The sequence below is a fragment of the Novosphingobium panipatense genome (assembly GCF_900182875.1).
In the GTDB taxonomy this organism is placed as follows: Bacteria; Pseudomonadota; Alphaproteobacteria; order Sphingomonadales; family Sphingomonadaceae; genus Novosphingobium; species Novosphingobium panipatense.
On the sequence record NZ_FXUI01000003.1, the window covers coordinates 115,344 to 171,315 of the forward strand.

Annotated in this window: 52 protein-coding genes, 3 tRNA genes and 1 pseudogene (2 of these 56 only partly in view); 20 read left to right on the plus strand and 36 right to left on the minus strand. The window is 64.4% G+C overall.

The window, feature by feature from the left end:
* On the plus strand, positions 1 to 447 hold the 3' portion of the coding sequence (locus tag QOL62_RS05815) for a hypothetical protein (protein WP_283405557.1). Its footprint begins 84 nt before the window's first position; 447 of the gene's 531 nt are visible here — the last part of the coding sequence; its start codon lies off the left edge, out of view; the stop codon is at positions 445 to 447.
* Between the two features lie 384 nt (positions 448 to 831).
* Here QOL62_RS05815 and QOL62_RS05820 read toward each other — a convergent pair.
* From QOL62_RS05820 to QOL62_RS05830, 3 genes and pseudogenes are all read right to left on the minus strand, one after another.
* Positions 832 to 1,077, minus strand: a pseudogene (locus QOL62_RS05820) (tyrosine-type recombinase/integrase); the annotation flags it as partial.
* 156 nt (positions 1,078 to 1,233) lie between these two features.
* Complete coding sequence (locus QOL62_RS05825; RefSeq protein ID WP_283405558.1) at positions 1,234 to 2,283, minus strand: tyrosine-protein phosphatase; 1,050 nt, start codon at positions 2,281 to 2,283, stop codon at positions 1,234 to 1,236.
* Between the two features lie 15 nt (positions 2,284 to 2,298).
* Positions 2,299 to 4,860, minus strand: a complete 2,562-nt coding sequence (locus QOL62_RS05830; RefSeq protein ID WP_283405559.1) for a TonB-dependent receptor — start codon at positions 4,858 to 4,860, stop codon at positions 2,299 to 2,301.
* Between the two features lie 176 nt (positions 4,861 to 5,036).
* Here QOL62_RS05830 and QOL62_RS05835 point away from each other — a divergent pair, with 176 nt between their 5' ends.
* Positions 5,037 to 6,239, plus strand: coding sequence for a TetR family transcriptional regulator (locus QOL62_RS05835; RefSeq protein WP_283405560.1), 1,203 nt, complete (start codon positions 5,037 to 5,039; stop codon positions 6,237 to 6,239).
* Between the two features lie 29 nt (positions 6,240 to 6,268).
* Here QOL62_RS05835 and QOL62_RS05840 read toward each other — a convergent pair whose 3' ends face one another.
* The 7 genes from QOL62_RS05840 to QOL62_RS05870 all read right to left on the minus strand — a co-directional run bounded on the left by QOL62_RS05840 (position 6,269) and on the right by QOL62_RS05870 (position 14,275).
* Complete coding sequence (locus tag QOL62_RS05840; RefSeq protein ID WP_283405561.1) at positions 6,269 to 9,532, minus strand: error-prone DNA polymerase; 3,264 nt, start codon at positions 9,530 to 9,532, stop codon at positions 6,269 to 6,271.
* A complete protein-coding gene (locus QOL62_RS05845) occupies positions 9,532 to 11,340 on the minus strand; it encodes a DUF6504 family protein (RefSeq protein ID WP_346770667.1) in 1,809 nt (602 codons plus the stop codon). Before QOL62_RS05845 ends, QOL62_RS05840 begins: the two co-directional genes overlap by 1 nt.
* The gene (locus tag QOL62_RS05850; protein WP_283405562.1) at positions 11,258 to 12,055 is read right to left on the minus strand and encodes an ImuA family protein; all 798 of its coding nucleotides are present in this window, start codon (positions 12,053 to 12,055) and stop codon (positions 11,258 to 11,260) included. Before QOL62_RS05850 ends, QOL62_RS05845 begins: the two co-directional genes overlap by 83 nt.
* Positions 12,056 to 12,207: 152 nt before the next feature.
* Positions 12,208 to 12,462: a GlsB/YeaQ/YmgE family stress response membrane protein gene (locus QOL62_RS05855; RefSeq protein WP_103729590.1), complete on the minus strand. Its 255-nt coding sequence runs from the start codon at positions 12,460 to 12,462 to the stop codon at positions 12,208 to 12,210.
* A 35-nt stretch (positions 12,463 to 12,497) separates the two neighbouring features.
* Complete coding sequence (locus tag QOL62_RS05860) at positions 12,498 to 13,109, minus strand: DUF4126 domain-containing protein (RefSeq protein WP_379501824.1); 612 nt, start codon at positions 13,107 to 13,109, stop codon at positions 12,498 to 12,500.
* A gap of 144 nt (positions 13,110 to 13,253) precedes the next feature.
* Positions 13,254 to 13,327: transfer RNA gene (locus tag QOL62_RS05865), tRNA-Gly, on the minus strand.
* Positions 13,328 to 13,474: 147 nt separating this feature from the next.
* Positions 13,475 to 14,275, minus strand: coding sequence for an enoyl-CoA hydratase-related protein (locus QOL62_RS05870; RefSeq protein ID WP_283405563.1), 801 nt, complete (start codon positions 14,273 to 14,275; stop codon positions 13,475 to 13,477).
* 67 nt (positions 14,276 to 14,342) lie between these two features.
* Here QOL62_RS05870 and QOL62_RS05875 point away from each other — a divergent pair, with 67 nt between their 5' ends.
* Positions 14,343 to 14,759, plus strand: coding sequence for a secondary thiamine-phosphate synthase enzyme YjbQ (locus QOL62_RS05875; RefSeq protein WP_283405564.1), 417 nt, complete (start codon positions 14,343 to 14,345; stop codon positions 14,757 to 14,759).
* Between the two features lie 96 nt (positions 14,760 to 14,855).
* A complete protein-coding gene (locus QOL62_RS05880) occupies positions 14,856 to 15,530 on the plus strand; it encodes a CDP-alcohol phosphatidyltransferase family protein (protein ID WP_103729586.1) in 675 nt (224 codons plus the stop codon).
* Positions 15,531 to 15,579: 49 nt separating this feature from the next.
* Here QOL62_RS05880 and QOL62_RS05885 read toward each other — a convergent pair whose 3' ends face one another.
* The 4 genes from QOL62_RS05885 to QOL62_RS05900 all read right to left on the minus strand — a co-directional run bounded on the left by QOL62_RS05885 (position 15,580) and on the right by QOL62_RS05900 (position 19,368).
* Entirely contained in the window at positions 15,580 to 16,107 is a 528-nt protein-coding gene (locus QOL62_RS05885; RefSeq protein WP_283405565.1) for a CHAP domain-containing protein, read from the minus strand.
* Between the two features lie 109 nt (positions 16,108 to 16,216).
* Positions 16,217 to 17,518, minus strand: a complete 1,302-nt coding sequence (wecC, locus tag QOL62_RS05890; RefSeq protein ID WP_103729584.1) for a UDP-N-acetyl-D-mannosamine dehydrogenase — start codon at positions 17,516 to 17,518, stop codon at positions 16,217 to 16,219.
* Positions 17,502 to 18,629, minus strand: coding sequence for a non-hydrolyzing UDP-N-acetylglucosamine 2-epimerase (gene wecB, locus QOL62_RS05895; protein WP_283405566.1), 1,128 nt, complete (start codon positions 18,627 to 18,629; stop codon positions 17,502 to 17,504). The genes wecC and wecB overlap by 17 nt, the downstream gene beginning before the upstream one ends.
* 43 nt (positions 18,630 to 18,672) lie before the next feature.
* Positions 18,673 to 19,368: a hypothetical protein gene (locus tag QOL62_RS05900; RefSeq protein WP_283405567.1), complete on the minus strand. Its 696-nt coding sequence runs from the start codon at positions 19,366 to 19,368 to the stop codon at positions 18,673 to 18,675.
* A 135-nt stretch (positions 19,369 to 19,503) separates the two neighbouring features.
* Between QOL62_RS05900 and dcd the strand changes: the two genes are divergently transcribed.
* The 5 genes from dcd (at position 19,504) to QOL62_RS05925 (ending at position 22,547) form a co-directional block, all read left to right on the plus strand.
* A complete protein-coding gene (gene dcd / locus QOL62_RS05905) occupies positions 19,504 to 20,058 on the plus strand; it encodes a dCTP deaminase (RefSeq protein WP_103729581.1) in 555 nt (184 codons plus the stop codon).
* Between the two features lie 59 nt (positions 20,059 to 20,117).
* Positions 20,118 to 20,735: a DoxX family protein gene (locus QOL62_RS05910; protein ID WP_283405568.1), complete on the plus strand. Its 618-nt coding sequence runs from the start codon at positions 20,118 to 20,120 to the stop codon at positions 20,733 to 20,735.
* A 74-nt stretch (positions 20,736 to 20,809) separates the two neighbouring features.
* Positions 20,810 to 21,313: a nuclear transport factor 2 family protein gene (locus tag QOL62_RS05915; protein WP_103729579.1), complete on the plus strand. Its 504-nt coding sequence runs from the start codon at positions 20,810 to 20,812 to the stop codon at positions 21,311 to 21,313.
* Positions 21,310 to 22,086: an SDR family NAD(P)-dependent oxidoreductase gene (locus QOL62_RS05920; RefSeq protein ID WP_283405569.1), complete on the plus strand. Its 777-nt coding sequence runs from the start codon at positions 21,310 to 21,312 to the stop codon at positions 22,084 to 22,086. The genes QOL62_RS05915 and QOL62_RS05920 overlap by 4 nt, the downstream gene beginning before the upstream one ends.
* Positions 22,083 to 22,547 carry a nuclear transport factor 2 family protein gene (locus QOL62_RS05925; protein WP_283405570.1) on the plus strand — a complete coding sequence of 155 codons (465 nt, stop codon included), beginning with the start codon at positions 22,083 to 22,085 and terminating at the stop codon, positions 22,545 to 22,547. Before QOL62_RS05920 ends, QOL62_RS05925 begins: the two co-directional genes overlap by 4 nt.
* A gap of 3 nt (positions 22,548 to 22,550) precedes the next feature.
* Here the strand turns inward: QOL62_RS05925 and QOL62_RS05930 are convergent, their stop codons facing one another.
* Positions 22,551 to 24,335, minus strand: coding sequence for an SLC13 family permease (locus QOL62_RS05930; protein WP_283405571.1), 1,785 nt, complete (start codon positions 24,333 to 24,335; stop codon positions 22,551 to 22,553).
* A gap of 124 nt (positions 24,336 to 24,459) precedes the next feature.
* Between QOL62_RS05930 and QOL62_RS05935 the strand changes: the two genes are divergently transcribed.
* Together QOL62_RS05935 and QOL62_RS05940 are read left to right on the plus strand one after the other, a co-directional pair.
* Positions 24,460 to 24,535, plus strand: a tRNA-Val gene (locus QOL62_RS05935).
* Positions 24,536 to 24,659: 124 nt separating this feature from the next.
* Positions 24,660 to 24,735, plus strand: a tRNA-Thr gene (locus tag QOL62_RS05940).
* A gap of 833 nt (positions 24,736 to 25,568) precedes the next feature.
* On the opposite strand, the gene QOL62_RS05945 is transcribed toward QOL62_RS05940, so the two are convergent.
* The 17 genes from QOL62_RS05945 to QOL62_RS06025 all read right to left on the minus strand — a co-directional run bounded on the left by QOL62_RS05945 (position 25,569) and on the right by QOL62_RS06025 (position 42,333).
* Positions 25,569 to 27,104: an AMP-binding protein gene (locus tag QOL62_RS05945; protein ID WP_283405572.1), complete on the minus strand. Its 1,536-nt coding sequence runs from the start codon at positions 27,102 to 27,104 to the stop codon at positions 25,569 to 25,571.
* Positions 27,105 to 27,107: 3 nt separating this feature from the next.
* Positions 27,108 to 28,310 carry a thiolase family protein gene (locus QOL62_RS05950; RefSeq protein WP_283405573.1) on the minus strand — a complete coding sequence of 401 codons (1,203 nt, stop codon included), beginning with the start codon at positions 28,308 to 28,310 and terminating at the stop codon, positions 27,108 to 27,110.
* A gap of 76 nt (positions 28,311 to 28,386) precedes the next feature.
* Positions 28,387 to 28,860 carry a MaoC family dehydratase gene (locus QOL62_RS05955; RefSeq protein ID WP_283405574.1) on the minus strand — a complete coding sequence of 158 codons (474 nt, stop codon included), beginning with the start codon at positions 28,858 to 28,860 and terminating at the stop codon, positions 28,387 to 28,389.
* A 2-nt stretch (positions 28,861 to 28,862) separates the two neighbouring features.
* Positions 28,863 to 29,645 (minus strand): SDR family oxidoreductase, encoded by a 783-nt coding sequence (locus QOL62_RS05960; protein ID WP_283405575.1) that lies wholly within the window; start codon positions 29,643 to 29,645, stop codon positions 28,863 to 28,865.
* A complete protein-coding gene (locus tag QOL62_RS05965; RefSeq protein WP_283405576.1) occupies positions 29,646 to 30,824 on the minus strand; it encodes an acyl-CoA dehydrogenase family protein in 1,179 nt (392 codons plus the stop codon).
* Positions 30,821 to 31,879: an acyl-CoA dehydrogenase family protein gene (locus QOL62_RS05970; protein WP_283405577.1), complete on the minus strand. Its 1,059-nt coding sequence runs from the start codon at positions 31,877 to 31,879 to the stop codon at positions 30,821 to 30,823. Before QOL62_RS05970 ends, QOL62_RS05965 begins: the two co-directional genes overlap by 4 nt.
* Positions 31,879 to 32,784, minus strand: a complete 906-nt coding sequence (locus tag QOL62_RS05975) for an SDR family oxidoreductase (RefSeq protein ID WP_283405578.1) — start codon at positions 32,782 to 32,784, stop codon at positions 31,879 to 31,881. Before QOL62_RS05975 ends, QOL62_RS05970 begins: the two co-directional genes overlap by 1 nt.
* Positions 32,785 to 32,881: 97 nt before the next feature.
* On the minus strand, positions 32,882 to 34,033 hold the full coding sequence (locus tag QOL62_RS05980) for an acetyl-CoA C-acetyltransferase (RefSeq protein ID WP_283405579.1): 1,152 nt from the start codon (positions 34,031 to 34,033) through the stop codon (positions 32,882 to 32,884).
* A 17-nt stretch (positions 34,034 to 34,050) separates the two neighbouring features.
* Entirely contained in the window at positions 34,051 to 34,983 is a 933-nt protein-coding gene (locus tag QOL62_RS05985) for an acyl-CoA dehydrogenase family protein (protein WP_283405580.1), read from the minus strand.
* Positions 34,983 to 36,146, minus strand: coding sequence for an acyl-CoA dehydrogenase family protein (locus QOL62_RS05990; protein ID WP_283405581.1), 1,164 nt, complete (start codon positions 36,144 to 36,146; stop codon positions 34,983 to 34,985). Before QOL62_RS05990 ends, QOL62_RS05985 begins: the two co-directional genes overlap by 1 nt.
* Positions 36,146 to 36,901, minus strand: a complete 756-nt coding sequence (locus QOL62_RS05995) for an enoyl-CoA hydratase family protein (RefSeq protein ID WP_283405582.1) — start codon at positions 36,899 to 36,901, stop codon at positions 36,146 to 36,148. Before QOL62_RS05995 ends, QOL62_RS05990 begins: the two co-directional genes overlap by 1 nt.
* Positions 36,901 to 37,974, minus strand: coding sequence for an NAD(P)H-dependent flavin oxidoreductase (locus tag QOL62_RS06000; protein WP_283405583.1), 1,074 nt, complete (start codon positions 37,972 to 37,974; stop codon positions 36,901 to 36,903). Before QOL62_RS06000 ends, QOL62_RS05995 begins: the two co-directional genes overlap by 1 nt.
* Positions 37,975 to 37,978: 4 nt before the next feature.
* The gene (locus QOL62_RS06005) at positions 37,979 to 38,878 is read right to left on the minus strand and encodes an enoyl-CoA hydratase (protein WP_283405584.1); all 900 of its coding nucleotides are present in this window, start codon (positions 38,876 to 38,878) and stop codon (positions 37,979 to 37,981) included.
* Positions 38,875 to 39,690: a CoA-transferase subunit beta gene (locus tag QOL62_RS06010; RefSeq protein ID WP_283405585.1), complete on the minus strand. Its 816-nt coding sequence runs from the start codon at positions 39,688 to 39,690 to the stop codon at positions 38,875 to 38,877. Before QOL62_RS06010 ends, QOL62_RS06005 begins: the two co-directional genes overlap by 4 nt.
* A complete protein-coding gene (locus QOL62_RS06015; protein ID WP_283405586.1) occupies positions 39,690 to 40,592 on the minus strand; it encodes a CoA transferase subunit A in 903 nt (300 codons plus the stop codon). The genes QOL62_RS06010 and QOL62_RS06015 overlap by 1 nt, the downstream gene beginning before the upstream one ends.
* Positions 40,589 to 41,506, minus strand: a complete 918-nt coding sequence (locus QOL62_RS06020) for a VOC family protein (protein ID WP_283405587.1) — start codon at positions 41,504 to 41,506, stop codon at positions 40,589 to 40,591. The genes QOL62_RS06015 and QOL62_RS06020 overlap by 4 nt, the downstream gene beginning before the upstream one ends.
* A gap of 5 nt (positions 41,507 to 41,511) precedes the next feature.
* Positions 41,512 to 42,333, minus strand: coding sequence for an SDR family oxidoreductase (locus QOL62_RS06025; RefSeq protein WP_283405588.1), 822 nt, complete (start codon positions 42,331 to 42,333; stop codon positions 41,512 to 41,514).
* 126 nt (positions 42,334 to 42,459) lie between these two features.
* Here QOL62_RS06025 and QOL62_RS06030 point away from each other — a divergent pair, with 126 nt between their 5' ends.
* Genes QOL62_RS06030 through QOL62_RS06065 form a run of 8 tightly spaced genes read left to right on the plus strand, consistent with a single transcriptional unit; the run spans position 42,460 to position 49,679 of the window.
* Entirely contained in the window at positions 42,460 to 43,671 is a 1,212-nt protein-coding gene (locus QOL62_RS06030; RefSeq protein WP_283405589.1) for an acyl-CoA dehydrogenase family protein, read from the plus strand.
* A 7-nt stretch (positions 43,672 to 43,678) separates the two neighbouring features.
* Positions 43,679 to 44,497 (plus strand): alpha/beta fold hydrolase, encoded by an 819-nt coding sequence (locus tag QOL62_RS06035; RefSeq protein ID WP_283405590.1) that lies wholly within the window; start codon positions 43,679 to 43,681, stop codon positions 44,495 to 44,497.
* On the plus strand, positions 44,472 to 44,984 hold the full coding sequence (locus QOL62_RS06040; protein WP_283405591.1) for a flavin reductase family protein: 513 nt from the start codon (positions 44,472 to 44,474) through the stop codon (positions 44,982 to 44,984). Before QOL62_RS06035 ends, QOL62_RS06040 begins: the two co-directional genes overlap by 26 nt.
* On the plus strand, positions 44,981 to 45,775 hold the full coding sequence (locus QOL62_RS06045) for a fumarylacetoacetate hydrolase family protein (RefSeq protein WP_283405592.1): 795 nt from the start codon (positions 44,981 to 44,983) through the stop codon (positions 45,773 to 45,775). The genes QOL62_RS06040 and QOL62_RS06045 overlap by 4 nt, the downstream gene beginning before the upstream one ends.
* Before the next feature lie 9 nt (positions 45,776 to 45,784).
* The gene (locus QOL62_RS06050; RefSeq protein ID WP_283405593.1) at positions 45,785 to 46,711 is read left to right on the plus strand and encodes an acetaldehyde dehydrogenase (acetylating); all 927 of its coding nucleotides are present in this window, start codon (positions 45,785 to 45,787) and stop codon (positions 46,709 to 46,711) included.
* Positions 46,708 to 47,751 carry a 4-hydroxy-2-oxovalerate aldolase gene (gene dmpG / locus QOL62_RS06055; protein WP_283405594.1) on the plus strand — a complete coding sequence of 348 codons (1,044 nt, stop codon included), beginning with the start codon at positions 46,708 to 46,710 and terminating at the stop codon, positions 47,749 to 47,751. Before QOL62_RS06050 ends, dmpG begins: the two co-directional genes overlap by 4 nt.
* 4 nt (positions 47,752 to 47,755) lie before the next feature.
* Positions 47,756 to 49,210, plus strand: a complete 1,455-nt coding sequence (locus QOL62_RS06060; RefSeq protein WP_283405595.1) for an FAD-dependent oxidoreductase — start codon at positions 47,756 to 47,758, stop codon at positions 49,208 to 49,210.
* A complete protein-coding gene (locus QOL62_RS06065) occupies positions 49,203 to 49,679 on the plus strand; it encodes a nuclear transport factor 2 family protein (RefSeq protein ID WP_283405596.1) in 477 nt (158 codons plus the stop codon). The genes QOL62_RS06060 and QOL62_RS06065 overlap by 8 nt, the downstream gene beginning before the upstream one ends.
* On the opposite strand, the gene QOL62_RS06070 is transcribed toward QOL62_RS06065, so the two are convergent.
* Together QOL62_RS06070 and QOL62_RS06075 are read right to left on the minus strand one after the other, a co-directional pair.
* Positions 49,648 to 50,391: an SDR family NAD(P)-dependent oxidoreductase gene (locus tag QOL62_RS06070; protein ID WP_283405597.1), complete on the minus strand. Its 744-nt coding sequence runs from the start codon at positions 50,389 to 50,391 to the stop codon at positions 49,648 to 49,650. The genes QOL62_RS06065 and QOL62_RS06070 overlap by 32 nt on opposite strands.
* Positions 50,392 to 50,543: 152 nt before the next feature.
* Entirely contained in the window at positions 50,544 to 52,865 is a 2,322-nt protein-coding gene (locus QOL62_RS06075) for a TonB-dependent receptor (RefSeq protein WP_283405598.1), read from the minus strand.
* A gap of 179 nt (positions 52,866 to 53,044) precedes the next feature.
* Between QOL62_RS06075 and QOL62_RS06080 the strand changes: the two genes are divergently transcribed.
* The gene (locus tag QOL62_RS06080; protein WP_283405599.1) at positions 53,045 to 53,689 is read left to right on the plus strand and encodes a nuclear transport factor 2 family protein; all 645 of its coding nucleotides are present in this window, start codon (positions 53,045 to 53,047) and stop codon (positions 53,687 to 53,689) included.
* Between the two features lie 57 nt (positions 53,690 to 53,746).
* Here QOL62_RS06080 and QOL62_RS06085 read toward each other — a convergent pair whose 3' ends face one another.
* Both QOL62_RS06085 and QOL62_RS06090 read right to left on the minus strand, forming a co-directional pair.
* Entirely contained in the window at positions 53,747 to 54,559 is an 813-nt protein-coding gene (locus tag QOL62_RS06085) for an SDR family NAD(P)-dependent oxidoreductase (RefSeq protein ID WP_283405600.1), read from the minus strand.
* On the minus strand, positions 54,556 to 55,972 hold the 3' portion of the coding sequence (locus tag QOL62_RS06090) for an FAD-binding protein (RefSeq protein ID WP_283405601.1). Its footprint extends 278 nt past the window's final position; only the last 1,417 of its 1,695 coding nucleotides appear in the window; the start codon falls outside the window, past its right edge; it ends in the stop codon at positions 54,556 to 54,558. The genes QOL62_RS06085 and QOL62_RS06090 overlap by 4 nt, the downstream gene beginning before the upstream one ends.

Sequence of the window (55,972 nt, forward strand, 5' to 3'; positions counted from 1 at the left end):
TACTGCCTCAAGGCTGAGATTCAGGCGGCTTCACCTACATATTATCTCGGCGACGACGGGCCGGAGCGCCGACTAGACGAGACATTCGTCCGGCTGAACTGCTTGATCGTGGAGACCTGTGAAAAGCTTGAGCAGCACAGGGGAAAAGAGATCGAAATTAGGCTGGCCTGCGAGCGATTTCTGCCCGACGTATCCCAGTCTGCTGAGCGCGCGCATCTATCCTTGACCCTTCGCAAGAACCTTCGTTCGATGGTGGCTTACTTGCCCTCGGACGCAATTTGGCCATTGCCAGGGCTGATCGCGTCCAAGGCGATTACCCATGTCCAGGTGGATTGCGATGAACTCCACCGAGGCGAGGCCACTGGCTTGAGCATCTACTTCTCTACGCTTGCCGAAATGCGCTCGCTCGAGGTGAGTCTCGTAGAGGGGAGGCCGCGAGATGCATGACGAGATAAGGGGCCGTCCTGGGCCCGAATCAAAAGGCCCATTTTCTGCGTTTGTTCCAACGCAGGAATGGCGGAATTCTGAGACTTTGAAATTGCCAGAGTCCCTAAAAAGGCATCGAACCAATACGTTAGTTGCCTACAGCGGGCGGAATTGTGGGCCTTTCCAAAAACCACATCTCCTAAAATACTGATTTAAATACAGAAAGGATGGTAGACGTGAGTCCTCTTCTGGCACCATTCACCTTTTCGAAGGTGGCCGTAAATAGCCGAAAGCCCCGGGAAACCGGGGCTTTTTGCTTATCCAGCGTTCGCGAACGATCGTCTGTAAAGGCCCCCAGCCGCGACCACGTGGGGGCCTTTTGGGGGCCTCGAAAGGGGCCTTGGATCAGGCCCCTTTTGCTCTGAGTTCGTCGAGCCAGTCGCTCCACCACTGCATCATTTCAACGCGCCCGTTCCAATAAGTGCCACGGTTGTACGTAGCTCGTGTCGTGTTCCCAACTTTATGAGCGAGCGCAGCTTCGATGGCATCCGGGTTCCACTTGCTCGACTCGTTCAGCAACGTGCTGGCCATGGAGCGAAAACCGTGGGCAGTCATTTTACCCTTGTAGCCGATACGGCGAAGGGCGCCGTTGTTCGCCGATAAGCCTTCCTGACGTGGATGTGAGAAAGCTTCTCGGAGACACCGGGTGAACTGCCGCATTTGCTGCGGATCGGGATCGGGGATCCTGTTCCTGATCGGGCGGGCGGGGCAGGGCGGTGCCGAGTGGCGCCTCCTGCCCCTCCCGGTTCAGGTGAGCATCGTTTCGCGCAGTTTCGCGAAGTCTGCGTCGGTGAAGCCGAGTGTGCGCAGGTATGCCTCCGAACCACCGTACTGCTTGTCGAGATAAGCGAAGAACTGCGCGAGGTGCGATGCGCCGCTCGGGGTGTAGAGGGGTTCCGCCTTTCGCGCTTTGCCGTCGTCGGCTGCCACGTAGTATTTCAGGATAGGGTTGTTCGGATAGTCCTTGGGATCGACCTTGGGCATCTCGAATTCCGGACGGCGCAGTTCGGTGGAGAGGTGATAGTCCTTCAGGATCGTCTCGCGGTCCACGCCGAGCACGTCGTAAAGGATGGCCGTTGCCATGCCGGTGCGGTCCTGCCCGGCCGAGCAGTGGTAGACCACGGCGCCCTCGTCCGCGATGAGGCGGCGGAACAGGGAGCGGAACTGCGGCGCCAGCATCTTCTCCATGCCGGCGTACATGTTCTCGCCGCCGCCTTGCGCCATCTTGGCCATGAGCGGGCGGAGCGAATAGTCGTTGGCGATGAACAGCGCCCCGAGCTTGTCGTCGAGCAGATCGGGCGCCACCTCGCGCTCCTCGAGCGAACGCAGGTCGACCACGTTGTCGATCCCGAGCTGCCCCAGCAGGGCGTAATCGGCATCGGTAAGGAGCGGCATCGCGCCCGAGCGGAACGCCTTGTCCCACTTCACCGTGCGGCCGCCCCTGGTGACGTAGCCGCCCACATCGCGGAAGTTGCTGCCCTGCTGCAGGGGGAGGACGCGCTCGGCAACGATGGTGCGGCTCTTTGCATTTTTGCCTTCAAGGATGACGTAGCGGCGATCGGTCGCGGCGATCGGCAGCTTGAACACGCTGTCGTTGCTGACGGCCGCGAAACGCTGGTCGCCGCCGTCCAGCAAGGGGTCGGCGCTGATCCACACCGTAACCGGAGCCGTGTCGTCTCGCTTCAGTTCGACGGTGGCTGCGTCGATACGCGTCAGCGTCGCGGGTTCGCGGGCGTTGGCCGGCAGAGCGGCAAGAGCCAGCGCCATCATTGCGGCAGTCGAAATCACGTTCTTCATTTTCGGTTCTCCCGGTTAGTAGCTGAAACGGATGCCGAACAGGTAGCGCGCGCCAATCTGCTCGACCTCGGTCGGCATGGCGGTGGTGCCCTGGTAGGCGACGTAAGTTTCGTCGGTAAGGTTCGCGAGGTCGGCGAACAGCGTGAAGGTGTCGGTCAGCGCATAGCGCAGCGACACGTCGAGGTTCTCGTAGCCCTTGCGGTATTCGCCGCTGCCGAAGCCACCCAGGGAATCCAGCCAATCCGAACGCCACTGGTAGCTTACGCGCGCGGAGAGACCGTACTTTTCGTAGAACAGCGAGGCGTTGGCGATTGTGTCCGACATGCCCTGGAAGGCGATGTTGTTCTCGGTCGGCGTGTCGAAATTACCGTCCAGAAGCGTCAGGTTACCCTGCACGCCGAAGCCGCCGAGCGCGCCCGGCAGGAAGTCAAACTGCTTGAGCACGTTGAACTCGACGCCGTAGAGCTTGCCCTTGTCGCCGTTATAGGTGCCGGTCAGCAGATATCCCGAACGGTCGACCCCGCCGAAGTTGTAGAAGTCTGATCCCACCGGATTCTGCGCCTGGTACAGGACATTGTCCACCGAACGGTAGAAGCCCGCGATCGCAATCATGCCGTTGCCGGGCAGGTAGTATTCGATGCTGGCGTCCGCACCCCAGGTGTACTCGGGCTTGAGTGCCGGGTTGCCGCCCGCAATGGTGCCGGGGCTGTCGGTGTCGTTGATCGACGCGCCGACGCGGATCGCGCCATAGGCCGGGCGGGACACGCCGCGTTGGCCGGCAAGGCGCAGCACGAGATTGTCGGTGGCGGCGTACTTGAGGTTGAGGCTGGGGAAGAAGTCGGTCTTGCTGGTGTGGCGCGTCAGCGGGGTGTAGGTGCTACCCGCCAGCACCGAGCCACTGTTGTCGAGGACGTAGTTCTCCACGCGCATGCCGCCCACGGCGGTCAGGGGGCCGCTTTCAACCTTGGCCATCACGTAACCGGCCAGGGTCTGCTCGCGCTGGGCGTACTTGTCGGTGGTCGGCACGTCGAGCGAGGGATCGTAGAGCCCTGCCGCCTCGAACCGCCCGAGCAGGCTGTCGACGTCGCGGCGCATCGCGACGTTGTCGACGTAGTTCAGCTGCACCCCAAGCGGAAAGCCGGTATCCCATGGCTTGTCGGTGACGTAGCTGTTGACGTCGAACGGTTCGCCCACCGCCGCGCTCAGCGCGCCGATGTAGACGATGTTCGACGAGGAGAAATTGTTACCGGCCACGTCGCGGTCGATGTAGAGGCCACCCGCCGAGAGCCTGATGTCGCCCATCTGCTTCGACAGGTCGAGCTTGGCGGTGTAGCTGTCCGACACCGTCTTCTGCCGCGCGGTAATCATGTATGTGCCCGCGGTGCTCAGGCTCGCCTGGTCGAAGTCGCCGACGATCGAGACGATCGGAAAGCGCGGGTCGGAATTGTCGTAAGTCAGGTCCAGGTTGTTCGCGCCGCTGGTTGAGGACTGGACGAGCGGCAGGTAGCTGGTGTTCTCCGTGCGGGCGTAGTTGAATTTGAACGAGGCATTGAAGCTGTCATCGCCTTCGTAATCGCCGCCGATCGTGCCGATGTAATTGCGGTTGCGATATTCGCCAAAATTGAAGCTGCCCCGCAGCGGCACGCCGGTCAGGTCGCCTGAGGCCAGCGTGCGGGTGCCGCCGGTCGCGCGGTCGAGCCGGAACTCGTACTGGTTGCGCTGTTCGTTGTCGTTGAATTCGGAGAAGATGCCCTTGGCGTAGATGCGCCTGCCTTCTTCCGGCTGGTATTCAACGCCCGCGAAGAGGCCGTTATTCCAGCGTTCGATCTGGTACTGGCGCACGTCGAACTCCGTGGGGCCGTTGGCGTCGTAGGCGCCGACCTCCCGGTTGTCGGTGAGCTGCTTGCGGCGATAATGCGAGCCGCCGAGCACGAAGCCGAAGGTGTCGTTCGACCAGGACAGGCGCAGCGAGCCCTGGCGCTGCTCGCCGTTGCCCAGGCCCATGAAGCCGTAGCCGGCGTCGCCGGAGACGTGCAGTCCCTTCTGCTCCATCGGGGAGTACGTGCGAAGGTCGATCGTGGCGACGACCGCGTCCGCCTGAAGGTCCGAGGTCAGCGACTTGTTGACCACCATCTGCGAGAGCAGCACCGCAGGAATGGCATCGAAACGGAAGGCGCGAGTGTCGCCGCCTTCGTCGACGCCCGCCATGGGAACGCCGTCGATGCTTACCGAGGTCCAGCGGTTCGGCGCGCCTCGGACCTGGATGTAACGTTCCTGCCCCTGATCGCGCTGCACCGCGACGGCGGGCAGGCGGGAGAGCGCGGCGGCGGCGTTCTGGTCCGGGAAGCGACCGACCGCGTCCGATGCAGCAACGTCGGCGAGGTTGTCCATCACCCGCTTGGCCTCGATCGAGTCCTGCTGGGCCGAGACGATGGAGCCCGTCACGACGATGTCCTCGCCGACCGGGGCCTCGGCCGCCGGTTCTTCAGCATGAGCAAAGGCCGCACCCGCGAGCGCCGCCGAAAGCGCTCCAGCGACGGCCGTAGAGCGTAGGAATACACAAGTGTTCAGTTTCACGAGCTGCCCCAAACATGATCTCACCGAGCCGGTGCGATGCGGCAGCTAGAACGTGTGTATGTATGCTGAGTGACACTTTTCGGGCGTTTTGACGACTGTAAGGAACCGCCGTCCTCACTCGATTGCGGCTGTGCGATCTGCTAGATGGAACCTCCTGACACCGGATTCCGCCGTTCATGACCGATCTCAAAAGCTTTGAAAACACGTCCTATGATCGCCTTATTGCTGCAGTCCGCACACAATGGGCATCCGTCGGGGCGGCAGCCATGTCCGCGCGGCAGATCAGTGCTCTCACGGCTGTCCCGGTCTCCTCCATCTACCACCACTTCGGTTCAATGGAACACTTGTTTGCGGCTGCGCAAGGGGAGTGCCTATCTAGGGCGGGGCGTTGGTGCAAGGCGCAGATGGATCAGGTGGCGGGTCTGCAGGCATCGCCTGCCGCCTTCGCGGGCTTCTTCGCTCAGGTGGTGGATTCCTGGTGCGAGGAGGCGCGCGAACTCGCCTTCGCATGGCGCGAATGCCAGTTGGTCGCAAACCAGTCTGCGCTGTTCCGGCAGACGGCGCAGAAGTGGGAGCAGCTCTGGGAAGGGTTCTGGACAGACGCGACGGAGCGCTTCGGCCTGCCTGCGAAAAGCATGGTCGTGCAGCGCGTCTTTGACAACGAAAGCTTCCTCCACATGATCCGCTGGCGTCGACTCATTGATCGCCCGGCGCTGGAGGAGACCGCGCGAGCGCTGACGGCCTGGCTGACCGGCACGGCCATGCCGCCTGCGCCATGGCGGGAATTCGCGCGTGAGGAAGCCCTGGCTTCGATGCCGGTCCTGCCGGAGCGGGATGAGACGGCGGCACGGATCGTGGGCGCCGCTGCGGACATCATCGACAAGCAAGGGCTGGCCCGCCTGACGCATCGTGCCGTGGCAGAGCGAGCCGGACTGACGCTGGGCACCGTTTCGCACAAGTTCCGCACCAAGCTTGCCTTGTACGAAGGCGCGTTCGAGGGGCTCTACCGCGTCAACGTCCAGCGGATGCCGTCTCGAACCTCCGGACATGGCGGTGCCGCGAACGACATGGTCGACATGATCCGGCGCGGGGGCACCACACGCGGCACGGACGAACTGTTCGTGGCCACCGCCCGCGACGCCGCGCTCAGCCAGTTCGGGGCGCAGCTGCGTTACATGCGGGGCCGGACGTCCCGTGGCACGCTGCAGGACATGGTGGGCCACTCCAGACGCGTCGGCATCATGGAGGCGGCGCTGTTCTCAAGCTTCCTGAGCTCGCAGCTGCGTGTCCATTCCGCAGGTGGGGCCGATCGCGAACAGCGCATACGTACGGAACTCGCGGCACTGGAACAACTGCTTCAATCCGTCCCTGCGGCTTGAACACGGCAGAACACAGGGGGAGGTTGGTCTCAGTGGAAGTCATGGCTGCGGATCGGGACGATGTCGTCCTGCCCCTGGCCGACCCCGAAAGGCGGCGGCGATGCGAGGGTTCGGCCGCGGGGGAAGCCGGGATCGCGCGGGTCGGGGCCACCGCCGTGGGAGGCGCCATCGCCGCGACCAGGCATGACGGAAAAGTCCTTGCTGCCGATCGAGCGCAGGAGCGTATCATGATCGATGATGCGGTCGCAGATGATGTGAATGACGTCGCCTTCCTTCTGAAGTCGGCCCCGCATGGCGATCATGGAAGCGGACATGACCTGGCGGCGGTAAGTCTCGAACGTCTTGGGCCAGAGGATGCCTTGCGCCACCCCGGTTTCATCCTCGATCGTCACGAAGAGGACCCCCTTCGCCGAACCGGGGCGTTGCCGCACGAGAATAACGCCGGCGACCTCCACATTGCGGCCGTCCCGCATCGACAGAAGATCGGCGCAACGCACGATGCGCATGCGGTCCAGTTGCGAGCGCAGGAATTGCAGAGGGTGACCGCGAAGCGACAGCTGCAGGGAGCGGTAATCCTCCACCACCTCCCGCCCGGCGGTCATGGTCCTGAGAGCGACGGCGGGTTCCTGGCCCTGGGGTGAGATCGTGCCGCTGCGCGCATCCGTCGCGGCGAACAGGGGCAGGGGGGCTTCGTCGAGTCCCTTCACCTTCCAGAGGCCCTGCCGCCGGTTCTCGGCAAGGGAGTGGAAGGCGTCGGCCTCGGCCAGGCGTTCGATCGCGGCGCGGGGAACGCCTGCGCGGCGCCAGACGTCCTCGATGCTCGTGTAAGGCTCCGGTCCCCGGGCCGCCACGATCGCGGCGCCGTGCGCGTTGGCAAGGCCGCGCGCCTGCCGGAGGCCCAGACGCACCGCCTTCCAGCGGCCGGACGTGGGCTCCAGGGTGCAGTCCCAGTGGCTCGTGTTCACGCAGGCCGGGCGCACTTCCACGCCATGTTCGCGGGCGTCGCGGACGATCTGGGCCGGGGCGTAGAACCCCATCGGCTGCGCGTTGAGGAGAGCGGCGCAGAACACGTCCGGATGATGGTACTTCATCCAGCAGGAGGCATAGGTGATCTTGGCGAAGGAGGCGGCATGGCTTTCGGGAAAGCCGTAGGAGCCGAAGCCTTCGATCTGCTTGAAGGTGCGTTCGGCGAAGTCCCGGGGGTAGCCCCGGCTGACCATGCCGCCCACCAGCTTATCGTAGAAGTGCGTGACGCCGCCGGTGAGCTTGAAGGTCGCCATGGCCCGGCGCAGCTGGTCCGCCTCGACCGGCGTGAATCCCGCGCCCACGATGGCGACTTTCATGGCCTGTTCCTGGAAGAGCGGCACGCCCAGGGTTTTCTCCAGCACGCCCCGCAGTTCGTCGCGCGGGTACTCGGGCGTTTCCTTGCCTTCCCGGCGGCGCAGGTAGGGGTGGACCATGTCTCCCTGGATCGGGCCAGGCCGCACGATGGCCACCTCGATCACAAGGTCGTAGAACTCCTTGGGCTTCATGCGGGGCAGCATCGCCATCTGCGCCCGGCTTTCGATCTGGAAGACGCCGAGAGTATCGGCCTTCTGAATCATGCCGTAGACTCCCGGATCGTCATCCTGCAGGTCCGCCATGCTGACGCGGATGCCCTTTTCCTGCTCCAGCAGCACGAAGGCGCGGTTCATGCAGCCGAGCATCCCGAGGCCCAGCACGTCGACCTTCATGAACTTGAGGGCGTCGATATCGTCCTTGTCCCATTCGATGATCTGGCGGTCGACCATTCGTGCCGGTTCGATCGGCACGAGGTCGTCCAGCCGGTCCTGGGTGAGCACGAAGCCACCCGGATGCTGGGAGAGATGGCGGGGGGTGCCGATCAGCTGGCGGGCCAGTTCCAGCGTCAGCTTGAGGCGGTGGTCTTCCGCGTTGAGGTTGAGGCTCTCGATCTGCTCCTGCGGGATTCCGTCCATCGACCAGCCCCAGACGAGGCCGGTCAGCATCTTCGTCAGGTCACGGGGTAGGCCGAGGGCCTTGCCGACTTCGGCCACCGCTCCGCGTGTGCGGTAGCGCGTGACGACGGCCGTCAGGGCCGAGCGGTCGCGGCCATAGGTCTCGTAGATCCACTGGATGATTTCCTCGCGCCGTTCATGCTCGAAATCGACATCGATGTCCGGCGGTTCCCGGCGTTCGCCGGAGACGAACCGCTCGAACAGCAGCTCGTGCTTGACCGGGTCAATCGAGGTGACGCCCAACAGGTAGCAGACGCAGCTGTTGGCGGCCGATCCACGGCCCTGGCAGAGGATACCCCGTCGCCGGCTTTCCGCCACGATTGCGTGAACGGTGAGGAAATACGGGGCGTAACCGAGCTTCTCGATCAAGGCGAGTTCATGGTCGATCTGTTCGCGATAGGCCGTGGGTATCTCGCCGCCGAATTTCTCGCGGGCGGCCGCATCGGTGAGGGAGGCGAGGGCTTCCTGCGCGGTTCGCCCCTCCATCACCTCTTCGTAAGGGTATTGGTACTGGATCTCGCCCAGATCGAAGGTGCACTGGCGGGCGATATCGGCACTGGCCTGGATCGCCTCCGGAAAGGCGGCGAAGCGACGCTCCATCTCTTCGGGAGAGGCGAGGTCGCGCTCCATGAAGCGTTGGCGGCGAAAGCCCAGTTCGTCGATGGTGCACTTCTCCCGAATGGCCGTGACGACGTCCTGCAAGGGGCGCAGTTCCGGGCAGTGGTAGAGGACATCCCCGGTGGCAACGGCGCGGATGCGTGCGGCACGGGCCTGCGCCTGAAGCGTGTGGAGGCGCTCCGCATCGTCGGGCCTGCGCCGCAGAGACAGGGCGCAATAGCCCCGCGAACCGAAGACCTCGCGCAGCTCCCCAAGGTGCGCGGCCGTACCAGCGTCCGCCTTGTCAGGCACCAGGATGGCGATCATGTCCTGCGAATGGGCCGCGATGTCCGCCCAGTGGAGGATGCAGCGGCCCTTCCCCCCTCGTCCCTTTCCAAGGGAAAGCAGGCGGGTGAGCCGTGACCATCCCGCGCGCGTCTGCGGGTAAAGCAGCAGCGCGCGGCCATCGGTCAGGTTGACCCGGGATCCCGGGATCATGCGGACGCCGGTGGTCTTCTGGCCATCCCACCCACGCACCACCCCGGCCACCGTGCTCCAGTCGGCCAGCCCCATGGCGGTGTGACCGAGGTTCGCGGCGGCGGCGAACAGCTCCTCGGGCGAGGAAGCGCCGCGCAGGAAAGAGAAGTGGCTGGTTACCTGAAGCTCGACGTAGGTCGCCATCACCCGAACATCCCGTGCATGTACCAGGTGAGATCGCCCGTCAGCGCGTCGACGCCGTCCCCCCGCCGGAACAGCCAGAAGCGCATGCCGTCTTGCGTTTCGACACGGAAATAGTCCCGCACCGCCCACATCTCGCGGCCGTTGCGCCACCATTCGCCATGGATGCGTTCAGGCCCGTCGCCAGCGACTACGCGATAGTCCTGGCGGCGCCAGGTGAACCGGCGCGGGGGGTGGTCCGGCATCAGGGCCACCACCCCGGACAAGGCTTCGGGGCGCTGCAGCAGGCGGACGGGGCGTTTCCATTCCGGCCAGCCTTTCGGGGAAGCGAGAGGGGAAACGCGGCGCATCGCCCGTTCCGGCACGTCGCTTTCGCGCGAGGACATCCGGAACAGGGCGGAAGGGCCGGCACGCATGGCAAGCTGATCGATCAGCGGAGCCAAATCATGCGCCGCCCCGGAACTCTCGACCAGCGTGCCGGCGGCCTGCGCGGTCAGCGGCTCGTGATGCGGCACCAGCAGGTGCATGGCCTCGATCCCCAAGCCGGGATCGAGTTGCGCCATCTTCAGGCCGAACATGCGTTTCAGGTGCGCCTTGTCCCGGGTCGCCCGCGAAGCACCGATGATCAGGCGCTGCACTTCGCCATCGATCCGGTCCGCCATCAGCACCACGGTCCGTGCGCCCAGCGCCCGGCGCTGCAGGACGGTTGCGAGGTCATCGACCAGATCGGCAATGACCTGCGCGATGCTCTCGGGCGTGCCGATTGGTTCAAGAAACTGGCGCGTGACCCGGGGCGCCTCCACGGGAAGGACCGGCGTGATCGGCTCCGCCACGCTTCCGCGCGCCTGGTCGAGCCGCTCCACCGTGCGAAGACCGAGCCTGCGCGCCAGCGGGCCTCGAGGCATAGGGTAGAGGTCTGCTATCCGTTCCAGCCCGAACCGGGCGGCGGCGGTCAGGGCTTCGGGTTGCAACCGCAGGGCGGCAAGCGGAAGGTCAGCCATCGCCTCGGCCTCCTTTCCGGAAGGCAGCAGGGTCATGGCCGCGCTGCCGAAGCGCGCCAGAGCGTGTGCCGCCCCCGGCGTACCCGCGACGGCAATCCGCACGGTAAGCCCCAGACGGTTCATGAAGGCGGTGAGCCTGCGGCAGAAGCGCTCCTCGCCTCCGAACAGATGAGTCGTCCCGGTGAGGTCGAGCCACAGCCCGTCCGCCCCCGACACGCTTGCCGTGGGCGTCCATTGCCGTGCCGCATGAAGGGCCAGCCGGTCGAGCAGGGCGCGATCGGCTGCGGGCTCGGCCTCGCGAACGTCCAGATCGGCAATCAGCGCCCGCGCGTGCGCTGCCGTCATGCCGGGATAGAGCCCGAGTTCGAGAGCAAGCGGACAGGCGGAACTGATCACCTCGCGCTGCCCCTCCCGCAGGATCAGGACCATGGGGCGGCCCCAGGCCAGGCCGGGACCGGGCGCCGGGGCTGTCATGGCAGCGGCTTCATCCCGATGCCTTGCCTTGAAGGGGTGCCCCGCCGGTTCGCTGCGCCGTCCCATCTCGCGCATCGTCGGACGCTGATGCGCCGGTAATCGGTCGAGGTCCGACTGAGAAGGGCGACGCCCGGATGCGTCGTCGCGTGCCCAGCGTGCCCCCGGACGCCAGCCGCCGCCCCGCGGCACGGAGCAGGCGCCCGGATCGTCGTCGATGGGGTCGGCGAGGCGGGGCCTTGCCGGCGCGGAGCCTTCAAGCGGCGTGGCTGGCCGCTCTTTCCTGCGCAGCCGCTCGATCGGCAGCTGAGGCAGGAAGAGCGAGGCGACCCTCGGCATCGCACGCCTCCAGTTCGAGAGTGAAAGGATTGCCGTTCCGCTGGCGGACCAATTCCACCTGCCAGCGAGCCCTGCCAACTCCCGGCCAGGGCAGGCGTTCGGACGCGAGGCACCCGATGCGCCAGCGTGTCATGGCAGAGGAGGGCGTGCGCAGCGGACATCCCTCGCGAGAGCGGTGCCGGCGATAGAGCAGCATCGGCGTCTGGCCATCGGAGGCGGCCAGTTGAAGGCGGCGCGTGGCCGTCATGTCTGCAGCCTTCACTTCCGCCACGACACAGGCCAGCGAACCGTCTCGCAAGGCATCTTCCGCCATGGCGAGAACTTCGGCGTCCTTGCGCCCCTGGCCGTAAAGGACTTTCCCCGGGTTCAGCCCGACTTGCTCCAGCCCCGGGGCATAAAGGTCAAAGGCGGTGACAGCCCACAGCATCGTCGAGTTCGGATGTGTGGCGAACCGACCCGCGACACCCGCAAGGAACAGCGTTGCGGCGGCGTCGTCGTTCAGGCTTGCGGTGGCGGCGGCAACTTCATGCAGGCCGCTGGAATCAAGCCCCGCGTCGGCCAGCTGGCCGTCGATCTCCGGCAGGTCGAAGGGAAGCGCCGGACAGTTGGCCGGACGGACGCTTGCAAGCTCCTGGCGCAGTGTGGCCAGCGTTTCTGCGCAGGACGGAGGCGCAGATGCGCGTCTGGTCGAGGGGGTGGGGGGTAGGGCAGGCATGGATCAGCATCGACTCGGTTGTTCCCTATATGTTCTACCGAGTCAGCCATTCCGTCAAGCAAGTCTCCGGCGTTGAGTGGGGGATAGAATCGCAACGGAACGCTGCGGGGCACCCCTGAGGAATGCCCCGTGCTCGTTTCCGGTGCCGGTATTCAGGCGGCGCGCCCCCTCATCATGCGATAGATCCACAAGAGGATGATGGCGCCCACGGTCGCCAGCAGGATGTTGATGATGTTCCCGCCACCAAGGCCAAGCAGGCTGCCGAGGAAACCGCCCAGAAGACCCCCGGCGATACCGATCAGGATGGTGACGATGATCCCGCCCGGGTCACGGCCGGGCATGATCCACTTGGCCAAGATACCGGCGATCAGGCCGACGATGATCCAACCAAGGATTCCGTATTCCATATCTTCTCTCCTGCTAACGAACCTTGTCTTACGCGCTAGGAAACACCTCCATTCGCAGGTGGCTCCATGTGGAAGCGATTTGTGGCAGCCCGCGCCGGTCGCATCCGTCTCAGAAGGCGGCGCAGAACGAGGAGAACGGCCACAGCCGTGACTGTCAGGAAGACGGCGATGATGGTGGCGACTACAGGATTGGCGAAGGCCAGCACCAGCATCGTGCCCGTGACCGTATCTTCGGTGAGCGACACGGCGACATTGCTGACAGGTTCGGGGCTGGTGTTGACCACCGCCCGGGTTCCCGCCTTCGCCCCGTGGGCCAACAAGGCTGCGCTGCCGCCAGGCAGAAGGCCGACGATCTGCCAGGCGGGATCGGCGGGGTCGACGATGGTCAGGGCCAGCAGCGCGCCGCCCACAGGACGTATGAAGGTATGCACGCCATCCCAGACAGAATCGACCCACGCGATCTTGTCCGCCAGGAACTCCGCCGCCAATCCCAGCCCGGAGGCGCCAAGAACCCAGGGACTTGCGAGAACAGCCAATCCGCCGAGATGCTCGGGCATGGCGATCCAGCCCGCCTTCATCGCCAATCCCGTGGCAAAAACACAAAGGTACAGTCGCCACCCGGACAACAAGCTGACACTGCTTGCCAAGCCAATGAGCGAAAGCGCGTCTATAGCGGCCTCCCTGTACGGACAGGGATCATAGCTGGTCCGGATTCGCTTGACCAGAACTTTGCCCGCCGCCTGCAGCGTCGGTCACTCCGGATTTTTGTCCGTGATCTCGATCGGGAAATCTGGAGCGGGTGAAGGGAATCGAACCCTCGTCGTAAGCTTGGGAAGCTTCTGCTCTACCATTGAGCTACACCCGCGTCCGTTGACCTGCGTCATCTCAGGCGCGCCGTTCAGTGGCATGACCACTAAGGCGCAGGCCTAGTGCCACGGCGAGGGCGGGGCCGTCAACTTACCTTTTAACTCCATGCCACCTGCCCCCCGTGCCTTACCGTAGCGTGAGGCGCTCAGCCCGGCTCGGCCCAGACCGGCGTCCGCTTCTCGAAGAGCGCCTTGCCGCCTTCGCGGGCATCCGGGCCCGTGAGCATCTGCCGCACTTCGGGAAGAGCGAACATCTCGCGGTTCGACACTTCCATGCCGAACTCGTGGTAAGACTTCATCACGGCCTTGGTGGCCACGATCGATGCCGGAGAGCAGGCGAGGATCTCGTCCGCCCAGCGTCGGGCGCAGGCAAGCAGGTCGCCATCGGCAGCCACTTCGGCGACCAGTCCCCAGTCGCGCGCCTGGGCGGCGGTGATGCGGCGAGCGGTGAGCAGCATGGCATGGGCACGCTTGGGCCCCAACTCCTGGACGATCCGCTGGATACCGCCGCCCAGCGCGGCAAGCCCGACTTTCGGCTCCGTCAGACCGAACGTCGCACACGGTGCGGCCACGATGATGTCGCACGCCAGCGCCGCTTCGAACCCGCCGCCAAGGGCAAGCCCGTTTACTGCGGCGATCACCGGCTTGCGACGCTCGAAGCGCCAGGTCAGCCCCGCAAATCCTGTCCGCGCAAGAGGCATGCCCCGGTACGAGCGCGGATCGTCAGGCGCGGCGGGTGAGCGCAGATCGGCACCGGCGGAGAACGCCTTGTCGCCTGCACCGGTGAGGATCGCCACCCACAGCGCCGGATCCGCTTCAAACCGGTCGAACACCTCGGCCAATTCGAAATTAGCGCCAGCATGGAGGGCATTGCGCATCTCGGGCCGGTCGATCGTCACCATCATGACGTGGCCGTCAATGGCGACCTTGCAGAACTGCGTGTCCATTCCAATCCTCTCGTTGCGATGCACCGCGGTTGCAACCGGCGGCGGGTATCGGCAGGATCGTGGCGCAATGAGACAGGCAACGACCATCCTTTCCTTCCAGACAGCGGGCCGTGGCTTCATCGATATCACAACGGCGATGGAGGAGTGGCTCGCGGGAACCGGCATCGGGGAGGGTCTGCTCACCCTGCTATGCCGCCACACCTCCGCCTCCCTGCTCATTCAGGAGAATGCCGCGCCGGAGGTGCGCGTGGACCTGGCGCGGTGGCTGGACCGTCTGGCACCGGAGGACGCGCATTACGCGCGTCACGAGGAGGGGCCGGACGACATGCCCGCACACCTCAAGACGACACTGACGGGAGTGAACCTGCAGGTGCCGGTTCGCGACGGGCATATGATGCTCGGCACATGGCAGGGGATTTACCTTGCCGAGCATCGCCACCGTCCGCACCGCCGGGAGATAGCGGTTCATCTGCTGGGCGAATAGGTTCTCCCCAGCGGAGTGTGCATCCGGGGCGATGAAACGTACGCACGCTGAGGCGGTTTGGGTTGCCAAGACCGCGTCTTGTCACAATAAGGAACCATGCAGGAAAATCGCATCATGCCTCCCGCTCGCATTCAGCGCAACCTACTCGCCATCGGCGAGCGGCGGTTGCTGAACTGGCTGTGCGCGCACATGCCGGGATGGGTAAAGCCCGATTTGCTGACCGCTCTCGGCATGGTCGGGGCCGTCCTGATCTTCGCCGGTTACGCCACCAGCCTCCTGGATGAAGACTGGCTGTGGATGTGCATTCCGGGCTACCTGCTGCACTGGTTCGGTGACTCCATGGACGGAAGTCTTGCACGGTTCCGTCATATCGAGCGCCCCCGCTACGGCTATTTCCTCGATCACAGCTGCGATGGCATCGCCACGTTCCTGATCCTGCTGGGTATCGGCATCAGCCCTTACGTGCGGCTGGAAGTCGCTCTCGTGGCCATGGTCGGGTATCTGCTGATGTGCATGCACGCCTTCCTGGCGGTGCGCGTGCTCGGGGAAATGCGGCTGTCGTACCTCAACGCCGGGCCGACCGAGTTGAGGCTCGTGCTCATCACGCTTACACTCGCCATGCTTCTGCTGGGCGACAAGCAGCGCGACATGACCGCCATGACCGGGTTCGACTGGTTCGTGGGCGGGGTCGGCGTGGTGCTGATCGGCCTGTTCCTGGTGCAGACCGCCAGTTCGGTGCGCAAGCTGGCCGGGATCGAGCCCGCGAAGTAGTCGCTTCTTCGCGGCATCGGAGAAGGCGGCAGTGCCGTCGATCCGAGGCTCAGCCCTGCTTCGATGCGTCCTGGAAAGCGGACATGAACGCCTCCGAAGGCGTGTCCGAAGCTGCCTCCGAAACGAGCATGGTACCATCGCTTCCGGGAGCATAGATGAAGCCGTGAGCCGGGCTGGCGCGTAGGCCCAGCGAGCGGGTGGGGGCATACCACACGCGTACGCTGCTCCAGTCCCCCTTCGTCGAGACATCTTCGGCCATGGCCGAAGTCTCGATCATGCCGGGACGGGACCAGTTCGCGTGATTGAGCAGGACGTGGCGTTGGTCCACGATCTTGCGAACCACCGCCACGTGCCCCACCGGCATCGCGCCCGTAGCCTTGAACACGAGTACGGCGCCGGCCCGTGGCGCCTGGCCCTGTGCGTAGGTGCCCTTGGCCTGTTCCCACCAGCTGGCCGCGTTGCCATGCAGATCGATGGCGGAATTTTCCCGCGCATAGGGGGCGCATTGCAGCGGGCGCGCCGTCGCCGGCTGCACCAGGGCGAGGGTAGCGAGAACAATAGCGGGAACCAATTTCATGTTGCGGAGTTATAGCCGCCGACTGTTTCCGCGAAAGTAATGCTTGGGGAAGTTATCGCTTTCCTGCAACGGTTTGCCGCAGCCGGTTCCCCGTCCCCTTGTTGAACCTTCAGGGTGTGAGCGCCATCGTGGCGCCATCCTCGCGCACGACGCGGGGTTGGTCGGGCCAGATGCCGCGTGTGTCGTAGACCAGCTTGTCTGCGCGCTCCGCGAGGGGGACCACGCGAAAGACATCGTGGTCGACCAGCACGATCAGGATCGCGCAATCCTCCAGAGCTTCATCGATGTCGATCTGCGTGACGCCTGTATCGGTGAATTCGATCGGCAGTTCGGCAGCATAGGGCTCGACGATGGCGATGCGTTCGCCAAACTTGCGTGCCAGCCGGCTTGCCACGAAACGGGCCGGGCTTTCGCGGAAGTCGTCGATGTTCGCTTTGAACGCGAGGCCGAGGCACGCGACCTTGGCCACCGGATGCGCTTCGACAAGCGCTTCAGCCTTGGCGACCACGTGGTGCATCTTGTGGTCGTTCACACCGCGTGCGGTGCGGATCAGCGGCGTGTCCTCAGGTGCGCCATGCACGATGAACCAGGGATCCACCGCGATACAGTGGCCGCCCACGCCCGGTCCCGGTGACAGGATGTTCACGCGCGGGTGGCGGTTGGCGAGCCGGATCACCTCCCACACATCAAGGCCCATGCGATCCGCGACGATGGAGAGTTCGTTGGCGAAGGCGATGTTCACGTCGCGGTAGGCGTTCTCGACCAGCTTGGTCATCTCCGCCGATCGCGCATCCGTAGTGACGCATTCGCCCCGGACAAAACGCTTGTAGAACGCCAGCGCCTTGCGCGCGCAACGCGGGGTGATGCCGCCGATGGAGCGATCGTTGTTGGTCAGCTCCTCGAGGATACGGCCGGGAAGCACGCGCTCAGGACAGTAGGCGATGGAGATGTCCGGCGTCTCGCGCGTGAGCCCGGGGATCTTCAGGTCCGGCCGCATTTCGGCGATCATGTCGCGCAGTTGCTCCGTGGTGCCGACGGGGGATGTGGACTCCAGGATCACGACGTCGCCGTTCTTGAGGACCGGCGCAATGGTACGTGCGGCCGCAAGGACATAGGAGACGTCCGGGGCGTGCTCCTTGTCGAAGGGGGTGGGAACCGCGATGACGAAGACGTCCGCCGGAGCCACCTCCATAGAGGCCGAAAGCAGTCCACGGGCGACGACACCCTGGACCAGACCGTCGAGATCGACCTCCTCGATGTGGATTTCACCGCGATTGATGGTGTCCACGACCTTCTGCGATACGTCGAGGCCGAGCACCTTGCTGCCGGAGCGGGCAATGACGGCGGCGGTCGGAAGGCCGATGTAGCCTAGGCCCACGACGCAGACGGCAGGTTTAGTGTCGGATTTCATTCGCAAGCAGCTCCACGATTCGGCCCGATGCCTGCCCGTCCCCGAAGGGATTGTGCGCGCGCGCCATGGTCTCGTAGGCTGCGCTATCGTCCAGCAGGGTTGAAATTTCGGTAACGATGCGGGCAGCGTCCGTCCCGACAAGCTTTGCGGTGCCCGCCTCCACCCCTTCGGGCCGCTCGGTCGTTTCGCGCATGACGAGAACCGGCTTGCCGAGCGCCGGGGCCTCTTCCTGCACGCCGCCCGAATCCGTGAGCATGACGGTGCTGATCGCCAGGAGCCGCGCGAAGTGCGGATAATCCAAAGGCTCGATCAACGCGACGTTGTCGAGGCCCGCCAGCGCTGCGTTCATCACCTTGCGCACGTTGGGATTGAGGTGGACCGGGAAGATGATCGCCACGTCCGGTCGCTGCGCGATGTGGCGGACGGCCCGGGCGATCTGTTCCATGCCGTCGCCGAAGTTCTCGCGCCGATGGCTGGTCACACCGATGATGCGGCGTCCCGAAAAGCGGTCTTCCAGCTCTGCGAGACCGGAGGCGAGGGAGGGCCTGCGCGCGATTTCGGCCGTCACCCATTGCAGCGCATCGATCACGGTATTGCCGGTCACATGAACGCGTTCAGGCGGGACATTCTCGCGCAGGAGAGCGGCTTGGCTCGTCTGAGTGGGGGCGAAATGCAGGCTGGCCATGGCCCCGATGATCTTGCGGTTCGCCTCCTCCGGCCAGGGATGATAGAGGTTGTAGCTGCGCAGCCCCGCCTCGACATGGTCCACCGGCACCTTGCGGTAGTACGCGGCCAGGGCACCGGACATCGCCGTTGCCGTATCGCCCTGCACGATCACGCGATCGGGCTTCACCGCGTCCATCACGCGGCCAAGCCCGGTGAGCAGGTTGGCGGTGAGCGTATCGAGGGTCTGGTCCGGCTGCATGACGTCGAGATCGTGATCGGGCGTGATGCCGGCGATCTGCAACACCTGATCAAGCATCTGTCGGTGCTGTGCCGAAACGCATACCACGCACTCGAGACGGGGATCGGCCTTCAGCGCGTGTACCACCGGGAACAGCTTGATGGCTTCCGGACGAGTGCCAAAGATGACAAGGATGCGTGCAGTCATGCAAGTCCCGTTACCAGCGGTGTGTTAAGGGCGGGATAAGGCGTCAGCCTTCCCGCGTGTAGCGCCCTTCGATGCTGGCTCCGCCAGTGCAGTAGGGGTTGGTGGAACGCCGCTGCGCCGGATCGGTGTAGGAGAGATCGAACGCGCTCTTCCCTGCCGGTTTCAGGACGAGCATCGGCTCGCCTTCTTCCAGCGAAGTCACCGTCCAGCTGTCCTTCTCGTCGTCCCGGCGGATCACACCGTCGAGGGCACAGGCCGGGCGCCCCTTCGCGGAAAGCGATACGAGAAGCATGGCCTGACCGTCGATGAGCGGGATCAGGCGCACCGGCCCGGCATAGCCCTCGCGCATGAAGCGGCCGGCGCCGAAGGGCAGGTTCGGCATGCGGGAGTTCTTGCCGTCGGCGTAATCCAGCCGCGCTTCCCGCCGATTGAGGGCGCGGGCATGGCAGCGATCGTCGGGGCAATGCCCGGCCCGACCGCGCGCCTGCTGCAGGGCGGCTTCGTAGACGGCGGCGTGCGCCGGTTTGTCGAGCGTCTTCTTCAGCCAATCGAGTTGGGCCTGCTCCCGCTTTCGGAGGTCCGCTTCACGGGCGACGAGTTCGGGCGCGGCCGGACGCGACACCTCCTTCGCGGCCCCGGACGGCTCCGACGCGTCGGGCCCGGTGCCGCAACCGGCCAGGGCGCCAAGCGGGGCAAGTGTCAGAATCAGACGGCGGATGAACGGCTTGGAAGCAATCACGGGGGGGAGCCTATCGCCGGCATCGGGGTAGGGCAATCACTAACCGGACGTTCGCGCACCACCCTGCATTGCGCAACGTGGACAACCGCACAGACAGCCTTGCTAGGCGCGCCGGCATGGGCAATCACCCGGTCCATGGCGATTCTGAGCGACAAGTGGATCCGGACCCAGGCCCTCGAGCACGGCATGATCGAGCCGTTCGTGGAGGCGCAGCGCCGGGACGGGTGCATTTCGTACGGCCTCTCTTCCTACGGCTACGACGCCCGCGTCGCGCCGGAATTCAAGATCTTCACGAATGTCGATTCGGCGGTAGTCGATCCCAAGGACTTCGCTGCCAACTCCTTCGTGGACCGAACGACCGATGTCTGCGTGATCCCGCCCAACTCTTTCGCTCTCGCACGCACCGTTGAATACTTCCGCGTCCCGCGCGACGTCCTCGTCATCTGTCTTGGCAAAAGTACCTATGCGCGGTGCGGCATCATTGTGAACGTGACGCCGCTGGAGCCCGGCTGGGAAGGGCACGTCACGCTGGAGTTTTCCAATACCACACCGCTGCCCGCCAGGATCTATGCGAACGAAGGCGCCTGCCAGTTCCTGTTCCTTCAGGGCAACGAACCCTGTGAGATCAGCTACGCCGACCGTGCCGGCAAGTACATGGGTCAGCGCGGAGTGACGCTCCCCCGCCTCTGAGCGGGAACAAACGGGCTGCACAAGGCTTCTCCCGGCGTACCGAGATCGGGAGACGTGCCGTGTCGAAGATCGCCGCCATCATCGGGCGCATTCTCATTGCGCTTATTTTTATATTCTCCGGGGCTGGAAAGCTTGCTGATCTCTCCGCGACCGAGACAATGATGGTCGCGGCGGGTCTTCCGTCGGGGCTTGCCATTCCAACCGGGCTGTTCGAGCTGATCGGCGGCCTGTGTCTTGCCGGTGGTTTCATGGTACGGCTTGTCGCCGCGCTGCTCGCCGCTTTCACGGCGCTCACGATCCTCTTCTTCCACGGCCAGATCGGCGATCCGATGCAGCGGGTCGAGGCGCTGAAGAACCTCGCTATCATCGGCGGGCTGGCGCTGGCCTTCGCCCATAGCCAGATGTGGAGCCACTACTACGCCATCGCCCGGGAACGCCGCGGCGAGCTGGCGGCCCGCAACGCGGATGAGCGTGTGCGTGACGCTGAGTTGCGCGCCGCCCGTGCGGAGGCCCGCGCGGAAGCGCTGGCGCATGAACGAACCGCGCATGACCGTGCCACGGGCGTTCATGTAGCACCGGTACATTCCTCGCACACCGTGCTTACCGACACGGACCGCGATGGAGTACCCGAAGTCCGCCGTGCCGGCTGGCGCAACCGCCGTTGGTTCGACTGGTAAGCGATCGTCCCCGCAAGGGAACTTGATCTCGTCTCTCCCGCCGCTGACGATGCAGGCAAACGGCGGGAGAGCCCATGTCTCGAGATGATCTGGATGCGCGGATCGCCGCGCTTGAATCGCGGCTGCATGCGGCTGAGGATCAGCTGGCCATTCAGAACCTGCTGATGGCCTACGGTCCGCTTGTCGACAGCGCCTCCGCTGAGGAGGCAGGGAAGCTCTGGGAGGAGGGGGGCGGTTACACCTTCACTCTGCCGGAAGGTGGCGCGAAACGCCTGACCGCCCCGGACGAGATCGCCGGGATGTACACGTGGCCTGGCCATCTCGAGCTTGTGAATACCGGCTGCGCACATCTTACCGCGACACCGCGCATCGCTGTGCAGGGCGATGAGGCCGAGGCGGTCGGCTATTCCGTCGTAATCCTGAAGGAAGAGGATCGCTGGTTCCTCTGGCGCGCGGCCGTCAACCATTGGACGTTGCGCCGGACCGATCAGGGCTGGCGCGTCGTGGAACGGTCAAACCGGGCGCTGGACGGAAGCCCGGAAAGCCATGCCCTGATGCGCAAGGTCATCGCCGCATGATGCGCTTCGCCGGAAGAGTGGTCATCATCACCGGTGCCTCGAGCGGGCTGGGGCCGGTCATGGCGCGGATGATGGCCGCCGAAGGCGCGCGCCTCGTGCTGGCGGCGCGCCGTTTCGAACGTGTCGAGGAAGTGGCGCAGGGCATCGGCGGCGAGGTCGTGGCTGTGCGCGCCGACGTCACCAGCGAGGATGACGTGGCCGCCATGGTCGAGGCTGCCATGCAACGCTGGGGGCAGGTCGACGTCATGATGAACAACGCGGCCGTGCCAGGGGTCGACAAGTTCATCTGGGAACAGACCGTCGATAACTTCATCGACACCTACAAGGTGGACTGCATGGCCGCGATGCTGTGCTCTCGCGAGGTGCTCAACCGCTCGATGATGGCGCGGCGCTCGGGCTCCATCGTCAACTTCTCTTCAAGCGCCGGATGGGACGGCATGGTGCGCAAGGGGCATTATTCCGCTGCCAAGGGCGCCCTGCGCATCCTGACCAAGACGATCGCGCGCGAGGTGGGGGAATATGGCATCCGCTGCAACTGCGTCGTGCCGGGCGCCATCGCGACAGACCTGATGCTGAACTACATGCAGCGCATCGCCGCCGAGCAGGGCGTCAGCGCCGCCGAGGTGGAAGCCGGCATCGTTGCGCCTCTGCCCCTCAAGACCTTCTCCACACCCGAGGATGTCGCTCGCCTCGCCCTGTTCCTCGCTTCGGACGAGGCGCGCACCATCACCGGGCAGTCGGTGAATGTGGACGCCGGGCTGGTGATGTCATGACTCTGGACGATCTTCTGGCGCGCGAAGCTCTCCGCGATCTCGTGGCCCGTTACACCACTGCCGGCGATCGCCTGCGGATAGAGGAGTTCGTTTCCTGCTTCACGGAGGATGCCGTGCTGGAAAGCGAGCGTGTCGCTGCCGACCGGCTGTTCCGGTACGAAGGGCGTGAGGCGATCAGAGCCTGGCAGGAACGGTGGCGCGCAGGCGAGGGAGACACACACGGCGCCACCTTCGTGCGCCATCACCTGTCCACCTCGAAGATCGACCTCCTGGGGCCGGCGACCGCGCAGGGGAGAACCTACTGGGTCGCGTGGACGGACATCGGCCCGGATCACGCGGGTTACTATCTCGATGCGTTCCGCAGGGAGGGTGGCGAGTGGCTCATCGCGCACCGGCGGGTGCGGATGGACTGGGAATCGCCGCAAAGCCTGTTTCGCACTGCCGTCGGCCGCTCCGCCTAGCCCTCAGTGCAGAGGCCAGAAGTGAATGATGAGCGGCGTTCCCAGCACCAGTACCAGCAGGGACAGCGGCGCACCCAGACGTGCGTAGTCGCCGAAGCGGTATCCGCCCGGTCCCATCACCAGCGTGTTGCACTGATGCCCGATGGGCGTCAGGAAATCGCATCCGGCGCCGATCGCGGTTGCCATCAGGAAGGCGTCGGGCTGGTAGCCGAGGTCGCTTGCGAAAACGGCGGAAATGGGCGCCATGACCAGCACGGTCGCGGCATTGTTGAGGAACGGCGTCACCGCCATCGAGGCGGCAAGCACCAGCGCGACGGCACCCCAGGGCGGCATATCGCGGGCGAGCGCCGCCAGCTCCGTCGCCAGCACATCGGACGCGCCGGTGGATTGAAGGGTGCTGCTGACGGGGATGAGGGCGCCCAGCATGATGAGTATCGGCCATTCGACCGCATCATAGGCATCATCAACAGAGAGGGCGCCTGTGATCACCACCAGGCCGGCGCCGGCGAAGAAGGCGGCAGCGACCGGCATCAGTCCCGTTGCCGTCGCGAGCATCGCCGCGGCGAGAATGCCGATCGCGAGCCATCCCTTGCGCGTCGATCCAAGGCCAATCTGCCGCTGCGCCAGCGGCAGCACTCCCAACTGGCGAAGCCGACCGGGCATGGCCGAAAGCGAACCCTGAAGCACGATCACGTCGCCGGCCTGCATCAGCACGCTCGCGGGTTTGACGCGAAGGCTTTCCCCCTGGCGCGAGATCGCGACGAGCCGCAGCCCCATGCGCTCACGCAGCATCAGGCGGCTGGCGGAACTTCCTGCCAATGCCGAACGTGCCGTCACCACCCCTTCGATCACGCCCACGTCGTCGCCAGGCCGGACGGCGGCTCCGGCCTCTTCCTCCTCCTGCCGGCCGCCCGGATCGAGCTGCCCGGCCGCCACAGCGCGCTCCAGCGCGTCCGGCTCACCCGCCATGATGAGGATATCGTTTTCAACCAGCACGAGGTCGGGGCGGACGTCACCTGTCAGGCCGTGGCGCAGGACCGCGGTGACCTCGACCTCGCCATCGTGCTCCTTCATGAACGCCGCGACGGTGCTCCCCACCAGCCGGGAGGTGTCGCGCACGCGCGCTTCGATCGTGTAATCCGATATGTCGAGGGCCTCGCCCATAGCGGCCACCGCGCGGCGGTCCGCCGGGAGAAGGCGGTAGCCGAAACGCAGGAAGACAAGGCCGATGGTCAGGAGGCCGAGCCCCGTCGGCAGGTAGTCGAACATACGGAAGGGTTCGCCCACCATCTGTTCGCGCACGCGGCTGACGATGATGTTGGGCGATGTGCCGACCAGTGTGGTCAGCCCTCCCAGGAGCGCTGCGAAGGACATCGGCATGAGGAACCGGGAGGGGTTCGTCCCGCTGCGGCGAGCCAGCTGGCCGGCGGCCGGCATGAGCATCGCGAGCGCGCCGATGTTCTTGATGAGGCCGGAGGCGAGGCCGACCGAGGCGGTGAGGACGAGGAGTTGCAGGCCGGTGCGCTTCAGCCACTGGCCCGCCCAGGCGACCGCCTTCTCGATGAGGCCGGAACGCTGCACCGCCGCTGAAAGCACGAGCGCGGAGCCGACGATGATGACGATGTCGTCCGAGAAGCCGCTGAACGCCTTATCCGGCTCCACGAGGCCAAGAGCCAGGCCGGCAAGCAGCGCTATGACCGCCGTCACGTCATAACGAAAGCGGCCCCAGATGAAGAGGCCCATCATCCCGCACAGGAGGGCGATCGAAAGGTACTGATGGAAGGTCATTGAACCTCGAAGCGAACGAAAACGCCCGCAGGAAATGCGCGGCGAGCCTGCGAGTGCCCAATTTACTTGTTCAACCATTGACGAGGCGCCCACAACGCGGCAATAGCCCCTTCGCGCAAGGCGCGGGCGGTTAGCTCAGTTGGTAGAGCATCTCGTTTACACCGAGAGGGTCGGGGGTTCGAGCCCCTCACCGCCCACCATTCCAAACAGCATGAGGCATTGCGGGGACACGGCGCAGCCTGCAAATAAGTGCAAAAAAAGTGCACGAAGGCGATTGCACACCAAGCCTTCCCCATGTAAACGCCGCGCCTGCCCGCAAGGGACGCCGCTTTAGCTCAGTTGGTAGAGCACATCATTCGTAATGATGGGGTCACGTGTTCGAGTCACGTAAGCGGCACCACCTTCCCTGAAGTCGTTGGAAAAAAAGCCGCTTCAGGGATTGTCGCTCCGGAACTGTAGCACACAACTGTCGCACAGCAGGGTCCGCGAGGCGGGGCTAAGTTGCTAGCATCTTGGAAGAATTCCAAGATCGCTGTGTGGCACAGTGGTGTCGCACAGGCGGCCTTTGGGACCAGGGCGGCGCGGCGCTGTGTAACAGTACTGTTTGCGAGTGCCCCACGCTCTGATCGCGGCGTCGGCAAGGCGCATTCCATTCGCTCGCTGAAGACGACGGTGCGCGAGGAGGTTCTAGGCGCCGTGCGGAAGGTGGCGTTCGAGGTGGAGGTCGGATCCGAGCGCACGTGCGTTCGCGACGTTTGGAATCCTGCCCCTACAACCACACAGACGAGCCAACAGGGGACGGTGCCGCTTACGATTACCTCAAAGGCTGATGAGCGAAGAAGCACTGCTTCGGGGAACGGAGGAGAGGTGTGCGGTGATCGGCTCTCGGCTCTTCAGAATCTGCCGCCAAACGCGAAGACACGTTTTCCACCCACTCACTCACCGAGTGGCGGCAGAGCACACCGCTGCCGATGGCATCACCTCAATGCCGTGGCCGATGGCAATGAGCACATGAACAAGCTTTCCACCTTGCTGATTTTGACGGGCTTGGAGAGTGGATGTCCCGCAAATCGGCCAGTGGGCTCCTTGCGGAGCCTGAATCACATTGCCGCACGCCAATCCGTGTGTCCCGAGCCTGGGCCGGGGCGCACCAAGCCTGTAGGGAGCACGGCCAGCCCGGCGTCAGGTTCGTACCGACGTTGGCCGGCCCGGATTGACGGTCCGCTCGCAGGTTCAAGTCTGCAGTGCCAGCTTGGTGACCTTGCCCGATGCATTGCGGGGCAGCTCTTCGAGGAATTGAAACTGGCGGGGAACCTTGTAGTTGGCCATGTTCTCACGTGCCCAGGCCAGCAATTCCGGAGCTTCGAGGCTGGCGCCGGGCCGGCGTACGACAAATGCCTTCCCCACTTCGCCCATGCGCTCGTCGGGTACACCGATCACGGCAACCATTGAGATGGCGGGATGCAGGCTGAGGAGTTTCTCTATCTCAGCCGGGTAGCAGTTAAACCCGCCCGAGATGTATAGGTCCTTCTTGCGATCGGTGATGCGCACATAGCCGCGCTCGTCCATGGTGCCCACGTCGCCGGTATGCAGCCAGCCCTCGGAATCGATAGCGGCAGCCGTGGCCTCCGGTTCGTCGAGGTAGCCGAGCATCACGCCTTGTCCGCGCACGATAATCTCACCCGTCTTGCCGCGTGCCACTTCCTGCCCGTCTTCCCCCACGATCCGTACATCGTTGCCGGGGATGGGCGCACCGCAGCTATGAGCGATGAGATCGGCAGGATCGCCCGGGAGGCAGGACGTGATGGTCACGCACTCGGTCATGCCGTAAGCGGTGATGATATCCTTGATGCCCAGTTCGGTGCGGATACGCTCGACCAGAACCGGCGGCACGGTTGCAGCGCCTGTGGTGCCGCCACGAAGAGAAGTGGTGTCGAATGGGCGTTCTTCCAGTTCGTCCAGCAGCATCTGGAAGATGGTGGGCGGACCGGGCAGAAAGTTGATCCGCTGTTCTTCGATAAGGCGCGCCGCTTGGCGAACGTCGAACTGGGCCATGGGGACGGTGACCGCTCCGGCAAGCAGGGCCGCAACCCAGCCAACCTTCAGCCCGTAAGAGTGAAAGAACGGATTGGCGATCAGATAGCGTTCGCCTTCGCCAAGTCGCGTGTTCCTGATCCACACGCCACACTGCGGAATGACCCGGCCGTAGGTCATCAGCACGCCCTTCGGCCTGCCGGTGGTGCCGCTGGTGAAGATGATGTCCGACACGTCGTCGGCCGACAAGGCGCCGAGCATCGCCTCAACCTTCTTGGATTCAAGCTGCGGTGCATCCGCCAGCAGCGCATCCCACCCGTCGTCAAGAAGGAGGATGCCTTTCAGGTCCGGGAGATCTTCGCCCTTGAGCAGGGCCGGATAGTCCTGCCCCAGGAAGCTGCTCACGGTGACCAGAAGCTTCACATGCGCCCGGCCCAGGATATCACCCGCTTCCCGGCCTTTCAGGCGCGTGTTGAGCGGCACGATCGCTGCCCCGCACAGCATCGCCGCGACGGCCGCGACAATCCACTCGCGGCTGTTCGGCGCCCAGATGGCGACCCGCTCCCCGCGTCCGATCCCGCGCGCGGTGAAGGCGCCTGCAGCGCGAATGGACTCACGCCAGAGGCGGTTGAAACTCCAGGTTTCTCCCCGCTCGATCAGCGCCGGGGCATCGCCCCAGCGCTTGGCCGCAACCATCGCAGCATGGGGGATCGTCGAAGGCAGCGGGTCCAGCATCGATCAGGCGACCTCGAAAAGACCTGCAGCGCCCATGCCACCGGCAATGCACATGGAGACGACCACGTATTTCACGCCGCGACGCTTGCCTTCAAGCAGGGCGTGGCCGACGAGGCGGCTGCCGCTCATGCCGAAGGGGTGACCAAGGGCAATGGCGCCGCCGTTGACGTTCAGCGTGTCGGGATCGATGCCCAGCTTCTGCTCGCAGTAGACAGCCTGGCTGGCGAAAGCCTCGTTGATTTCAAACAGGCCGATATCGTTGATCGAGAGGCCGGCCCGCTTCAGCAGCTTGGGAATGGCGAAGATCGGTCCGACACCCATTTCATCCGGCTCGCAACCCGCGACCTGGAAGCCCCGGTAGATGCCCAGGATCGGCACGTTTTCCTTCTGTGCCGTGGCCAGGTCCATGACCAGTTGCGCCGAAGCGCCGTCGGAAAGCTGCGAAGAATTGCCTGCCGTGACGTGGCGACCCTCCTGGATCACGCTGCCGCCCTTGAACACGGGCTTGAGTTCCTGCAGCTTTTCGAACGTGGTTCCGGCGCGAACGCCTTCGTCATGCGCCAGCGTCAGTTCTTCCTTCCCGGCTTCGTTGCCTTCCTTGTCGAACAGCGCCTTGGTGACGGTGATCGGAACGATCTCCTCGGCAAAGCGCCCGTTCTGCTGGGCATCTGCGGCGCGAGTCTGACTGAGGGCGGCAAAGCGGTCCTGCTCTTCGCGCGAAATGCCGTAACGCTCGGCGACGACTTCCGCCGTCTCGATCATCGGCATGTAGGCGTGGGTGTCTGCGGCGATCACCGCCTGCGAGCGGTTGCGGTACGTCGGCTGATGTTTGCCGATGGTGAGCGAGATCGATTCCATGCCGCCGGCGACAGCGACGTCGATCTCGTCCGCGACGATACCGCGCGCCGCCAGGGCGATGGCGTTGAGACCGGAGGAGCACTTGCGGTCCAGTGTGAAGCCGCCGACCGTGTTCGGAAGCTTCGATGCGTGAACCGTCAGGCGTCCCAGATTATAGCTTTGCGTGTTCCAGTGGTTGCCGACGCCGAGATAAACGTCGTCCACCCGCGCCGGATCGATGCCCGAGCGTTCGAGGACGGCGTCGACGACGTGGGCGCTCATCACCGGTGCTTCGGTGTCGTTGAAGGCGCCGCGATAGGCGCGGCCGATGCCCGTGCGGGCGGTGGCGACGATGGCTGCTTCGCGCATCTGATGTTCCTTTGAGCGTGCCGGAACCAGGGCGGAGGGGCGAAGCTCTCGCCGCGCCGCGCGGGTCTGGCGGATGTTATTCGGGGAAGTAGCGGCTGATGGTGTCTGCAACGAGCGCAGGCTTGTCGGCGGGTTGGCCGTCTTCACCTTCAATCTCGATGGTCACGCGGACGACTGACTGGATACCGCCCCGGACTTCCTCGGCCGAAACGATCTCGCTGGTCGCACGGATGCGCGAGCCGGTTCGAACCGGGGCAAGGAAACGCAGCTTGTCCAGGCCCACGTTCACGGCATGCGCGAAGCCGCGCACTTCGATGAGCTGGGGCAGGAACAGATTGATGAGGCTCATGGTGAGGTAACCATGAACGATCGTGCCGCCGAACGGACCGTCCGTAGCGCGCTCGACACCGACATGGATCCACTGGTGATCACCGGTGACATTGGCGAACCCGTCCACCCGGTCCTGGTCGACCCGTATCCAGTCCGTCGGGCCGAGGCGCGTGCCGACCAGCGTGAGCAGGTCGGCGGGCTTATCGACAATCCGGGTCATGCTCAGGCTCGCTGGCTGGAGACCGAGAGCACCTCGCCGGTCACGTAGGACGACAGATCCGACGCCAGGAACATCATCACGTTGGCGACTTCCCACACCTCTGCCGGACGGCCGAAAGCCTCGCGCGAGGACAGTTCGGCCAGCAGGTCGTCGGTCGTCACCTTGGCCAGGAAGGCGTGCATCGCGATGGATGGAGCGACGGCGTTGATGCGCACGTTGTGTTCGGCCGCTTCCACGGCAGAGCACCGCGTGAAGGCCATCACGCCCGCCTTGGCGGCGGCGTAATGCGCCTGTCCCTTCTGCGCGCGCCAGCCAAGGACCGAGGCGTTGTTCACGATCACGCCGTTCTTGCGCTCGTACATGGCAGGCAGGAACGCGCGCGACATGCGGAACACGCTTGTCAGCGTCACGTCCAGGACCCGGCTCCACTGGTCGTCGGTCATTTCGGTCACGGGGACTTCGCCGCCAAGACCCGCGTTGTTGATCAGCACGTCGACCTGGCCGAGTTCACGCAGCGAAGCATCGCGCAAGGCATCGACCTGCGATTGGTCGGTCACGTCGCAGACGAACGTGGCGGGGCGCACGCCGACGTCCGCCGCGATGCGATCGGCGGCTTCGCCAAGACGCCGCTCATGAAAATCGCTGATGAGGACGGTCGCCCCTTCTTCTGCCGCGCGCCGGGCGGCGGAGGATCCGATGCCGGTTCCGGCGGCGGCGGTGATCACGACGGTCTTGCCCTTCAGGAGGCCGCGCGGTTCGGGGTAGTTCGGGATGAAGCCGGTCATTCACTTGTCTCCGCGCGGTTCGCGGGGCATGCCCAGGCCGCGTTCGGCGATCAGGTTGCGCTGGATCTGGTTGGTCCCGCCGTAGATCGTGTCGGCGCGCGAATAGAGGAACAGGTTGGGCAGCGTGTCCCACTCGTAGTTCGGGCTTTCGGTGACCTCACCGAACTGGCCGAGGACATCCATGGCAAGTTCGCCCAGGCTGCGGCGCCAGCTCGCCCACTGGATCTTGTAGGTCAGGGCCGCGCCGTCAACCTTTGAATGGTCGGTATTCGACAGCATGCGCAGGGCGCCATAGCGCATCAGGCGCAGGCCGATCTCGGCCTTGGCGATGCGCTGGCGGATGAGCGGGTCGTTGGCCGAACCGTTCGCCCTGGCGGCCGCGATGATCTCGTCGAGCTCGTTTCGGAACGCCATCTGCTGGCCCAACGTCGAGACGCCGCGCTCGAACGAAAGGAGGCCCATGGCGATCTTCCAGCCTTCGCCGATACCGCCGATCATGCTGTCTGCCGGGCACCGCGCTTCGTCGAAGAAGGTCTCGTTGAACTCGGCATCGCCATTGATCTGCTCAATGCCGCGAACCTCGATGCCGGGCTGGTCGAGCTCCATCATCAGGAAGGTCAGTCCCTTGGGACCCGTGCTGCCTTCCTCGGTGCGGGTGACGACGAATATCCAGTCTGAAATATGCGCAAGGCTCGTCCAGATCTTTTGGCCGCTGACCACCCATTCGTCCTTGTCGAGGCGGCCCTTGGTGCGCACGGAAGCAAGGTCGGAGCCGGCGTTCGGCTCGGAAAATCCCTGGCAGAAGATCGTCCTGCCCGCCGCGATGTCAGGCAGGAAGCGCTGCTTCTGTTCTTCGGTGCCGAAGGCGAGCAGGGTGGGCCCTGCCAGTTCGATGCCGATGTGGTTGACACGGCCGGGAGCGCCCGATCGCGCGTATTCCTCGGCGAAGATCACCTGCTCGGCAAGAGTGGCGCCGCGGCCGCCCCACTTCTCGGGCCAGCCCACGCATGACCAGTTGTGAGCGCCCAGCTGCTGCTCCCACTCCTTGCGGCGTTCAGCCTTGGCGGTGAGGGTGGTGATGCCCTTGATGTCCTTGAATTCGCCATTCATCTGACCGTTCAGCCATTCGGCGCATTCCTTGCGGAAGCTCTCTTCTTCCGGCGAAAATCCCAGCTTCATGCGGTCTCTCCCAGGACCATCTTGGCGATTTGTTCACGGTGCCAGTTGCCATCGCCCAGCATCGACTGGAGCGCGCGGGCACGCTTGAAGAACAGGTGGCAGTCATGCTCCCAGGTGAAGCCGATGCCGCCATGCAGCTGCATCATGTCCGCAGCGCAGCGAAAGGCGGTATCAGCCGCGAAGCTTTTCGCGGAATGCGCTGCGAGCGCGGCCTCTTCGGCACCTTCGTCGATGGCGCAGGCGGCCCAGTAGACGGCGGAACGCGCCTGTTCGATGTCGACCATCATGTCCGCGACGCGGTGCTTGTAGGCCTGGAACGAACCGATCGGCCGACCGAACTGCACCCGTTCCTTCGAATAGGCGACGGTGCGGTCAAGCGCCTCCTGCGCCAGGCCCAGGGCCTCGGCAGCAACGGCGACAAAGCCGGCCTGATGTGCCGCCTGCATCGCTTTGCCCGCATCCGCCAGGGGTGTTCCGCGCACTGCGTCAAGCGTCACGCGGGCATAAGGGCGGGTCTGGTCCATCGTCGTCAGCGGCATGACCGTCACGCCCGGCGCATCGGCGGCGACGACCCAGCCTTCACTGTTGCTGGTGACGACGAACGTCTGCGCGCTGGCGCCGTGCAGCACGAACTGCGCAGTGCCGGAGATGGCCCCATCGCTGCCCGCGAAGACGGGATCATGGACATAGGCCGCAATAGTCTCTCCAGTGAGCAGGCCGGGCAGGATATCCTGCTGCTGCTCGGCAGTGCCACCGGCGGCGATCGCCTTGGCGCAAAGGACGAGCGAGCCCAGTTGCGGCAGGGCGGCAACCTGCGACCCGGCGGCTTCGGCGATGATCGCCAGTTCTACGAGGCCAAGCCCTGCGCCGCCCAGTTCCTCGGGAATGCTGACGCCCGCAAGGCCCAGTTCATTGCAGAAGTCGTTCCACAGCGCGCGATCGATGCCGTCCGCCGCCATCGCCTTGCGCGTGCGTTCGCTGGTGGCGTTTTCGACGAAGAAGTCGCGGGCGGTGTCCGCAACCATCCTCTGTTCGTCAGTGAAGGCAAATTCCATCAGGCAGTCCCCCAAACCTTGCGCGGAGCAACCCGTTCGGCCAGCAGCTTGTCGACTGCCGTGCCGACATCGGCGGGTTCCCAGCGGGCGTTCTTGTCTATGACCGGGCCTTCGCGCCAGCCGTCCTCGATCATGATCCTGCCGCCTTCCAGTTCAAAGACGCAGCCGGTCACATGGGCGGATGCCGCGGAACCGAGCCAGACGACGGCAGGTGCGATGTTGGCCGGGTCCATGACGTCGAAGTCCTGGCCTTCGGTGGCCATCTTTTCAGCGAACGCCTGTTCGGTCATGCGCGTGCGTGCCGAAGGAGCAAGAGCATTGGCAGTGATGCCGTAGCGGCCGAGCTCTGCGGCCTGCACCAGTGTGAGCGAAGCGATGCCGCCCTTGGCCGTCGAGTATGCCGACTGGGCGATCGAGCCCTGAAGACCGGCACCACTGGTGGTGTTGATGATGCGTGCGTCGGGGTTGCGCCCTTCCTTCTGCTTGCCGCGCCAGTAGTCGACCGCATGGCGCGAGACGCAGAAGTGTCCGCGCAGATGCACGTGCATGGTCGCGTCCCATTCGTCGAGCGTTGCCGACACGAACATGCGGTCGCGCACGATACCGGCGTTGTTGACGACGACGTGAAGGTCACCGAATGCCTCGATCGCGGCATCGACGATGCGCTTCGCCGCGTCCCAGTCAGTGATGTCCTCGTAGTTGGCGATTGCCTTCCCGCCGGCCTCGATGATTTCCTTGACGACGGCATCCGCAGCGCTGGTGTCGCGCCCTTCGCCACCGAGCGAAGTGCCGATGTCATTGACGACGACGTTGGCGCCCTCTGCGCCGAAAGCAAGTGCATAGGCCCGTCCAAGGCCCCGGGCTGCCCCGGTGATGATGACGGTACGATGATCGCAGATACCCATTCAGCTTTCCTTGCCTGCCATAGTGTCCTGCATTCGGGCGCTGGCTTCACCGGCCATTACTTTGCGCCCGAAAGCCTTCCTTGTTGCCGCGATCCGTTCAGAGGCGCTCGACGATGGTAACGTTCGCCTGACCGCCGCCTTCACACATCGTCTGCAATCCGTAGCGTCCACCGGTACGCTCCAGCGCGCCCAGAAGGGTGGTCATGAGACGCGCGCCGGTCCCCCCGAGCGGGTGGCCAAGTGCAATGGCGCCGCCATTCACGTTCACTTTCTCATGTGGGATCCCAAGCTCCTTCATCCACGCCAGCGGAATCGAAGCGAAAGCCTCGTTGCATTCGAAAAGATCGATGTCGGCAACGCTCATGCCGGCTTTCTTCAGCGCGTGCCGGGTGGCGGCGATCGGAGCGGTCAGCATCCACACCGGGTCGTCGGCACGGACCGACAGATGGTGGACGCGGGCACGGGGCGTGAGGCCATGGTCCTTCACCGCCCGTTCCGAGGCGATGAGCATCGCTGCCGCGCCGTCGCAGTTCTGGCTGGCGACACCGGCCGTTACGCGTCCGCCTTCCATCACCGGGTTGAGACCCGCGAGACCTTCGAGCGTCGTTGTCGGACGAATGGTCTCGTCCTTTTCCAGGCCTTCGAGAGCGACGATTTCCTGTGCGAACCACCCCGCATCGGTTGCTGCCTGCGCGCGCTCGTGGCTGGCGAAAGCGAACTCTTCCATTTCCCGGCGGCTGATGTCCCACTTCTCGGCAATCATTTCTGCCGACTTGATCTGGTTGAGCGCGCCGGACCCGTAGCGCTCGACCCAGCCCTTGGAGCCGGTGAACGGCTCCTCGAAGCCATAGGGCTGACCGGCCAGCATCGCGGCTGAAATCGGAATCGCGTTCATGGCCTGGCTGCCGCCGGCGACGACGAGGTCCTGCGTGCCCGACATCACGCCCTGAGCCGCAAAGTGCAGGGCCTGCTGGCTCGAGCCGCATTGCCGGTCGACGGTGGTGCCGGGGACGTGTTGGGGCAGGCCTGCAACCAGCCACACGGTGCGACCGATGTCTCCCGCCTGCGGGCCGATCGTATCGCAGCAGCCCCAGACGACGTCATCCACGGCATTGGCATCGATGCCGGTACGCTGCACCAGCGCCTTGATCGGGTGAGCGCCGAGGTCAGCCGGGTGAATGTGCGCCAGACTGCCTTTCTTGCGCCCAATCGGCGTGCGCACGGCATCGATGATATAGGCCTCGGGCATTCTCTTGTTTCTCTCTCTCAGGCGAAGGTATGTTCAGGGCCGATCGGCATGGCCTCACCGATGACGGCATCGTCGATGCGTTTCATGTGGAAGCCGCGCGACCCCCAGGCGCCGGAAAGTGCCCAACTGCGCTTCATCCAGAAATGGAGGTCCACCTCGTAGGTGTATCCCATTGCACCAAAGACCTGAATCGCGGTCTCGGCCGTCAGGGTCGCCGCATCGGTGGCCGCGATCTTGGCGTGGCTGACGTGATAGCTTGCCGTTTCAGCACCCTCCTGAAGCGCATGGGCCGCGCGGGCGAGGACCGGGCGGGCAAACTCGATCGCCAGTGAGCAGCTCGCAAGCTGGTGCTTGATGGCTTGGAACCCGCCGATAGGCTGGCCGAACTGCGTACGCATCTTGGCGTAGTCCACGGCGAGGGCGAGCATGGCCTCGGCCACGCCTACTAGCTGGGCCGCGCTCATCAGCGCACCGAGATCGAGCAGGTACGGGTCACCGGTTGATGCGGAAGGCGCGGTCGTCAGGTTGCGCAGCGGATCGACGCTCTGCAGCGGAGTGCCTTCGCCATCTGCCACCCACGGGTTGATGGCGTGGGGTAGGCTGACCTTGCGTTCACCTGCAGCAATGGCGGCAAGCGCTTCGTTGTCTCCCGAACGCTGGAGCCAGGGCACCGCAACGAAGGCCGTGTCGACCAGCGGTTCGGAAACGCAGGCCCGGCCGCACTCTATGGCGATCGGGATCGCATCGACAAGGCCAAGGCCCATGCCGCCAAGTTCTTCCGGAACGAGCAAGCCGGGCAGACCCAGATCGACAAGGCCCTGCCAGATCTCCGGATCGCGGTTGCCTTGTTCGTCGAGCCGCCGCAGCACTTCGGGTCCATGCATGCCGGTCAGATAGTCGCGCACCCCCTCGGCGAGCAGCAGCTGATCTTCGGTGTAGCGGAAATCCATCAACCTGCTCCTACCCGCGGCAGCCCGAGCAGGCGTTCCGCCGTGATATTGCGCTGTACTTCGTTGGACCCGGCGTAGATCGGCCCCGAAAGCGAGAACATGTAGCCTTCCAACCACTGGTTGATGCTGCCATCGCCCATGTGCTTCAGTTCCGCAGCCGCGCCGAGCAACTGCATGGCCGCACGGTGCAGAGAGCGATCCAGTTCGGACCAGAAGATCTTGTTCAGGCTGGCCTCGGGACCGATCTTGCCGCCGGCCATGATCCGGGCCGCGACGGAGTAGGTGTTGTAGGCATAGGCCTGTGCACCCATCCACGCCTGGAGGACGGCCTCGCGCACTGCGGGGGAAGCTTCCTCGTGATCCGCGCGGTACAGTTCGACCAGGCGCTTGGCCGCAGCCTGGAAACGGCCGGGAGAGCGCAGCATCAGCCCACGTTCGAAGCCCGCCGTCGCCATCGCGACGTTCCAGCCCTGGCCTTCGCCGGCGAGGCAGTTCTCGACCGGGACGCGGACCTCGTCGAAGAACAGTTCGGCGAAACCTGTTTCGCCATGAAGCTGACGGATCGGACGACGCGTGATCCCCGGCGTGTTCAGATCGAACAGGATGAAGGTCAGGCCCTTGTGGCGCTTGCTGTCCGGATCGGTGCGGAAGATGCCGAAGCCCCAGTCCGCGAAAGCGGCACGGCTCGACCAGGTTTTCTGGCCCGTCAGGACATAGTGATCGCCATCGCGAATGGCCTTGGACGAGATCGCCGCCATGTCGCTGCCGGCACCGGGCTCCGACCAGGCCTGCGCCCACATCACTTCGCCGCGCGCCATGGGCGAGAGGAAGCGGGCCTTCTGTTCGTCGGTGCCGAATTCCATGATCGTCGGGCCGAGCAGGAAGATGCCGTTCTGGTTGGCGCGCAGCGGCGCTCCCGCACGGTAGTATTCCTCTTCGAAGATCAGCCACTCGATCAGGTCGAGGCCGCGTCCGCCATAAGCTTCGGGCCAGGTGACCATGCCCCAGTTGCCGCTGGCGAGCGTGCGCTCCCATTCGACGTGCTGGTCATAGCCTTCGCGGCATTCGAGCGTGACGAGCGGCTGCTTGGGCACATGGGCCTCGAGCCATTCGCGCACCTCGGCGCGGAATGCATCTTGCTGGGGAGTGTAGGCCAGGCCCATCAGAACGTCGCCGCCTTCCCCGTCGCCACGAACGCGTCGCGGCTCTTCTGCGAATCCTCGTGCATGTACATTTCCAGAGTGAAACCCTGTTCCCAGCGGTAGCCTCGATCGACATCGCGCGGTTCGAGACCGTTGAGTGCCTCCTTGGCAATCACGAGCGCCTTGCGGCTCTTCGATGCGATGACTGTGCAGAAGGCGCGGGCTTCTTCCACGAGCGCTTCGGGCGCGACGACTTTCTCGATCGCGCCCAGTCGATACGCTTCTTCCGCCGGGATCTTGCCGCCGGTGAAGAAGGCCGCACGCACCTTGTGAAGCGGCAGCATGCGCGAGAGGTGGCTTGCGCCGCCCATCGCGCCGCGATCGACTTCCGGCAGCGAGAAGTAGGCATTATCCGCAGCGATAATCGTGTCGGACGCACCGCAGATGCCGATGCCGCCGCCGATGACGAAGCTGTGCACGGCAACCACCACCGGCACTTCCGCATCGCGGATCGCCTTGAAGGTAAGATAGTTGCCACGGTTCAGCAAAGTGATCCGCTCAGGATGCGCCTGCATCTCCTTGATGTCGACGCCACCGCAGAAGCCGCGGGAGTTCTCGGCGGCGCGGATCAGCACGCAGTTGACCTCGGGGTTCGCGGCGGCCGCACTGACGATTGCGGGGATCGACAGCCATGTCTCGCTGTCGAAAGCGTTGACCGGCGGAACGTCAAAGACGATTTCCGCTATTCGATCCTGGATGGTGCATGTGATCGGCATCAGGATTTGTCCTGTCCACATAGCGCGCCAACGCGCGCGCGCGCTTCAGATTCGATTTGGGAAAGCAACTCGGCGCAGGTCGGCAGATCCTTGAGCCGTCCGGCCACGGCGCCCGTGGCCATCAAGCCGTTCTGTGCGTCGCCGCCAACGACCGCGCGCTGGATCATCATCGGCGCGGCTGCAGCCATCATCGCCTGGGAAAGTGGCATTTCGCCGTGCGCGGTCATGCCGCGGGCCGTGGCGATAACCTGAGCCCAGCTCATGCCGGTCTGGCGCTTCATGTCCATCCCGGCTTCAAGGGCACGCTTCCACATCGCCACCTTGCCCGCCTTCTCGATCCGGCCGAGCAGCGGATTGACGATCATGCGCTGCGGCAAACCGTCGACTTTGGTGGAAACGATGATGTCACCCGTTCCCGCTTTGACGTAAGCGGCTTTCGGGCCGGCTGGGACCGGGCTTTCGGCGGTCATCAGGAAACGCGTACCCATGGCGATGCCGGCAGCGCCCCAGGCCAGAGCCGCCGCCAGTCCGCGCCCGTCGCCAAAGCCGCCGGCGGCGACGACGGGAACGTCGACGGCATCAAGCACCTGCGGCAGGAGGATCGTGGTCGGAACGGCACCGGTATGGCCGCCGCCTTCGCCACCCTGCACGGTGATCATGTCACAGCCCAGGGCGACCATCTTCTCAGCGTGCTTCACCGCGCCGACAGTGGGAATGCAGATGATCCCCTTGTCGCGGAAGCTGCCGATCATCTTTGCATCCGGGCCACGCCCGAAGCTGACCGCGCGCACGCGATCGGCGTTCTCCAGGATGATCTGGACGATCTCGGCGGCGCCGGGCTGGAAGCTGTGGAAGTTCACGCCGAAGTTGTGAGGCGTCATGTCGCGCAGCCGGGCGATGCCTTCGCGCACTTCCGTCGGGGCCATGACGGCAGCGGCCAGGAAGCCGAAAGCGCCCGCGTTACTGGATGCGGCAACGAGCTCGGGCTTCGCAACCCAGCCCATCGCGGTCTGGATGACCGGAAGGCGGCAGCCGAACCTCCGTGTGAGTGCGGTTTCGAGAACGTCTGTCATCGGCTCAGTTCTCGCCTGCCTGCTTCTTGTTCGCCTGGGCCATCTTCGCGCCGTCGAGACCGCCCAGCGAATTGCCGGAAACGAGATCGTTCTGGGCATGGGCGAAGTGGTGCATGTGGAACACCGCATCCATCGCGGAACGCTTGCCCTGCAGGTCCTCGACGTGGTTGAGCGCCTGCTTGGTCAGCCAGTTGCCGAGGCGAGGGCGGGTGGCGATTTCGTGAGCCATGGTCGAGACCGTGTCGCGCAGCTCGGCGCGGGGGGCGATCTCGTTGACCATACCGTACTGGAAGGCCCGCTGCGCGGGCATGCGTTCGCCCAGCAGCAGGAACGCCTTGGCAATGCGCGGCGGCAGCTCATGGCCATGCGCGAAGTATTCGACGCCCGGGATGCCCATGCGGTTCACCGGATCCTGAAAGAAGGCGTCATCGCTCGCGACGATGAGATCGCAGACCCAGGCCAGCATCAGGCCCCCCGCAATGCAGGCGCCCTGTACCATGGCGATGGTCGGCTTGGGAATGTCCCGCCAGCGGCGGCACATTCCCAGATAGACCTCATGCTCGCGGGTATAGAGCAGTTCGGCGCCGGGCCGGTTGGTGTGATCGGCCAGCAGGTGCTTGCGCTCAAACGGGACCAGATGGTCGCGCCCCGGAGTGCCGATGTCGTGTCCGGCGCTGAAATGCTTGCCCTCGCCACCGAGCACGATCACCTTGATGCTGTCAGCGTCGGTGGCCCGTCGGAACGCTTCATCGAGCGCGTAGGTCATCTGACTGTTCTGCGCGTTGTTGAAGGTCGGCCGGTCCATCATGATCCAGGCGACCGGTCCGTCGGTTTCATAACGAACGGGCTGGTCCGTCTCGTAGACGGGATCCTGAGGCTGGCGAGGGACGAAGGCGTCGCTCATGCAACAGCGCTCCCGGCGGCAGCCGTGCCAAGGGCTGCCGGGTTGTCCTTGATCACCGTGGCGCGAATGTTGTGCGGGTCGAGCTGGCGGATGATTTCCAGCGCGTCTTCGCCCGGAAGCGGCGTTTCGCCGGCTACGGCGTCGATCAGCGGAAACCCGGTCTGCTCCTGCACCTGCGCGAATGTCACGCCGGGGTGCAGGGAGACCACGCGAACGGCATGGTCGGGGCCGCCGAAATCCATCACGCAAAGATTGGTGACGATGAAACGCAGGTCGATGTCGCCGTAGGCGCCGCCGGGAATGCGCTTTGCCGGATTGTAGCCGGCGCTCGAGACCATATCCACTTCGCCTTCCACGAAGGTGCGCTTCGAATGGAAGGGAATAAACATGGAGTTCGCGTGATAGATGGAATTGCCCGGGAAGCCGCGCACGCCCAGCATCTGCGTCTTGGGTTGATGGTGCGTTCCGCCCAGCTGCGAGAGGTTGGTCTGGCCGAACCGATCGACTTGAGTGGGGGTCACCATCGCGTGACGGCGGCCCGTGGTCCACACCGCGCTGTCAAAGAAGCGCGAGAAGGGCAGGTAGCCGGCGAACCTGGGCTTGAAGTCTCCACGCGGCCCGAGCGGCACCGGCTGCTCCACCAGATAGGCCTCGCCGTCGGTCATCATCAGGCCCGGCGAGTGAGTCAGCTTGGCAAGACCCGCGCCGACGCGCGGAACCGGGCCGATGCCGGTCGCAATCTGTTCCGCGCCCGTGCGGAATGCTTCGGAGCAGGCGAAGATGCACAGCTCTGCAAGGGTCACATTGCTCATCAGAATATCGGCAGCGGGAGAGCCGCGACCGCCTCCTTTCCACCGAAACCTTCAAGATAGGACGCTTCGTCCGTACCCACGAAACGGGGTGCCGCCGCGGCCCAGCCACCTTCTTCCCTGGCGGCATCGGCGTAGGCCTTGAACGCCTTCATGTCCCAGCCATAGGCGGGCGGCATGGAGCTTGGATGCGAACCGAAGGGGATTTCTACCACGCCGGTCACGAAGCAGCGTTCGAAGACATTCGCCTTCACGTCTTCCGGGTAGTGATCTTCCATGCGGTCGACCAGTTCCTCGCACGACACGTAGGTCCTGTCCGCGGCCTTGGCGAACCACTCATCGTAATACGTGTCAGGGCCGAGCGCCTGCACGTTGCCGCGCCAGTCGCTGCGGTTCACGTGGATCAGCGCTGCGTCCAGCTTTAGCGCAGGCATGGCGATCAGCACTTCGCCGTCATCGTAGGGCGACTGAACGGTCTTGAGCCCGCCCAACTCGGCAAGGTCCGTGCCAAGGCCGACGCGGGTTGGCAGAAACGGCATGCGAAACGCGGCTGCCTTGAGGCCCCACTGGAACATGCCTTCGTCCAGTTCGAGAACTTCGATCTGACCGGCTTCGCGCGCCTTGCGGAACCAGGGTTCCAGCGGGATCGCGTCGAGCGACACGAAAGCGAAGACGAGCTTCTTCACCTTGCCCGCAGCACAGAGCATGCCGACGTCCGCGCCGCCATAGGACACGATGGTGAGGTCCTTGAGATCCGAACGCATGATCTCGCGTACGAGCGCCATGGGTTTGCGCCGCGGCCCCCATCCGCCGATGCCGATCGTCATACCGTCCTGCAACTGACCGACGATTTCCGCCGCGGTCATGCGCTTGTCGAGAGCGGCGGCCTTCACTGCCACGGTCATTTCGCCTCCTGTTCCGCCATTGCTTTTTGCCAGGCCCAAAGGTGGCCCCAGACGCTGATCTGTTCGTGCCGGGTCGTTTCCCAGGTGCCCGGATCGATCACCAGACCGTCGCAGCCGATTTCGAGATCAAAGCCGCTGGGGGTCTGGACGTAAAAGCTGGTCATCTCGTCGTTGACGTGACGGCCGAGCGATGCGCTCTCCGGATAGCCGTGGACGCGCATGCGATCGTATGCCTTGCCAACCTCAATGAGGTTGGGCAGTTCGACCATGAGGTGGACGCATCCGGAGGGCGGGACAGGGCTTTCGCCCAGCGCCAGGCAGTGATGACGCCCGTTTTCGCCATGCATGAAGGCGAAGTGCATCGGCGGGTTTTCCGGGCCCATCAGGTGAAACACCGGAAGGTCCGTGTCGCCCAGCCCGATTACATCCTTGTAGAAGCGGTAAGTTTCTTCGAAGTTGGGCGCGGCAAAGACCGCGTGGCCCATGCCGATGTCGCCTGTAACGAACCCCTCGACGCCGATCGGCGAGACGAACGGTTCGGCGAGTTTCTTGTCGCCATGATAGAACTCAAGGCCGTTGCCGGTGGGATCGCAGGTGCGCAGCAGGCCCAGCGCGCCGCGTGCGAGGGCTTCGTCCTCGTTCGCCCAGCTCACGGGGTGGCCGCCTGCCGACAACGCCTCGGCCAGTGTCGAAAGCTCGTCCGCGCTGCCCATTTCGTAGCCAGCTGCAACCAGGCGCTCGGTGTCGCCTGATTGAATGCGAAAGCGGAAGAGGCGGTCGTCGATACGGTAGAGGGCTGCACTGTCAGCCGCGCCGGTCGTGCGCATCGCGCCGACCAGTTCGGTCAGGAAATGCTCCCATTTCTCCGGCTTTGCAGTCTCCACGACTACATAGCCAAGCGACTTAACACCCATCTAATTCAAGCCCCCTTCACGAGATCGAGGAAATACGGCCGCTCACCGCCGCCATCGACGTTGATCCGCGCTCCGCTGACCCATTGGGCAAGCGGCGAGCACAGCCACAGGACCGCGCCGGCCAGATCGTTGCCGGTACCCATCCGGCCCAGCGGCATCGATGCGGCTACCTTCGCCTGAGCTTCGGCATCGCCGTATGTGGTCGCCGAAGTTTCAGTCTGCATCAGGCCCGCGATGATCGCGTTAACCCGGATGCCATCGCGCCCCCACTCGGCAGCAAGGCTTTGCGTAAGATTAAGCAGTCCTGCCTTCGCAGCCCCGTAGATCGCGGTGCCCGGCGAGGGGCGGATGCCTGAGACACTGGCGATGTTCACGATCGAGCCGCCCGACGCCTTCATGTGCGGATAGGCGGCCTGTGCCATGAACAGCGGAGCCATCAGGTTGAGCTTGAGAATGGCGTCGACGAAGCGCGGGCTGGCGTTCTGCGCTTCCGTGGCGGGCGAACCACCGGCGTTGTTGACGACGATATCGAGGCGGCCGTGCCGCGCGACAACACCATCCACCAGGGCGGCGGCCTGCTCCGCGTCACGAACATCGGCAGCCTGGAACGCCACGCCTCCGGGAAGGTGGCCCGGGTCGTTGCGCCCGCAGACGGTGACGGAGCACCCCGCCTGCGCAAGGATTGCCGCAATGTCACGGCCGAGACCGCGCGTGCCACCCGTGACGATCGCCACCTGGCCAGCGAGGCCAAGGCTCGCAGGGTCGATGAGGATGGGGGACGTTTCCAAGGCTTCCTTCTCCTGCTGGCGTTCGATGATTCGCGCCATCAATTTTGCTCAAAAGCTCACTATCGAAAGCCAGAACGCTTTGCAATTGACGATTTGCGTATTTCTCACTAGCCATGTCTACGAAGATTGTCTGGATTTTACGAGTCGATGGGAGTGGACAGCGAAATGGTTGCAGCTGTGGTGCGCGAGAATGTCGGGCAGGCGCCTTCGCCGGAGGAATTGATTGCGCGGGCAAAGGCGATGATCCCGGCGCTGAAGTCGCGGGCCCGTCAGTGCGTTGCGGACCGCAATGTCCCTGCGGAAACGATCGAGGAGCTGCGGAAGAACGGCTTTTTCCGGATTCTCCAGCCCAAGCGTTTCGGCGGGTACGAGATGGAGCCGAACGTCTTCTTCGAAGTGCAGAAGGCGCTTGCGCAAGGCTGCATGTCCACCGGCTGGATGTACGGCGTCGTAGGCTGCCATCCTTTCGAGATCGCCCTGTTCCATGACAAGGCGCAGCAGGAAGTCTGGGGTGAGGACGCCGATACGCTGGCGTCCTCCTCGTATCAGCCGGTCGGCAAGGTGACTCACGTCGACGGCGGCTTCCGTCTCTCCGGCCGCTGGGGGTTCTCAACCGGTTCGGCTCATTGCCAGTGGGTGCTGCTGGGTGCTTTCGTTCCCCCGAAGAGCGAAGGCGACGCAATGGAAATGCGCACCTTCCTGCTCCCGCGCAGCGACTACACGATCGACTTCGACGCGTGGCACACCTTCGGTCTTCAGGGCACGGGCAGTCATGACATCATCGTCGACGATGTCTTCGTTCCCGATTATCGTACCCATCGCGGCAGCGACGGTTTCCACTGCACGAACCCCGGGCAGGAGGTGAACACCGCGCCGCTCTTCAGCCTGCCCTGGGCGCAGGTTTTCGTGCGCTCGGTTTCTACGGCAGCCTTCGGCGGTGCGCAGGCCGCAGTGGACGCCGGTGTCGCCATCATGAAGGACCGCGTGTCCACCAACACCGGCAAGGCCTCGAAGGCCGATCCCATCCTTCATGCCGCGATCGCCAATGCGCAGATGCAGATCGACGAGATGGAGGCGACGCTTCGCCTCACGTTCGAGGAGCTGATGGCTTATGCCAACAGCGGCGAGGTCATCCCGCTTGAACGGCGCGTCTATTTCGCGGGCCAGTCCGCAACCGTGGTTCGCCGTCTGGCCGATCTCGTGGATGACATCGTGCAGCTGCTCGGCGGCCGGGCCATCTACATGAGCAGCGAGATCATCCAGCCCTGGCTCGATCTCAACGCCGGCCGTGCCCACGTTGCCAATGATATCCACAACCGTTCGGCAGACGTCATCGGCTCGATGATCGGCCTGCCCCCGATGAACCCCTTCGTCTGAGGTCGTCATGTCCGATCTTCGCGGGTACACGTATGCCGTCGACGGCGGCTATGACATCCACCTCCAGGAGGCGGGGGAGGGGCCTGCGGTCGTGTTCCTGCACGGCAGCGGTCCCGGCGCTTCGGGAGCGTCGAACTTCCGTCAGAACTGGGGTGCTTTCGTCCAGGCAGGCTATCGCGTGATCCTGCCGGACCTGATCGGTTATGGCGCATCCTCGAAGCCGGAAGGCATCGATTACACGCTGCAGCTGTTCACTGACAGCGTCCATGAGGCCCTGCGCGCGCATGGCATCGAAAGCGCGGCGCTTGTGGGCAATTCGCTGGGCGGCGGAATTGCGCTTCAGATCGCCCTCGATGATCCAGCGTTCGTGACGTCGCTGGTCCTCATGGCGCCCGGTTGCATCGAGGAGCAGGCCGCCTACTTCCAGATGCCCGGGATCGCCAGGATGGTGTCCGGTTTCGGTAGTCCGGACTTCAGCGTGGAAGAGCAGAAGAGGCTCGTCTCCAACCTCGTGCATCCCAGCTTCGTCGCCAGTATTCCCGACAGCCTTGTGGCCGATCGCTATGCCGTTGCAAGGACGCAGCCGAAGGACGTGCTCGCCCGTATGCGCACCCCCAATCTCGGCCCGCGCCTTGGGGAAGTGAAGCAGCCGATGCTGGTTCTCTGGGGGCTTCAGGATGAGTTCTGCCCGGAACGGGGCACGCGGCTGTTCCTCGACGCGGGGTGCGATGTACGGACGATGACCTTCAACAACGTGGGCCATTGGGTTCAGGTCGAGCGCGCCGAGGAGTTCAACCGTCATGCCATCGGGTTTCTTGATGGCTGAAGGCTATCCTATCGTGGCTGACGGGCTGCCGGCCGTGTTCAAGGCGGCCATGCGCCGCCTTGCCGCGTCGGTCTCGATCGTCGTTGCACAAGGCAATGACGGGCCGGTGGGTATCGCTGCCACTTCTGTCACATCGCTGACGATGGATCCGCCCGCGCTGCTGGTCTGCGTGAACCGCTCAGCCAGCCTTCATGCGACGCTGGTGCCGACGGCGCCGTTGTCGATCAACCTGCTGTCGCGTGACCAGGCCGACGTTGCGGGCGCCTTTGGTGGAGGTGTTGCCCAGTCCGAGCGTTTCGGCATGGGGCAGTGGCAGTCGAACGAGACGGGCCTGCCCGAGCTGGCAGGGGCACAGGCGAACCTGCACTGCGTGATCGACGCCATGCTGGCCTACGGCACTCACAGCATCGTCATCGCCCGTGTTCTGCAGGCCAGGGTTGGCGAGGGGATCGCGCCACTAATTTATCAGGATGGAGGATTTCTATGACCGCTGCGGACAGGGAGGCCCAGCTCGACGGGTTTTCTGACGCGCTGTTCCGCGCGCTGCGCGAACGCCGCACGATCGAGCCGCTCATCAATAGCGATCCTACGCTGACCGTTGACGATGCTTATCGCATCTCGCTGGGTTTCCTTGCGCGGCGCACCGCACAGGGCGAACGGATCGTTGGCAAGAAGATCGGTGTGACCAGCAAGGCCGTTCAGGACATGCTGGGTGTGCACCAGCCGGACTTCGGCTTCCTGACCGACTGGATGCACGTCGAAGGGAACATCGACATTGACGCGAAGGGACTGATAGCGCCGCGTGCGGAAGCGGAGATCGCCTTCATTCTCAAGGAAAGCCTCAACGGCCCGGGCGTCACGGCGGCGCAGGTGATCGCAGCGACCGAAGCAATCGTCCCGTGCTTCGAGATCGTGGACTCGCGCATCACCGACTGGAAAATCGCCATCGCCGATACCGTCTCGGACAACGCCTCCTGCGGTGTCTTCGTGCTCGGCGACGCGCGAGCGGACCCGCGCGAGCACGATCTTCCGAACCTGTATGTGACGGTTACCAAGAACGGCGAGCCGCTTTCGGAAGGCTACGGCCATGCCGTTCAAGGCGATCCGGCGCAGGCTGTTGCGTGGCTCGCCAATACGCTGGGCGCGCATGGCGTCACGCTCGATGCCGGGGACATCATCCTGTCAGGCTCCGTCGTGCCGCTGGAGCCCGCAGCCAAGGGCGACCGGTTCGAAATGACGCTGCACGGCATCGGCACGTGCGCCGCGAATTTTGTGTGAGGGATTACAATGGCAAAGGTTAAAGCCGCGATCATCGGTTCGGGCAACATCGGCACCGACCTCATGATCAAGATGATCAAGTACCCGCAGAACATGGAACTCGTGGCCGTCGTCGGCATCGACGAGAACAGCGAAGGCTTGGCCATGGCCCGCGCCCGAGGCGTGGCTACCACGCACGAAGGCCTCGAAGGTCTGCAGAAGCTGGATTGCTACAAGGACATACGCATCGTCTTTGACGCCACCAGCGCCTATGCGCACAAGGTCCACGACGCCGCGCTGCGGGCTGACGGGATCCGCGTCGTCGACCTCACTCCGGCCGCGATCGGCCCGTTCACTATTCCCCCGGTCAACATGCGCGCGCATCTGGACCAGGCCAACGTCAACATGGTGACGTGCGGCGGACAGGCAACCATTCCGATGGTGGCGGCGGTCAGCCGCGTGGCCAAGGTCCACTACGCCGAGATCGTTGCATCGGTGTCCTCGCGCTCAGCGGGACCCGGCACGCGCGCTAATATCGATGAATTCACCCGTACGACCTCGCGTGCGATCGAGGAAGTGGGCGGAGCGACAAAGGGCAAGGCGATCATCATCCTGAACCCCGCCGAGCCGCCGATGATCATGCGCGACACCGTCTTCACCCTGTCCGAAGACGCGGATGAAGAAGCGATCCGCCGCTCCGTGGGGGAAATGGTGGCCGAAGTGCAGAAGTACGTGCCGGGATACCGCCTCAAGCAGGACGTGCAGTTCGAGCGCTTCGGTGACAACAATCGCCTGAAGATCCCCGGCATGGGCGAATTCACGGGAATCAAGACCAGCATCTTCCTCGAGGTCGAAGGAGCAGGCGATTACCTGCCTTCCTACTCGGGAAACCTCGACATCATGACGGCGGCCGCCAAGGCCACGGGCGAACTGATCGCGGAAGGAATCGCGGCATGAGCACCAGCGGATTCAACGTAGAAGCCGGTGACAAGATCTATATCCAGGACGTCACCCTGCGGGACGGGATGCACGCGGTGCGCCACATGTACGGCGTGGACCACGTTCGTGCGATTGCAGTAGCACTGGACAAGGCGGGTGTTGACGCCATCGAAGTCGCCCATGGCGACGGCCTTTCGGGTACGAGCTTCAACTACGGGTTCGGCGCCCATACGGATTGGGAATGGCTGGAAGCCGTTGCCGATGTGCTGGAACGCAGCGTACTGACCACGCTGATCCTGCCCGGTCTGGGCACGGTGGAGGAACTACGCCGCGCCTATGACATCGGCGTGCGCTCGGTCCGTGTGGCGACTCACTGCACCGAGGCCGACGTTTCCAAGCAGCACATCGGCATCGCCCGGGATCTTGGCATGGACGTGTCCGGCTTCCTGATGATGAGCCACATGATCGAGCCTGAGGCTCTGGCTCAGCAGGCGCTTTTGATGGAAAGCTATGGCGCGCACTGCGTCTATGTGACCGATAGCGGCGGCGCGCTCGACATGGACGGCGTGAAGGCACGTCTGGAGGCTTACGACCGTGTGCTGAAGCCCGAAACCCAGCGCGGCATGCACGCGCACCACAACCTGGGCCTCGGCGTGGCGAACTCGATCGTCGCGGCGCAGGGCGGCGCGGTGCGGATCGACGCGAGCCTTGCAGGCATGGGCGCGGGCGCAGGCAACGCGCCGCTGGAAGTGTTCATCGCCGCGGCCGACCGCAAGGGCTGGAATCACGGCTGTGACGTGATGGCACTGATGGACGCAGCCGAAGACCTCGTCCGTCCCCTTCAGGATCGACCCGTCCGCGTCGACCGCGAAACCCTCGCGCTGGGCTATGCCGGTGTCTACTCCAGCTTCCTGCGGCATGCGGAGAAAGCCAGCGCCGACTACGGCCTCGACACGCGCGAGATTCTTGTCGAACTCGGTCGTCGCAAGATGGTGGGCGGACAGGAAGACATGATTGTCGACGTCGCGCTCGACCTGGTCAAGGCCAAGGCGGAGTGAGCAGATGACCGAGATATCGCTTTATTCTCCGTTCCCGGCCAACGAAGTTCCATCCTGGGACTTCGAGACCGACGTCGTCGTCGTCGGTTTCGGCGCGGCGGGAGCCTGCGCCGCGATAGAGGCTGCTGACGCCGGCGCGCAGGTCATGCTGTTCGAACGTAATTCGGGCAGCGGCGGCGCTTCCGCGCTTTCGGGCGGCGAGATCTACATCGGCGGCGGCACGGACGTGCAGATCGCGGCCGGCTTCGAAGATACGCCGGAGGAACTCGCGGCCTACCTGAAGGCGGCGGGGGGCCCCTGTGCAGATGAAGCGAAGTGCGATCTCTACGCACAGGAATCCCTTTCCCATTATGCATGGTTGAAGGCGCAGGGCGTGCCCTATCGGGGTAACTACCTGCCCGGCAAGCACATCGAGCCGACCGATGATTCCACCCTGATCTGGTCCGGAAGCGAGGCGGCGGCGCCGTTCTGTACACTGGCCAGGCCCGCGCCCCGTGGCCATGTCATCCAGCACATGGGCTGGGGTGGCGGTCGTCCGCTCATCGATCTGCTCGAAACGCGCGCACGCGAGAAGGGCGTCGAGGTCATCGCCGATTCACGGGCGGTCGCGCTCGTCCAGGAAGGCGCAGCGATCGTCGGCGTGGTTGTGCGTATCGACAACCGGACCCGTTTCGTCCGCGCGCGCAAGGGCGTGGTTCTCGCCACTGGCGGCTTCGTGCTGAATGAGGGGATGCGGCGTAAGTACTGTCCGCAGACGTTCCGCATCAACGATCCTATCGGTGACAAGGATGATGGTTCGGGCATCGAACTCGGGATAAGTGCGGGAGGCGATGCCATCCACATGGACCAGTTCTTCACGACCTGTCCCTGGACCATCCCTGAATCCCATGCCTACGGTGTGATGGTCAACCAGCAGGGGCAGCGCTTCATCAATGAGGATTGCTACCACGGTCGGGTTAGCCGGGCCGCGGTCGATCAGCCCGGAGATCGGGTCTACCTGCTCCTCGACAGCGCTCATTTCCAGCAGCCGCCCGGTTTCGCACGTGTGGCCATCGCCGGGACGGGCGAGGACTGGGAAGAGGTCGAACGCGAGCTGGAGATGCCCGAAGGTACGCTGTCGACGACCATGGCGTTCTACAACAGGCATGCCCGCGAAGGCCGCGATCCGCTGTTCGACAAGCGCACGCCCATCCTGACGCCGCTTGACCAGGGCCCGTTCGTCGCGCTCGAGCTCAACTTCCAGACGAGCTACTTCAGCTTCTTCACGCTTGGCGGTCTGCGGACCAGCACAGATGGTGAAGTGCTCAACCGTGCGGGAACGCCGATATCCGGCCTGTTCGCCGCCGGTCGCTGCACCAGCGGCCTTCCGGCGTGGGGTCACGGCTATTCCTCCGGCCTGAGCCTGGCTGACTGCACGTTCTTCGGCAGACAGGCCGGCCGCAAGGCAGCCGGTGCGTGATGACCTTGCCTCCCGGTTGCAGGCACTGGAAGACCGGGAGGCCATCCGCGATCTCATCGCTCGCTACGGCCCGCTTGCGGATAGCGGGGAGGCGGGCGATTTGGCCCAATTGTGGACCTCGGACGGCATCTACGCCGTTGGAGGCATGGGCGAAGCACAGGGCCATACGGCCATCGCCGGTCTTATCGAAGGCGTGGTCCATCAAAAACTGATGCAGGACGGCTGTGCTCATGTCCTGAGCCCGATCGCCATCGAACTGGACGGCGACGACGCTGTTGCCGTTGGCTACAGCGTCGTGTTTCGTCATGATGCCGGCGAATTCGTGGTGGAGCGGGTCTCAGCCAATCGCTGGAGCCTGCAGCGGGGGCCTAGAGGCTGGCAGGTGCACCGCCGCGACAATGCACTTCTCGATGGAACTGCCGCGGCGCGAGCCTTGCTCAGCCTGCCAGTTGCCCGCCGTCGACGGTAAACAGCGATCCCGTCACCTTGCGGGCATCGTCGCTGGCGAGGAACGCAAACATCGCCGCCACATCCTCCGGATCGCAGATTCCGTCCTTGAGCTTGGGCGCGTTGCGCGTGACCAGGTTCCAGTCGAGATCGCCCTTGGGAGGCGGCGAAGTGCCCATCGCTGTGTTGACCTGTCCGGGGCAGATCGCGTTGATACGTAGGCCCGCGCTGGCGAATTCGACGGCGAGGCTCTTGGTGATCGCCGCAACCGCATGCTTCGAAGCCGCGTAAGCTACGGTATAGGCGATGCCCTGGAGCGACGCTGTCGACGCCGTGTTGATGATCGTGCCCTTGCTTTTCAAAAGATGGGGCAGTGCCGCCTGACACAAGGCAAACACGCTTGTGGTGTTGATGAGCATGACGCGTTCGAAATCCTCAAGCGGAAAATCGATCGTCGGCCCCCACCGCAAGATGCCCGAGATGTTGCAGAGAATGTCGAGGCCATCCGCAGCGGCCCTGGCGACCAGTGCCTGGCAGGAGGCTGTGTCCGCCGCGTCGAAGGTGATTCGGTCGCGCGGTAGCGTCGGCATCTGCGCGGCCGTCTCGTCCAGCCCCTCGGCGTTGATATCGGCAATCGTGACAATCGCGCCTTCTGCGGCAAGGCGGATCGCTGTCGCCCGTCCAATGCCCGATGCGGCGCCTGTGACGAGCGCCCGTCTTCCATCCAGTCTCATGCAAGTCTCTCCCGGATTTGCTCGCGTCAGGAGGGTTCACCAGCGCGAGCGTGAATTGCCACGGCTCCTTCTTGCGGGGAGCGCGTGGCCGTATCATCACGCCACAGGCGCCAGCGAGAGCTGTATCGCCCGCGCTGGCGCCGAAGGCCTCATCAGAACTTCGCGCCCAGCGAAACGCCCCAGGTGCGCGGGTCCGGATAGTAGGCAAGCAGGATGCCGCCAAAGCCGGGGCCCATGTCGATGAAGTTCGACGCATTGTCTTCCTTCGTCAGGTTGCGGACGAAGCCGGCCAGTTCGAAAGTCGTGTCGCCGACCTGCACGTCGCTGAGGGCGAGCCGCAGATTGACGATCGTGCGCCCCTTTGAACGCGAGTCATAGGCGTTTTGGGCGGGGCGTGCCGGATCGTTCTCGAGGGCGTAGGGATAGGTGAAGTAGGAGGACACGTGGCTCAGATCACCATTGAGGTTGACCTTGCCCCAGTCGCCCCTGACGATCTCCCAGTCCGCGCCAAGCGACAGCTGCCGCTTCGGGGCGTGAGGGAAAGCGCGCTTGTCCGAGACGTCGACGCCGCCGTCCTCATAGCTGTTGTACTTGGCATCCAGCAGGGAGAACGAGCCGTTGAGGGTGACGCCGTCGACCGGGCGCAAAATCGCTTCGAACTCCAGCCCCTGGATGCGCGCGGACGCCGCATTGCGCACCACCGAGGAAGCCGCGCCGTCCGCGGTGAAGATTGACAGCTGGATATCATCGTGGATGTCGCGGAATGCGGCAACGTTGAAGATCAGGCGATTGCCGAGAAGCTTCGTCTTCACGCCGAATTCGTAGCTGTCGACCATCTCCGGCTTGTAGGGCAGGCAGAGCTCGGTGAGGCCATAGGCACAGCCTTCCGGTGCGGCGGGATCGAAGAAGACGTTGGTTTCGCCGTTGAAGCCGCCGGACTTGAAGCCGCGCGCATAGCGGGCATAGACGTTGAGCGTCTGGTTCGGCGACCAGGACAGCGTCGCGGCGGGCGAGAAATTGTTGTATTTCGCATCCGGCACGCCGCCGTAAGGCAGGTCGACCACCGTCTGCAGCGGATCGCCGACAGCGAAGAAGCGACGGACATCCTTCTTCTCGTGCGTGTAGCGGGCTCCAAGTGTGAGCTTGAACTGATCGGTCAGAGCATAGTCAAGCTGACCGAACAGGGCGATCGCCTTGGTGTGGGAGCCGTAGTCCGTCTGGTAGAATTGACCGCCCTGGCTATCGAAGGCGCCGAAGAAGCGCTGTTCGCCCAGCGTCTCGGCCTTTTCCTGATAGTAGAAGGCACCGGCGACATATTCGAGACGATTGTCGAAGGCCTTGCCGGATACCTGCAGCTCCTGGCTGAATGCATCGAAGCGCGTGTCCCGTCCGGTATAGGCGACGTCGAGCGGTGTGCCGTCGAGGTCGATACCGTCCTGCCACTTGAGATTTCGGTATGCGGTTATCGACTTGATGGTGAATGTATCCAGTTCGGCGGTAAGCGTCAGGGCATGGCCATAGGCACGCGAACGCTCGAAGATCGCAGCGTCGATGGACGCTTCGGTTTGCCTGTCTTCCCGTACATACAGATTGAGGGGAAGCTCCGGTATGTATGCGTCGGAACCGGGATCGAAGATGCCGCCGGAACCAACGCCGACAAGCTGGGCGAGCGGCGGGCGCTGCTTCGTCCGGTTGTAGTCGAAGGTGTAGTCGGCAGTCACGACATCGCTGATCTCTGCACGGACCTGAGCCATCAGGCTGTAGCTGTTGATGGTGTCGATCTGGCTGACCTTGGGCTCTTCGGCCAGGGCAACTTCGGGATAGGGATTATCGACCATGTCGACAATGCCGTCACGCTTGACGATCTGGCCGGAAACCTTGGCCGAGAAGATGCCCGATCGAGGCAGGTCCAGCGTGGCGCTGAGGCGGCGCTGATCGTAGGATCCATACGAAAGATCGACGGAACCGCCGAACTCGCCGCTGGGCTTCTTCGTGACGAGGTTCACGGCCCCGGCCAGCGCATTGCGGCCGTAGAGCGTGCCCTGCGGCCCACGCAGCACCTCCACGCGTTCCAGATCGGCCACGTCGAAGATAGAGCCCTGTGCTTTGGCGATGTAGACGCCGTCCACATACAATCCAACAGCAGGTTCCCATGTGATGGCCGGGTTCGTGGTCACCGACCCGCGGATCGCGATCTGCGAGATCGTCTTGCTCGATGGAGCGCGTTCGATCTTTACGTTGGGCGCCATGGTGCCCAGGGCGTCGATGGAGGTGATGCCGCGCGATTCAAGGAACTGGCTGCCAATTGCAGAAATGGCGATCGGGACGTCCTGGATGTTCTCGGACCGCTTCTGGGCCGTGACGACGATGTCGCCAATGCCCATGCTTTCACTGTCAGCGTCCTGCGCCGTGGCGGTCGGAGCGCCGAGCAGAATGACGGGCAGCATTGCGGCAGATGCGAAAAGGTTCTTCATGATCCTCCCCTCCATGTGGGTTCCTGCGGGTCTATGAGACCTCGCTTTACGTAGATTCGGCAGGCCTGCGGCTACGATCTACGATATTCAAAGGCAATACTAATGTGATATGCGTACGGATATTAGCTATGACTTACGCGTAGCGTGGTGTGCCCGCCACGGCAGCCAAGGGAGGATCTATGGCCACTGACCCTGCACTTCTCGCCCGTATCGAAAGGCTCGAGTCGCTCGACCAGATACGTCAGCTACCCGCCAAATATGCGCTTGCCCTCGACATGAGGGACATGGACGCAATGGCTTCGTTGTTTCCGGAGGACGTCCGGGTAGGCCGTGAAGAGACGGGCCGAAAGGCGTTCCGCGCATGGATGGACCGCACGTTGCGCTCGCCCTTCACGGGTACATCGCACCACATCGGCGGTCACATCATCGAGTTCGACGATGCGGATCATGCGCAAGGCGTCGTTTACTCGAAGAACGAGCATGAGACCGGCGACGAATGGGTCATCATGCAGATGATGTACGTCGATAACTACGTCAGGATACAGGAGCCCGATGGACCGCGGTGGTACTTCGCGCGCCGGCTCCCGCTTTACTGGTATGCGACCGATCTCAACCAGCCGCCCGTCGGTGACAACAAGATGCGCTGGCCGGGTACGGAGTGGACGGAAGGCAACTTCCACAAGCTCTTTCCCAGCTATGCGGAGTTCTGGGCGCGGGAAGGCGACCATGGTGGCCCCGTGGCGGAGCCTGCGCCGTTCGACGGGTTCCTGGCAACGATGCGCCGGGGTGCGGATGCGCCCCGGGTGAAGGTGCGGGCAGACTGAGAAGATGGCGCGCCATGCACCGCATGGCGCGCCACCTTGCAGCCAACGGCGCCGGTATCAGAGGAAGTAGCTGCCGCCGTTGGCGGTAAGCACGGAACCGGTCACGAAGCTGGCATCATCACTCGCCAGGAAGGACACGGCGCTGGCGACCTCGTGCGGATCGGCGAGGCGGCCCAGCGGTATTGCCTTCTCCATCGAGGCGACCCACTCTTCCGGAATGCCTGCCATGACGGGCGTGTTCGTCGGCCCCGGAGCAACGGCGTTGAAGCGCAGGCCACGCGGCGCCAGCTCACGCGAAAGCTGACGCACCAGACCGATGACGGCCGCTTTCGAGGCGCAGTAGTGGGGCGATCCCTCGCCCGACTGGGCGCTGGTCGAACTGATCGCAACGAAGCTGCCCGGCTTGCCGTCCCGGGCCATGACGCGGGCGAATTCACGGGCGAGATAGAAGGTCCCGTTGAGGTTCACGGCCAGGACGTCTGCCCAGCCTTCATCTTCCATGTGGATCAGCTGGTCGACGAAGATCTCGGATGAACCCTTGTCGGCGAGTTCGGCATTGCGCTGAGCCATGGCGCCGTAGAACTGCTCCGATCCGTCCTTGGCCGCCTGCCCGATCCCAGCATTGGCGACCGCGACATCCAGGCGGCCGAACGCTTCGCGCGCCTGCTGCACGGCAGCTGCCACGGAAGCGGAATCGCCGACGTTGCACTGGATGGCAAGCGTGGCGCCGGTGCCCCTGGCTTCTTCCAGGTTCAGGTCGAGCGCGGCGACGTGGGCGCCTTCGGCCAGCAAGCGCTCGACGATCGCCTTGCCGATGCCGCGGCCGGCGCCGGTGACGATCGCTGCCCGGCCTACAAGCTTACCACTCATGAAACATTCCTTTTCGTTGCGTGACGAGCGGCAAGCATGCCGAACGTCAGGGCGGGGCCGATGGTCACACCGGCGCCCGGATAGCTTTCGCCCATCACTGACGCGGCGCTGTTGCCGATGGCGTAAAGACCCGTGATCGCAGTGCCGGACTGGTCTAGCACGCGGGCCTGTTCGTCGGTGACGAGACCGCCGTTCGTGCCGATGTCGCCCGGGAACATCGGCATTGCGTAGAAGGGCGCTTCATCGATGGGACGGAGCGAAGGGTTGGGCGTCACGCGCGGATCGCCGTACATCTTGTCGTATGCAGCCTCGCCGCGGTTGAAGTCGGGGTCGATCCCCTCTGCCGCGAACGTGTTGAAGCGCTTCACCGTATCCGTGAGGACGGCCGGATCGACGCCGATCGCGCGGGCGAGTTCCGCGATGGTCCTGCCTTTCTTCATGACCGACCGGACGCGCCGGTTCTGCGCCCAGTCGGGCAGCAGAGGCAGGAGCGGGCCAGCGGGATAGAGGTGACGGTAGCGGTGGTCAAAGATGAACCAGGTCGGCGCGGCATCCCCTATTTCGGCCTGCCGTCGCGCCATGGTCTGTCCGCAGATGTGGTAGGAAGCCGCTTCGTTCATGTAGCGGCGGCCATCCTGCGCGACCATGATGGAACCCGGCAGGGCACGCTCGATCGTCGACAGGCGCCCGCCCGGTTCACCCGGGAGATGGAACATCGGAGCGGCCCATGCCGATTGCATGTTGCGGGTGGCCGCGCCGAGCCGGGACGCAAGGGTGATGGCATCGCCGGTGTTCTCACCGACCCCGCCGGACAGCCACGCTCGCGGATAAAGCGGGCTGTTTGCATCCCGCATGGCCTGGTTCTTGTCGAAACCGCCTGCAGCGAGGATCACGCCCTTGCGGACGCGAATGCTCTCGATCTTGCCGTTCCTGCGGATACGGGCACCGACGACATTGCCGTTCTCGGCGACCAGTTCTTCCAGGCTTGTCCCGAGATGAATGGGAATCTTGCGCTCGTTCAGCGCGATGCGAAGCCCGCCTGACAGGGCATTGCCCAGCGTCAGGCGCCGATCCTTGCGGGAGGTCAGGCGGAATGGAAGATCCAGCCAGTAACGCGCCAGGCTTTTGGCAAGGCTGATCCACCAGCCCTTGGGCCGGAAGAGCATGATGTAGGTTTCGTCGAAATGCCAGTTCAGGTAGCCGAAGAGGCTTGCGGCAGGCGAGGCGAAGCGCAAGGTGCGCACGTCCTTGCCCAATGCGCTGCCGTCCACCGGAAGTGGCATGTGCGTGCGAAAACCAGTGGGCGACCCGCCCGGATTCTCCGCGTGATAGTCGGGGTAAGGGTGCGCCTCATAGGAAATCCCGGTGTGCTGCGTCATCCAGCGCAGCATGACGGAGGCATTCTCCACGAAG

Coding starts and splice junctions, on each gene's coding strand:
- wecC (WP_103729584.1), bottom strand. CDS start 17,518: ATGAAATCCGACACTAAACCTGCCGTCTGCGTCGTGGGCCTAGGCTAC.
- QOL62_RS05980 (WP_283405579.1), bottom strand. CDS start 34,033: ATGCCCGAGGCCTATATCATCGATGCCGTGCGCACGCCGATTGGGCGC.
- QOL62_RS05955 (WP_283405574.1), bottom strand. CDS start 28,860: ATGACCCGGATTGTCGATAAGCCCGCCGACCTGCTCACGCTGGTCGGC.
- QOL62_RS05845 (WP_346770667.1), bottom strand. CDS start 11,340: ATGCCGAGGGTCGCCTCGCTCTTCCTGCCTCAGCTGCCGATCGAGCGG.
- QOL62_RS05970 (WP_283405577.1), bottom strand. CDS start 31,879: ATGGAATTTGCCTTCACTGACGAACAGAGGATGGTTGCGGACACCGCC.
- QOL62_RS06025 (WP_283405588.1), bottom strand. CDS start 42,333: ATGGCGCGAATCATCGAACGCCAGCAGGAGAAGGAAGCCTTGGAAACG.
- QOL62_RS05930 (WP_283405571.1), bottom strand. CDS start 24,335: ATGACCTTCCATCAGTACCTTTCGATCGCCCTCCTGTGCGGGATGATG.
- QOL62_RS06080 (WP_283405599.1), top strand. CDS start 53,045: ATGGCCACTGACCCTGCACTTCTCGCCCGTATCGAAAGGCTCGAGTCG.
- QOL62_RS06085 (WP_283405600.1), bottom strand. CDS start 54,559: ATGAGTGGTAAGCTTGTAGGCCGGGCAGCGATCGTCACCGGCGCCGGC.
- QOL62_RS06000 (WP_283405583.1), bottom strand. CDS start 37,974: ATGACAGACGTTCTCGAAACCGCACTCACACGGAGGTTCGGCTGCCGC.
- QOL62_RS05965 (WP_283405576.1), bottom strand. CDS start 30,824: ATGAAGCTGGGATTTTCGCCGGAAGAAGAGAGCTTCCGCAAGGAATGC.
- QOL62_RS05840 (WP_283405561.1), bottom strand. CDS start 9,532: ATGGCGACCTACGTCGAGCTTCAGGTAACCAGCCACTTCTCTTTCCTG.
- QOL62_RS06015 (WP_283405586.1), bottom strand. CDS start 40,592: ATGACCGTGGCAGTGAAGGCCGCCGCTCTCGACAAGCGCATGACCGCG.
- QOL62_RS06030 (WP_283405589.1), top strand. CDS start 42,460: ATGGTTGCAGCTGTGGTGCGCGAGAATGTCGGGCAGGCGCCTTCGCCG.
- QOL62_RS05870 (WP_283405563.1), bottom strand. CDS start 14,275: ATGGACACGCAGTTCTGCAAGGTCGCCATTGACGGCCACGTCATGATG.
- QOL62_RS05855 (WP_103729590.1), bottom strand. CDS start 12,462: ATGGAATACGGAATCCTTGGTTGGATCATCGTCGGCCTGATCGCCGGT.
- QOL62_RS05985 (WP_283405580.1), bottom strand. CDS start 34,983: ATGGATTTCCGCTACACCGAAGATCAGCTGCTGCTCGCCGAGGGGGTG.
- wecB (WP_283405566.1), bottom strand. CDS start 18,629: ATGACTGCACGCATCCTTGTCATCTTTGGCACTCGTCCGGAAGCCATC.
- dcd (WP_103729581.1), top strand. CDS start 19,504: ATGGCGATTCTGAGCGACAAGTGGATCCGGACCCAGGCCCTCGAGCAC.
- QOL62_RS05945 (WP_283405572.1), bottom strand. CDS start 27,104: ATGCTGGACCCGCTGCCTTCGACGATCCCCCATGCTGCGATGGTTGCG.
- QOL62_RS05960 (WP_283405575.1), bottom strand. CDS start 29,645: ATGACCGGCTTCATCCCGAACTACCCCGAACCGCGCGGCCTCCTGAAG.
- QOL62_RS06020 (WP_283405587.1), bottom strand. CDS start 41,506: ATGGGTGTTAAGTCGCTTGGCTATGTAGTCGTGGAGACTGCAAAGCCG.
- QOL62_RS06045 (WP_283405592.1), top strand. CDS start 44,981: ATGACCGCTGCGGACAGGGAGGCCCAGCTCGACGGGTTTTCTGACGCG.
- QOL62_RS05915 (WP_103729579.1), top strand. CDS start 20,810: ATGTCTCGAGATGATCTGGATGCGCGGATCGCCGCGCTTGAATCGCGG.
- QOL62_RS05950 (WP_283405573.1), bottom strand. CDS start 28,310: ATGCGCGAAGCAGCCATCGTCGCCACCGCCCGCACGGGCATCGGCCGC.
- QOL62_RS05975 (WP_283405578.1), bottom strand. CDS start 32,784: ATGGGTATCTGCGATCATCGTACCGTCATCATCACCGGGGCAGCCCGG.
- QOL62_RS06010 (WP_283405585.1), bottom strand. CDS start 39,690: ATGAGCAATGTGACCCTTGCAGAGCTGTGCATCTTCGCCTGCTCCGAA.
- QOL62_RS05925 (WP_283405570.1), top strand. CDS start 22,083: ATGACTCTGGACGATCTTCTGGCGCGCGAAGCTCTCCGCGATCTCGTG.
- QOL62_RS05990 (WP_283405581.1), bottom strand. CDS start 36,146: ATGGGCCTGGCCTACACTCCCCAGCAAGATGCATTCCGCGCCGAGGTG.
- QOL62_RS06070 (WP_283405597.1), bottom strand. CDS start 50,391: ATGAGACTGGATGGAAGACGGGCGCTCGTCACAGGCGCCGCATCGGGC.
- QOL62_RS05995 (WP_283405582.1), bottom strand. CDS start 36,901: ATGCCGATCACATGCACCATCCAGGATCGAATAGCGGAAATCGTCTTT.
- dmpG (WP_283405594.1), top strand. CDS start 46,708: ATGAGCACCAGCGGATTCAACGTAGAAGCCGGTGACAAGATCTATATC.
- QOL62_RS06075 (WP_283405598.1), bottom strand. CDS start 52,865: ATGAAGAACCTTTTCGCATCTGCCGCAATGCTGCCCGTCATTCTGCTC.
- QOL62_RS05875 (WP_283405564.1), top strand. CDS start 14,343: ATGAGACAGGCAACGACCATCCTTTCCTTCCAGACAGCGGGCCGTGGC.
- QOL62_RS05825 (WP_283405558.1), bottom strand. CDS start 2,283: ATGAAGAACGTGATTTCGACTGCCGCAATGATGGCGCTGGCTCTTGCC.
- QOL62_RS06050 (WP_283405593.1), top strand. CDS start 45,785: ATGGCAAAGGTTAAAGCCGCGATCATCGGTTCGGGCAACATCGGCACC.
- QOL62_RS06035 (WP_283405590.1), top strand. CDS start 43,679: ATGTCCGATCTTCGCGGGTACACGTATGCCGTCGACGGCGGCTATGAC.
- QOL62_RS05920 (WP_283405569.1), top strand. CDS start 21,310: ATGATGCGCTTCGCCGGAAGAGTGGTCATCATCACCGGTGCCTCGAGC.
- QOL62_RS05835 (WP_283405560.1), top strand. CDS start 5,037: ATGACCGATCTCAAAAGCTTTGAAAACACGTCCTATGATCGCCTTATT.
- QOL62_RS05885 (WP_283405565.1), bottom strand. CDS start 16,107: ATGAAATTGGTTCCCGCTATTGTTCTCGCTACCCTCGCCCTGGTGCAG.
- QOL62_RS06040 (WP_283405591.1), top strand. CDS start 44,472: ATGCCATCGGGTTTCTTGATGGCTGAAGGCTATCCTATCGTGGCTGAC.
- QOL62_RS05880 (WP_103729586.1), top strand. CDS start 14,856: ATGCAGGAAAATCGCATCATGCCTCCCGCTCGCATTCAGCGCAACCTA.
- QOL62_RS06005 (WP_283405584.1), bottom strand. CDS start 38,878: ATGAGCGACGCCTTCGTCCCTCGCCAGCCTCAGGATCCCGTCTACGAG.
- QOL62_RS06060 (WP_283405595.1), top strand. CDS start 47,756: ATGACCGAGATATCGCTTTATTCTCCGTTCCCGGCCAACGAAGTTCCA.
- QOL62_RS05850 (WP_283405562.1), bottom strand. CDS start 12,055: ATGCCTGCCCTACCCCCCACCCCCTCGACCAGACGCGCATCTGCGCCT.